At 65.5% G+C, this 54,327-nt stretch carries 61 protein-coding genes (2 of these 61 running past the window's edge); 37 read left to right on the top strand and 24 right to left on the bottom strand.

All coding sequences use genetic code 11. The annotated features are described in order from the left end of the window. Positions 1 to 759, bottom strand: partial view of a cysteine synthase A gene (locus L858_RS0110320; protein WP_022683074.1) — the 5' portion only. The gene continues 237 nt to the left of window position 1, outside the view; the window shows 759 of its 996 coding nt (coding positions 1–759); it begins with the start codon at positions 757 to 759; its stop codon lies beyond the left edge, outside the window. Positions 760 to 970: 211 nt separating this feature from the next. Here L858_RS0110320 and L858_RS0110315 point away from each other — a divergent pair, with 211 nt between their 5' ends. Together L858_RS0110315 and L858_RS0110310 are read left to right on the top strand one after the other, a co-directional pair. Next, positions 971 to 1,912, top strand: coding sequence for a cell wall hydrolase (locus tag L858_RS0110315; RefSeq protein ID WP_028056010.1), 942 nt, complete (start codon positions 971 to 973; stop codon positions 1,910 to 1,912). A gap of 368 nt (positions 1,913 to 2,280) precedes the next feature. Then, the gene (locus tag L858_RS0110310; RefSeq protein WP_028056009.1) at positions 2,281 to 2,409 is read left to right on the top strand and encodes an entericidin A/B family lipoprotein; all 129 of its coding nucleotides are present in this window, start codon (positions 2,281 to 2,283) and stop codon (positions 2,407 to 2,409) included. Between the two features lie 45 nt (positions 2,410 to 2,454). Here L858_RS0110310 and tatC read toward each other — a convergent pair whose 3' ends face one another. From tatC to L858_RS0110265, 9 genes are all read right to left on the bottom strand, one after another. Continuing rightward, entirely contained in the window at positions 2,455 to 3,231 is a 777-nt protein-coding gene (tatC, locus tag L858_RS0110305; RefSeq protein ID WP_022683071.1) for a twin-arginine translocase subunit TatC, read from the bottom strand. Next, positions 3,228 to 3,662, bottom strand: a complete 435-nt coding sequence (gene tatB, locus L858_RS0110300; protein ID WP_022683070.1) for a Sec-independent protein translocase protein TatB — start codon at positions 3,660 to 3,662, stop codon at positions 3,228 to 3,230. The genes tatC and tatB overlap by 4 nt, the downstream gene beginning before the upstream one ends. Before the next feature lie 30 nt (positions 3,663 to 3,692). After that, a complete protein-coding gene (locus L858_RS0110295; protein ID WP_022683069.1) occupies positions 3,693 to 3,926 on the bottom strand; it encodes a twin-arginine translocase TatA/TatE family subunit in 234 nt (77 codons plus the stop codon). 28 nt (positions 3,927 to 3,954) lie between these two features. Further along, a complete protein-coding gene (scpB, locus tag L858_RS0110290; protein WP_022683068.1) occupies positions 3,955 to 4,548 on the bottom strand; it encodes an SMC-Scp complex subunit ScpB in 594 nt (197 codons plus the stop codon). Then, complete coding sequence (locus tag L858_RS0110285; RefSeq protein ID WP_022683067.1) at positions 4,545 to 5,327, bottom strand: segregation and condensation protein A; 783 nt, start codon at positions 5,325 to 5,327, stop codon at positions 4,545 to 4,547. The genes scpB and L858_RS0110285 overlap by 4 nt, the downstream gene beginning before the upstream one ends. Before the next feature lie 3 nt (positions 5,328 to 5,330). Beyond that, complete coding sequence (gene nagZ, locus L858_RS0110280) at positions 5,331 to 6,344, bottom strand: beta-N-acetylhexosaminidase (protein WP_022683066.1); 1,014 nt, start codon at positions 6,342 to 6,344, stop codon at positions 5,331 to 5,333. Positions 6,345 to 6,386: 42 nt separating this feature from the next. Further along, positions 6,387 to 7,106, bottom strand: coding sequence for an SPOR domain-containing protein (locus L858_RS0110275; RefSeq protein ID WP_022683065.1), 720 nt, complete (start codon positions 7,104 to 7,106; stop codon positions 6,387 to 6,389). Positions 7,107 to 7,119: 13 nt separating this feature from the next. Further along, positions 7,120 to 8,847: an arginine--tRNA ligase gene (gene argS / locus L858_RS0110270; RefSeq protein WP_022683064.1), complete on the bottom strand. Its 1,728-nt coding sequence runs from the start codon at positions 8,845 to 8,847 to the stop codon at positions 7,120 to 7,122. 154 nt (positions 8,848 to 9,001) lie between these two features. After that, positions 9,002 to 9,610 (bottom strand): hypothetical protein, encoded by a 609-nt coding sequence (locus tag L858_RS0110265; RefSeq protein WP_022683063.1) that lies wholly within the window; start codon positions 9,608 to 9,610, stop codon positions 9,002 to 9,004. Positions 9,611 to 9,751: 141 nt separating this feature from the next. On the opposite strand from L858_RS0110265, the gene ispH reads away from it, so the two are divergent. Genes ispH through rnhA form a run of 3 tightly spaced genes read left to right on the top strand, consistent with a single transcriptional unit; the run spans position 9,752 to position 12,125 of the window. Then, positions 9,752 to 10,699: a 4-hydroxy-3-methylbut-2-enyl diphosphate reductase gene (ispH, locus tag L858_RS0110260; RefSeq protein ID WP_028056008.1), complete on the top strand. Its 948-nt coding sequence runs from the start codon at positions 9,752 to 9,754 to the stop codon at positions 10,697 to 10,699. Between the two features lie 5 nt (positions 10,700 to 10,704). Beyond that, complete coding sequence (gene thrB / locus L858_RS0110255) at positions 10,705 to 11,682, top strand: homoserine kinase (RefSeq protein ID WP_022683061.1); 978 nt, start codon at positions 10,705 to 10,707, stop codon at positions 11,680 to 11,682. Continuing rightward, entirely contained in the window at positions 11,679 to 12,125 is a 447-nt protein-coding gene (gene rnhA, locus L858_RS0110250) for a ribonuclease HI (protein ID WP_022683060.1), read from the top strand. The genes thrB and rnhA overlap by 4 nt, the downstream gene beginning before the upstream one ends. A gap of 48 nt (positions 12,126 to 12,173) precedes the next feature. Here rnhA and L858_RS0110245 read toward each other — a convergent pair whose 3' ends face one another. Both L858_RS0110245 and L858_RS0110240 read right to left on the bottom strand, forming a co-directional pair. Continuing rightward, positions 12,174 to 13,280, bottom strand: coding sequence for an NAD(P)/FAD-dependent oxidoreductase (locus L858_RS0110245; protein ID WP_022683059.1), 1,107 nt, complete (start codon positions 13,278 to 13,280; stop codon positions 12,174 to 12,176). Further along, positions 13,277 to 14,242: an alpha/beta fold hydrolase gene (locus L858_RS0110240; protein ID WP_193742861.1), complete on the bottom strand. Its 966-nt coding sequence runs from the start codon at positions 14,240 to 14,242 to the stop codon at positions 13,277 to 13,279. The genes L858_RS0110245 and L858_RS0110240 overlap by 4 nt, the downstream gene beginning before the upstream one ends. A gap of 41 nt (positions 14,243 to 14,283) precedes the next feature. On the opposite strand from L858_RS0110240, the gene L858_RS0110235 reads away from it, so the two are divergent. The 7 genes from L858_RS0110235 to L858_RS0110205 are packed head-to-tail and all read left to right on the top strand — an operon-like array spanning position 14,284 to position 21,320. After that, positions 14,284 to 14,757 (top strand): A24 family peptidase, encoded by a 474-nt coding sequence (locus L858_RS0110235; protein WP_022683057.1) that lies wholly within the window; start codon positions 14,284 to 14,286, stop codon positions 14,755 to 14,757. Between the two features lie 51 nt (positions 14,758 to 14,808). After that, positions 14,809 to 15,834: a Flp pilus assembly protein CpaB gene (cpaB, locus tag L858_RS0110230; RefSeq protein ID WP_028056006.1), complete on the top strand. Its 1,026-nt coding sequence runs from the start codon at positions 14,809 to 14,811 to the stop codon at positions 15,832 to 15,834. A gap of 1 nt (position 15,835) precedes the next feature. Next, positions 15,836 to 17,335 carry a type II and III secretion system protein family protein gene (locus tag L858_RS0110225; protein ID WP_022683055.1) on the top strand — a complete coding sequence of 500 codons (1,500 nt, stop codon included), beginning with the start codon at positions 15,836 to 15,838 and terminating at the stop codon, positions 17,333 to 17,335. 17 nt (positions 17,336 to 17,352) lie between these two features. After that, positions 17,353 to 18,003 (top strand): CpaD family pilus assembly protein, encoded by a 651-nt coding sequence (locus L858_RS0110220; protein ID WP_022683054.1) that lies wholly within the window; start codon positions 17,353 to 17,355, stop codon positions 18,001 to 18,003. Between the two features lies 1 nt (position 18,004). Continuing rightward, the gene (locus tag L858_RS0110215; RefSeq protein WP_022683053.1) at positions 18,005 to 19,288 is read left to right on the top strand and encodes a Flp pilus assembly protein ATPase CpaE; all 1,284 of its coding nucleotides are present in this window, start codon (positions 18,005 to 18,007) and stop codon (positions 19,286 to 19,288) included. A gap of 24 nt (positions 19,289 to 19,312) precedes the next feature. Continuing rightward, positions 19,313 to 20,311 (top strand): type II secretion system F family protein, encoded by a 999-nt coding sequence (locus tag L858_RS0110210; RefSeq protein ID WP_022683052.1) that lies wholly within the window; start codon positions 19,313 to 19,315, stop codon positions 20,309 to 20,311. A 16-nt stretch (positions 20,312 to 20,327) separates the two neighbouring features. Then, a complete protein-coding gene (locus L858_RS0110205) occupies positions 20,328 to 21,320 on the top strand; it encodes a type II secretion system F family protein (protein WP_022683051.1) in 993 nt (330 codons plus the stop codon). A 183-nt stretch (positions 21,321 to 21,503) separates the two neighbouring features. On the opposite strand, the gene L858_RS0110200 is transcribed toward L858_RS0110205, so the two are convergent. The 4 genes from L858_RS0110200 to L858_RS0110185 all read right to left on the bottom strand — a co-directional run bounded on the left by L858_RS0110200 (position 21,504) and on the right by L858_RS0110185 (position 23,363). Then, entirely contained in the window at positions 21,504 to 22,196 is a 693-nt protein-coding gene (locus L858_RS0110200) for an aspartate/glutamate racemase family protein (protein WP_022683050.1), read from the bottom strand. Positions 22,197 to 22,241: 45 nt separating this feature from the next. Continuing rightward, a complete protein-coding gene (locus L858_RS0110195; protein WP_022683049.1) occupies positions 22,242 to 22,901 on the bottom strand; it encodes an NAD(P)(+) transhydrogenase (Re/Si-specific) subunit beta in 660 nt (219 codons plus the stop codon). Further along, entirely contained in the window at positions 22,901 to 23,173 is a 273-nt protein-coding gene (locus tag L858_RS0110190) for a hypothetical protein (protein ID WP_022683048.1), read from the bottom strand. Before L858_RS0110190 ends, L858_RS0110195 begins: the two co-directional genes overlap by 1 nt. Positions 23,174 to 23,237: 64 nt before the next feature. Then, complete coding sequence (locus L858_RS0110185) at positions 23,238 to 23,363, bottom strand: aa3-type cytochrome c oxidase subunit IV (protein ID WP_022683047.1); 126 nt, start codon at positions 23,361 to 23,363, stop codon at positions 23,238 to 23,240. 161 nt (positions 23,364 to 23,524) lie between these two features. Here L858_RS0110185 and L858_RS0110180 point away from each other — a divergent pair, with 161 nt between their 5' ends. Further along, positions 23,525 to 24,973, top strand: coding sequence for a sigma-54-dependent transcriptional regulator (locus L858_RS0110180; protein ID WP_022683046.1), 1,449 nt, complete (start codon positions 23,525 to 23,527; stop codon positions 24,971 to 24,973). A gap of 92 nt (positions 24,974 to 25,065) precedes the next feature. Next, the gene (locus L858_RS0110175) at positions 25,066 to 25,710 is read left to right on the top strand and encodes a hypothetical protein (protein ID WP_022683045.1); all 645 of its coding nucleotides are present in this window, start codon (positions 25,066 to 25,068) and stop codon (positions 25,708 to 25,710) included. A gap of 93 nt (positions 25,711 to 25,803) precedes the next feature. On the opposite strand, the gene folP is transcribed toward L858_RS0110175, so the two are convergent. Together folP and L858_RS0110165 are read right to left on the bottom strand one after the other, a co-directional pair. Then, a complete protein-coding gene (folP, locus tag L858_RS0110170) occupies positions 25,804 to 26,925 on the bottom strand; it encodes a dihydropteroate synthase (protein WP_028056004.1) in 1,122 nt (373 codons plus the stop codon). A gap of 53 nt (positions 26,926 to 26,978) precedes the next feature. Beyond that, positions 26,979 to 28,103, bottom strand: a complete 1,125-nt coding sequence (locus L858_RS0110165) for a site-specific DNA-methyltransferase (RefSeq protein ID WP_028056003.1) — start codon at positions 28,101 to 28,103, stop codon at positions 26,979 to 26,981. Between the two features lie 290 nt (positions 28,104 to 28,393). Here L858_RS0110165 and L858_RS0110160 point away from each other — a divergent pair, with 290 nt between their 5' ends. Further along, on the top strand, positions 28,394 to 28,735 hold the full coding sequence (locus L858_RS0110160) for an ArsR/SmtB family transcription factor (protein ID WP_022683042.1): 342 nt from the start codon (positions 28,394 to 28,396) through the stop codon (positions 28,733 to 28,735). Here the strand turns inward: L858_RS0110160 and L858_RS0110155 are convergent. After that, on the bottom strand, positions 28,729 to 29,520 hold the full coding sequence (locus L858_RS0110155) for a nucleotidyltransferase family protein (protein ID WP_022683041.1): 792 nt from the start codon (positions 29,518 to 29,520) through the stop codon (positions 28,729 to 28,731). The genes L858_RS0110160 and L858_RS0110155 overlap by 7 nt on opposite strands. Before the next feature lie 39 nt (positions 29,521 to 29,559). Then, complete coding sequence (locus tag L858_RS0110150) at positions 29,560 to 31,089, bottom strand: M23 family metallopeptidase (RefSeq protein WP_028056001.1); 1,530 nt, start codon at positions 31,087 to 31,089, stop codon at positions 29,560 to 29,562. Positions 31,090 to 31,313: 224 nt separating this feature from the next. Between L858_RS0110150 and L858_RS0110145 the strand changes: the two genes are divergently transcribed. The 4 genes from L858_RS0110145 to L858_RS0110130 all read left to right on the top strand — a co-directional run bounded on the left by L858_RS0110145 (position 31,314) and on the right by L858_RS0110130 (position 35,485). Next, positions 31,314 to 33,962 carry a helicase-related protein gene (locus L858_RS0110145; protein ID WP_238564951.1) on the top strand — a complete coding sequence of 883 codons (2,649 nt, stop codon included), beginning with the start codon at positions 31,314 to 31,316 and terminating at the stop codon, positions 33,960 to 33,962. After that, positions 33,955 to 34,251 (top strand): RNA-binding S4 domain-containing protein, encoded by a 297-nt coding sequence (locus L858_RS0110140; RefSeq protein ID WP_022683038.1) that lies wholly within the window; start codon positions 33,955 to 33,957, stop codon positions 34,249 to 34,251. The genes L858_RS0110145 and L858_RS0110140 overlap by 8 nt, the downstream gene beginning before the upstream one ends. A 98-nt stretch (positions 34,252 to 34,349) precedes the next feature. Next, positions 34,350 to 34,688, top strand: coding sequence for a ferredoxin FdxA (gene fdxA / locus L858_RS0110135; RefSeq protein WP_022683037.1), 339 nt, complete (start codon positions 34,350 to 34,352; stop codon positions 34,686 to 34,688). A 269-nt stretch (positions 34,689 to 34,957) separates the two neighbouring features. Next, positions 34,958 to 35,485: a CarD family transcriptional regulator gene (locus L858_RS0110130; RefSeq protein WP_022683036.1), complete on the top strand. Its 528-nt coding sequence runs from the start codon at positions 34,958 to 34,960 to the stop codon at positions 35,483 to 35,485. Positions 35,486 to 35,605: 120 nt separating this feature from the next. On the opposite strand, the gene L858_RS0110125 is transcribed toward L858_RS0110130, so the two are convergent. Together L858_RS0110125 and L858_RS0110120 are read right to left on the bottom strand one after the other, a co-directional pair. Continuing rightward, a complete protein-coding gene (locus tag L858_RS0110125) occupies positions 35,606 to 35,848 on the bottom strand; it encodes a hypothetical protein (RefSeq protein WP_022683035.1) in 243 nt (80 codons plus the stop codon). A gap of 80 nt (positions 35,849 to 35,928) precedes the next feature. After that, entirely contained in the window at positions 35,929 to 36,387 is a 459-nt protein-coding gene (locus L858_RS0110120; protein ID WP_022683034.1) for a hypothetical protein, read from the bottom strand. Positions 36,388 to 36,512: 125 nt separating this feature from the next. On the opposite strand from L858_RS0110120, the gene L858_RS0110115 reads away from it, so the two are divergent. The 18 genes from L858_RS0110115 to L858_RS0110030 all read left to right on the top strand — a co-directional run bounded on the left by L858_RS0110115 (position 36,513) and on the right by L858_RS0110030 (position 53,108). Next, positions 36,513 to 37,187 carry a TetR family transcriptional regulator C-terminal domain-containing protein gene (locus L858_RS0110115; protein WP_022683033.1) on the top strand — a complete coding sequence of 225 codons (675 nt, stop codon included), beginning with the start codon at positions 36,513 to 36,515 and terminating at the stop codon, positions 37,185 to 37,187. A 106-nt stretch (positions 37,188 to 37,293) separates the two neighbouring features. Then, positions 37,294 to 37,857 carry an alkyl hydroperoxide reductase subunit C gene (gene ahpC / locus L858_RS0110110; protein WP_022683032.1) on the top strand — a complete coding sequence of 188 codons (564 nt, stop codon included), beginning with the start codon at positions 37,294 to 37,296 and terminating at the stop codon, positions 37,855 to 37,857. Positions 37,858 to 38,128: 271 nt separating this feature from the next. Beyond that, positions 38,129 to 39,712, top strand: a complete 1,584-nt coding sequence (ahpF, locus tag L858_RS0110105) for an alkyl hydroperoxide reductase subunit F (RefSeq protein ID WP_022683031.1) — start codon at positions 38,129 to 38,131, stop codon at positions 39,710 to 39,712. A 308-nt stretch (positions 39,713 to 40,020) separates the two neighbouring features. Beyond that, complete coding sequence (locus L858_RS0110100; RefSeq protein ID WP_022683030.1) at positions 40,021 to 41,067, top strand: COX15/CtaA family protein; 1,047 nt, start codon at positions 40,021 to 40,023, stop codon at positions 41,065 to 41,067. After that, positions 41,064 to 41,384 carry a divalent-cation tolerance protein CutA gene (cutA, locus tag L858_RS0110095; protein WP_022683029.1) on the top strand — a complete coding sequence of 107 codons (321 nt, stop codon included), beginning with the start codon at positions 41,064 to 41,066 and terminating at the stop codon, positions 41,382 to 41,384. Before L858_RS0110100 ends, cutA begins: the two co-directional genes overlap by 4 nt. A gap of 133 nt (positions 41,385 to 41,517) precedes the next feature. Next, positions 41,518 to 41,997, top strand: coding sequence for a 50S ribosomal protein L13 (rplM, locus tag L858_RS0110090; protein ID WP_022683028.1), 480 nt, complete (start codon positions 41,518 to 41,520; stop codon positions 41,995 to 41,997). After that, a complete protein-coding gene (gene rpsI, locus L858_RS0110085; RefSeq protein WP_022683027.1) occupies positions 41,997 to 42,533 on the top strand; it encodes a 30S ribosomal protein S9 in 537 nt (178 codons plus the stop codon). Before rplM ends, rpsI begins: the two co-directional genes overlap by 1 nt. 138 nt (positions 42,534 to 42,671) lie before the next feature. Further along, positions 42,672 to 42,854: a CsbD family protein gene (locus L858_RS0110080; protein WP_022683026.1), complete on the top strand. Its 183-nt coding sequence runs from the start codon at positions 42,672 to 42,674 to the stop codon at positions 42,852 to 42,854. A gap of 177 nt (positions 42,855 to 43,031) precedes the next feature. Further along, complete coding sequence (gene glmM / locus L858_RS0110075; RefSeq protein ID WP_022683025.1) at positions 43,032 to 44,372, top strand: phosphoglucosamine mutase; 1,341 nt, start codon at positions 43,032 to 43,034, stop codon at positions 44,370 to 44,372. Then, complete coding sequence (locus tag L858_RS0110070; protein WP_022683024.1) at positions 44,372 to 44,596, top strand: DUF1272 domain-containing protein; 225 nt, start codon at positions 44,372 to 44,374, stop codon at positions 44,594 to 44,596. Before glmM ends, L858_RS0110070 begins: the two co-directional genes overlap by 1 nt. After that, positions 44,593 to 45,354, top strand: a complete 762-nt coding sequence (thiD, locus tag L858_RS0110065; RefSeq protein WP_022683023.1) for a bifunctional hydroxymethylpyrimidine kinase/phosphomethylpyrimidine kinase — start codon at positions 44,593 to 44,595, stop codon at positions 45,352 to 45,354. The genes L858_RS0110070 and thiD overlap by 4 nt, the downstream gene beginning before the upstream one ends. Continuing rightward, positions 45,347 to 45,946 (top strand): ribonuclease HII, encoded by a 600-nt coding sequence (locus tag L858_RS0110060; protein WP_022683022.1) that lies wholly within the window; start codon positions 45,347 to 45,349, stop codon positions 45,944 to 45,946. The genes thiD and L858_RS0110060 overlap by 8 nt, the downstream gene beginning before the upstream one ends. Before the next feature lie 87 nt (positions 45,947 to 46,033). Further along, positions 46,034 to 46,687 carry a L,D-transpeptidase family protein gene (locus L858_RS0110055; RefSeq protein ID WP_022683021.1) on the top strand — a complete coding sequence of 218 codons (654 nt, stop codon included), beginning with the start codon at positions 46,034 to 46,036 and terminating at the stop codon, positions 46,685 to 46,687. A 276-nt stretch (positions 46,688 to 46,963) separates the two neighbouring features. Continuing rightward, positions 46,964 to 48,766: an IlvD/Edd family dehydratase gene (locus L858_RS0110050; RefSeq protein WP_022683020.1), complete on the top strand. Its 1,803-nt coding sequence runs from the start codon at positions 46,964 to 46,966 to the stop codon at positions 48,764 to 48,766. 102 nt (positions 48,767 to 48,868) lie between these two features. Further along, positions 48,869 to 50,443, top strand: a complete 1,575-nt coding sequence (locus tag L858_RS0110045; protein WP_022683019.1) for an aldehyde dehydrogenase (NADP(+)) — start codon at positions 48,869 to 48,871, stop codon at positions 50,441 to 50,443. After that, complete coding sequence (araD1, locus tag L858_RS0110040; protein WP_022683018.1) at positions 50,440 to 51,417, top strand: AraD1 family protein; 978 nt, start codon at positions 50,440 to 50,442, stop codon at positions 51,415 to 51,417. Before L858_RS0110045 ends, araD1 begins: the two co-directional genes overlap by 4 nt. Then, a complete protein-coding gene (locus L858_RS0110035; protein ID WP_022683017.1) occupies positions 51,414 to 52,337 on the top strand; it encodes a Gfo/Idh/MocA family protein in 924 nt (307 codons plus the stop codon). Before araD1 ends, L858_RS0110035 begins: the two co-directional genes overlap by 4 nt. A gap of 21 nt (positions 52,338 to 52,358) precedes the next feature. Beyond that, complete coding sequence (locus L858_RS0110030) at positions 52,359 to 53,108, top strand: FadR/GntR family transcriptional regulator (RefSeq protein WP_022683016.1); 750 nt, start codon at positions 52,359 to 52,361, stop codon at positions 53,106 to 53,108. 34 nt (positions 53,109 to 53,142) lie between these two features. Here the strand turns inward: L858_RS0110030 and L858_RS0110025 are convergent, their stop codons facing one another. Then, positions 53,143 to 53,763 (bottom strand): response regulator, encoded by a 621-nt coding sequence (locus tag L858_RS0110025; protein ID WP_022683015.1) that lies wholly within the window; start codon positions 53,761 to 53,763, stop codon positions 53,143 to 53,145. Further along, positions 53,741 to 54,327, bottom strand: the final stretch of a protein-coding gene (locus L858_RS0110020) for a sensor histidine kinase (protein WP_081643335.1). 1,156 nt of this gene lie beyond the right edge of the window; only the last 587 of its 1,743 coding nucleotides appear in the window; the start codon falls outside the window, past its right edge — the gene reads right to left on this strand; the stop codon is at positions 53,741 to 53,743. The genes L858_RS0110025 and L858_RS0110020 overlap by 23 nt, the downstream gene beginning before the upstream one ends.

Genomic DNA, 54,327 nt, shown 5'->3' with positions numbered 1-54,327 from the left:
GTCGGAAACCCGGAACTGCGTGTCGATCGGCGCGCCTTCCAGATTGGCGGTGATACGCCCCTGTCCAATGCCTTCGGCGACCGAATTTCCTTCCGCCTTCAGCTCGCCATGCGCGTAATAATTGTAGAGCGCCGCGCCATAGGGGTCGGTCAGCGCGATGGTGATATTCTCATCATGCGCCTTGAGGCCCAGGCCGACGCCGGCAATGGTGCCGCCGGTTCCGGCCGCGCAGGTAAAGCCGTCGATCTGCCCGTCCAGCTGCGCCCAGATTTCCTCGGCGGTGCCGACGATATGCGCCTTGCGGTTGGCGGTATTGTCGAACTGGTTGGCCCAGATCGCGCCCTCCGTCTCCTCCGCCAGCCGGCGGGACGTGTGCACGAAATGGCCGGGGTTGGAATAGGGCGCGGCGGGCACCGTCACCAGTTCCGCGCCCAGAGCGCGCAGCGTGTCCATTTTTTCCCGGCTCTGCGTCTCGGGCATGACGATGATCGTCTTGTAGCCCTTGGCATTGGCGACGAGCGCGAGGCCGATGCCCGTATTTCCCGCCGTCCCCTCGACGATCGTGCCGCCGGGCTGCAACAGCCCCTTTTCCTCGGCATCGTTGACGATGAACAGCGCCGCCCGGTCCTTCACCGAAGCGCCGGGATTGGCGAATTCGCACTTGGCGTAGATGTCGCAGCCCGTCTCCGCGGAGGGGCCGGCAAGGCGCACCATCGGCGTGTTGCCAATCAGCGCGAGGCTATCTTTCTGAACCAGCATGACCCACGCATAGCGGACGAGATGCGGCCTTGCCAAGCAACGGAATGATGGCGGCGCAAAAGAGCCGTTTCGCCGGCCGGGAGCCTCCCCCCTGGCGCGCACCGTCCCACAGGGGGACAGGGCAGAAACGGGTGGGGAGGAATCGGGAGAGGAAGTGGCAAGACTCTTGCGCTATAATCATCTGTCGAAACGATTTTTCCAGAAGGCTTCGATCTTGGCGGGCAGGGCGGCATGGAGATGGCAGGGCGCGATCGCGGCGCTGGCGCTCATCGCGCTGGTCGTGCCGCGCCTGATCACCGCCGCCCCGCTCGACCTGCTTGCAGCGGCCCATGCGGGCGCTGACCCGGCCGAGGATGCGGGCGAGAATTTCCCGGGATCCGCCTATTTCTTCGCGCAGGGCGCGCTTGTCCCTGCCGCTGGTGCAGCGACGCTGAAGAGCGAGCATGTGCTGGGACTGGAAGCAGTGCAGGCAGCGCCCGCCATGGCGTTCCGCGGCCTGACGGCGGTCGACAGCTATCGCGCGCTCAACTGCCTCACCTCTGCCATCTACTATGAGGCAGGAAACGAACCCGAGGAGGGCCAGCGCGCGGTGGCGCAGGTCGTGCTCAATCGTGTGCGCCACCCGAACTGGCCGAAAAGCGTATGCGGCGTCGTGTATGAAGGATCGGAGCGTACCGATCTGCGGTGCCAGTTCACCTTCAGCTGCGACGGGTCGATGGCGCGCCGAACCATCGTGGCGGCGTGGGCACGCTCCAGAAGGATCGCGGAGCAGGCGCTGGCGGGCAAAGTCTATGAACCCGTGGGGCTCGCGACCTTCTACCACACGCTGGCGGTTCGCCCCCTTTGGGCGGCGGCGATGCGGCCGGTCGCCGTGATCGGCGCCCATATCTTCTATCGTTCATCCGGCGCAGCGGGAATGCCGGGAGCCTTCCGCTCAGCCTATCTGGGACGGGAGTTCCAATCCGGTCCTGCTCTCCGGCCGCTGCCGATCGCGCCGGTCATCAGCGCTGCGGCGGCGTGGACAAGCCCCGCCTCCGGGCAGGCAACCCAATTACTGCCTCAACCCGAGCCCTCCGTTCCGCGACCGGTGCTCGCCATTCCGCAGCCCGAGTTGAAGCCGGAATATCGAAATAGCGGCCGGCCAGTGATCTGAAGCCGGAAAAAATCGCAGCCGCACCGATCTTTTCATGGTTAATGCTGCGGCAACCTCTTAAGCGGTTGTAATCAGGCTGGATTTAATAATCAGTTTTTTCACCGCCGCCGGAACCGAATGGTCACACCGCACGTTCTGCATTCCGGATAGCAAATCTTTTGCCCCCCGCTCTTGCTATCCAAAAAAACATGAGCCCGGAACGCATCTCCCCCCCCCGACGCGTTCCGGGCTCAGATTTTTTGGGGCAGGTTCAGAAATCCTCGATATTTTCGGTTGCGGAACGCTTTTCCCGCCAGCGAGTTTTCCCTTGGCCCCGCCGTGGCTGAGCCGCCCCGGCTGAAGCGTCTTTCCCGAAGGAGATGATGATGATGACCAAGAAGATTTTTGCCGCCCTTCTGCTGACCGGTTCGCTGCTGGTCGCGGCCTGCAACACCGTCGAAGGCGCGGGCAAGGACGTGCAGAGCGCTGGCCAGGCTGTCGAAGACGCCGCTGATTGATTTGGTTCGGGAGGCCGTCCGAAAGGGCGGGCCTCCCAACTCCCATCAGGCAGACGGGTCGATCGCCTCGATTTCCTTCGCCCGCCTGCGATCGGTGAACCAGATCGCGACGATCGTGATCTCATAGAGCAGCAGCAGCGGGATCGCGAGCATCAGCTGCGAGACGACATCGGGCGGCGTCAACACGGCGGCCGCGATGAAAGCCGCGACGATCATATAACGGCGGAGCCCGATCAGCTGGGCGCGGGTGACAAAGCCTGCCCGATTGAGCAGCATCAGCAGCACCGGCATGAGGAAGCTGATGCCGAACGCCAGGATGAACTGCATCACCAGCGTCAGATAGGCGTCCGTGCTGGGCAGCGCCTCCACCGCCAGGCCGCCGCTATTCCCTTGGAACTGCAGGAAGAAGTGGAAGGCCGTCGGCATCACGACGAAATAAGCGAGGCTGGCGCCCATCAGGAACAGCACCGGCGTCATGACCAGAAACGGCAGCAGCGCCTTCTTTTCCTTGGCGTACAAGCCCGGCGCGACGAAGGCCCAGAGTTGGTTCGCGATGATCGGAAAGGACAGGCAGAAGGCGCCGAAGATCGCCACCTTCACCTGCACGAAGAAGGCTTCGTACAGCTTGGTATAGACCAGCCGCCCGCCCCCATCGCCAAAGGCCTCCTTCAGCGGATGAACGAGGAAGGCGAAGATCTTGTCGGAAAAATAGAAGCAGACCGCGCCGGTCAGAAACAGCGCCCAAACGCATTTCAACAGCCTGCCGCGCAGTTCGATAAGGTGGTCGAGCAGCGGTGCCTTGCTCTCGTCAATATCCTTCATGCCGGGCTGTCGCCCTTGCTGACGGCGGCGGGCTTTTCGGCGAGATAAGGCGGGCCGTCAGCCGCAGCGGGCGGCGGCGCGACGGTCGGCTGGAGCGTGATCGGCGCCGGTTCCGCCACGAAGGGGGCATCATGTGCCGGGGTGTTGTTCACCATCGGAGCCGCGAGGGAGTCCGCCGCAGGCTGGACCGTTTCGGGCGGATGCTCATCCATGATCCGGCGGTTCTGCTCGGCCCATTTCTTTTCCAGTTCCTCCATTTCGACCTCCCGCACCATCGCATCGATGCCGGTGCGGAAGTGACGCGCCATTCCGCGCGCCTTGCCGACGATCTGCCCCACCTTGTAAAGCGCGCGTGGCAAGTCCTTGGGCCCGATCACGACCACCGCGACGATCACGATCAGCAAAAGTTCGGACGAACCGATATCGAACATGCCAGCCTACCGCAGAAGTTGAAGAAGGCTTTAGGCCTTTGTCTTTTCGTCCGTGGCGGTCGGCGCGTCCTGCTCGGGCACGCGATGGCCCTCGATACGCGTCGCGGGCTTGGTCGGCACGTCGTCGTCCTCGGCCATGCCTTTCTTGAAGCTCTTGATGCCCTTGGCGACATCACCCATTAGTCCGGAAATCCGGCCGCCACCAAAGAGCAGCATGACCACCAGGAGCACGATGACCCAGTGCATCAGCGAAAAGGAACCCATCTCAACATTCTCCTGAAACTCAGCCTTTCTAGGCTTCTTCGTCGTCATTTTCCAGAACGGATTGCGCGCCCAGACCCTCCAGCGCGAGATCGACCGGGTCGAGCAGCCCGGCGGCGCGAAGATCCTCTATTCCCGGCAGGTCGCGGCGGCTGCTAAGGCCGAAATGTGACAGGAATTCTACGGTCGTCGCATAAATCAGCGGCCGCCCCGGCACTTCACGCCGCCCCGCCGGCCGTACCCATCCAGCCTCCATCAGCACGTCCAGCGTGCCCTTGGCGACCTGCACGCCGCGCACGGCTTCGATTTCGGCGCGGCTGACCGGCTCATGATAGGCGATGATCGCCAGCGTTTCCATGGCCGCGCGGGAAAGCTTGCGCGTCTCGTCCTTTTCCCGCCGCAATATGTGGGCGAGGTCAGGCGGGGTCTGGAAGTGCCAGCGCCCGCCGCGCTCGACCAGATTGATCCCGCGTCCCGCATAATCCTGGCTGAGCTGCGCCAACGTCGCGGGCAGGTCCCCGCCGTCGCCGACATGCAGCTTGAGTTCCGCCAGCGTCAGCGGCTGCTCGCTGACGAACAGCGCCGCTTCGACGGCGCGCGCGAAATCATCGGGTTCCTGGATCACAGCAGCCCTCCTGCGGCGGGTTGCGGAAGGGCGGCGCGCAGGAAGATCGGCTCGAAAATCCCCTCCTGCTGGATCTCGAGCCTGCCCTGCCGCGCAAGTTCCAGCGCCGCGACGAAGCTGCTGGCGAGCGCCGACTTCGTCATCGGGCCATCCTGATCGGAGGGGAGGAAGCTTTCCAGCGCGGTCCAGTCGATCGAAGTGCCCACCAGCGTGCCGACGCGCTGGATGGCTTCGTCCAGCGTCATCACCGGGCGCACCGCCACCATGTGCACGACCGGCTGGGTGCGCGCGCGGATCTGCCCATAGGCCTGGATCATATCGAACAGGCTCGCCGCCCATTTCGCCTTGCGGACGAGGCGAAGACCCTCCGGCTTGTCGCGCACGAACACGTCGCGGCCGATCCGGTCGCGCGCCATCAGCCGCGCGCTCGCCTCCCGCATCGCGTGCAGCCGCTGCAGCCGCAATTGCAGGCGCAGCGCCAATTCTTCAGGGTTAGGCTCAGGCTGCGCTTCCTTCGGCAGCAGCAGCGAGGATTTGAGATAGGCGAGCCAGGCCGCCATCACCAGGTAATCCGCCGCCAATTCCAGCTTCAGTTTCCGCGCGCCCTCGACATAGGCGAGATATTGCTCGACCAGGGCGAGGATCGAAATCTCCCGCAGGTCGACCTTCTGGGTCCGCGCCAGCGCCAGCAGCAGGTCGAGCGGCCCCTCCCAGCTTTCGAAGCTGACCGTCAGCGTCTCCGATCGCGGCGCAGGCGAAGGCGTGAAAAGATCGTCCACCCGTCAGGCCGAAACCAGTGCAAGCAACGCGTCTCGGGTGGCGAGCAACTCCTCCAGCGGCTTCGGCTCGGACGAGCGGCGAGGCGACGACATGGCGCGGTCCAGCCGCTCGCGCGCGCTCGGCTCGATCTCCGGCAGGAGGTCCGCGATACCGACCATATCATCCATCCGCCCCCAGCAGTTGAGCGCCAGATCGCACCCCGCCGCGACCGTCGCCGCCGCAAGCTCGGGGATGCTCCCTTTCAGCGCCTTCATGTCGAGGTCGTCCGACATCAGCAGCCCGTCGAAACCGATGCGCTGCCGGATGATCGTTTCGATCACCGAGGCGGACAGACTGGCGGGAAAATCGGGGTCCCAGGCGGTGTAGACGACATGCGCAGTCATGCCGATCGGCGCATCCTTGAGCGCCCGGAACGGCGCGAGGTCGACCGCCAGCGCATCCTCATCGGCGGTGACGATGGGCAGCTCGTGATGGCTGTCCACCAGCGCGCGGCCGTGCCCCGGCATATGCTTGACGATGCCGACCACCCCGCCGTCGCTCAGCCCTTCGATGACGGCGCGACCGAGCGCAGCGACGCGCATCGGCTCGGCCCCCAGCGTGCGGTCGCCCATGATGTCGCTTGCGCCCTCCTGCCGCACGTCCAGCAACGGCAGCGCATCGACGGTTATGCCGACTTCCGCCAGCGTGGCAGCGAGGGCGCGCGCATTGGCGCGGGCAGCGGCGATGGCACTGGATGGCGCGATCTCATAAAGCCGGTCGAACACTGCTCCCGGAGGAAAACTGGGCCATTCCGGCGCCTGCATCCGCGCTACGCGCCCGCCCTCCTGATCGATCATGATGAGCAGGTCGTCACGGCCATGCAGCGAGCGCAGCTCGTCCGTCAGGGCGCGCAGCTGCCGCCGATCAACGATATTGCGGCGGAACAGGATATAGCCCGCCGGCTGCGCCTCCGCGAAGAAGGCGCGCTCATCGGGGGTCAGCGTCTCACCGAAAAGGCCAAAGATAACGGGTTTCATAAAGCGGATGGTAGCGGCAGAGACGCGCCCTGTCGAAGGGGTTTAGCTCACCACCAGACAGCTTTCCCCTGCCACCTTCAGCTTGCCGCACAGGGTGCTCGCCTGCTTGCCCGCGACGGCGCGCAGGCGATAGACGGTACTGCCGCCCACCTCCGCGGCCTCGATCGACATGGTGAGCGGCGCCAGATAGGTGAAGCGCTGCGACAGGCGCTTCCATGCGTCCCTCGCGCCCGACTGGCTGCCATAGGCGCCCAGCTGGATCGTGCCGCCCGCGGCCGGGCGGGCCGCTGCGCCTCGGGGCTTGGCGGCGGTGGCGTCGGCCACGCGGGTCGTGACCTGTTGCGCCGGCTTTTCGGGCGTCACCGGCTTAACATTCTTGGCAACGCCCGTCGGCGTGATCGGCGCCTCGGGCACGCGGCTGGGATCGATCCGGCCGTCGCGCGCCACGCCTTCGCTCGCCGCGTAGCTCGCGTCGCCCTCTCCCTCGAACTTCTTGGCGTCCGCTTCCTTGGCCGGCAGCTTATAGTCGCCCTGCGGCGCAGGGATCAGCTTGCCCTCGCCCGCGGCCCCGCCGCCGACGCGGTTCTGGACGAACCAGAGGCCCGCCACGACAGCGCCGATCAGGATCAGGCCGAACAGAATGAACCCCAGCAGCTTCAGCGGAGAGAGGCCGCGATCCTCATCATCCTCGATGCCAGGTTCGAGCCAGGGCAGGCGATCCTCATCATCCAGATCGAGCCGCCCCCGCACATAGTCACCCATTCACCGAACTCCGCTATTGCATCTCCGTGAGCGCGGCGACGCCCATGAGTGCCAGACCATTGCGGATGATTTGCCCGATTCCCCGGCTCAAGAAAAGCCGTGCAGAAGTGGTGGCAGGATCGTCGGCCAGGATGACCCGCGCCTGCGGATTGTCGTTGCCCATGTTCCACCAGCTGTGGAACGCTGACGCCAAATCATTGAGATAAAACGCGATCCTGTGCGGTTCACGGGCCGACGCAGCGCCATCCACCACGCGCGGGAACTGTGCGGCGAGCTTCACGAGGCCCAGTTCCTCCGTCCCAAGCCGGGACAGGTCGGGCGCGGGCAGGTCCATCTCCGCTTCCTCCGCCCGGCGACCGAGCGAGGAAATGCGCGCATGGGCATATTGCACGTAGAAGACCGGATTGTCCTTCGACGCTTCCACCACCTTGGCGAAGTCGAAGTCCATCTGCGCGTCGGCCTTGCGCGTCAGCATGGTGAAGCGGACCACATCCTTGCCCACTTCGCGCACCACGTCGGCCAGCGTCACGAAATTGCCGGCGCGCTTGGACATCTTCACCGGTTCGCCGTCGCGCAGCAGGCGCACCATCTGAATCAGTTTCACGTCGAACCGCGCCTTGCCCTCGGTCAGCGCGGCGACGGCGGCCTGGATGCGCTTGACCGTGCCGGCATGGTCCGCACCCCAGATGTCGATCAGCTGATCGGCGTTCTGCGCCTTCTGGAAATGATAGGCCATGTCGGCGCCGAAATAGGTCCAGGCGCCGTTCGACTTCTTGATCGGCCGGTCCTGATCGTCGCCGAACCTGGTCGATCGGAACAGCGGCAGTTCGACCGGCTCCCAATCGTCGGGCAGCTCACCCTTGGGCGCCTCGAGCACTCCATCATAGACCAGATCATGCGCGCGCAGCCAGGCCTCCGCCGCTTCCGGCTTGCCGGCGGCCTGCAACTCGGCTTCGGAAGAGAAGATGTCGTGATGGATGCCAAGCAGCGCCAGGTCGGCGCGAATCATCTCCATCATCGCGGCGACCGCCTTGGTGCGGAACGGGACGAGCCACTCATGCTCCGGCGCGCCGACATATTTGTCGCCATATTCAGCCGCCAGGGCTTGTCCCACCGGCACCAGATAGTCGCCGGGGTAGAGCCCCTCCGGAATATCGCCGACCGCCTCGCCCAACGCTTCGCGGTAGCGGACGTGCGCCGAGCGGGCGAGCACATCCACCTGCCCGCCAGCATCGTTGATATAATATTCGCGGATCACCTTGTGCCCGACATATTCCAGTAGGGTCGCGAGCGCGTCACCCACCACGGCGCCACGACAATGGCCCATATGCATCGGGCCGGTCGGGTTGGCGGACACATATTCGACGTTGACGGTGACGCCCTGCCCTGCGTCGGACCTGCCATAATCGCCGGCCTCTGCATGGATGGCGGCAAGTTCCGCGCGCCACGTCGCGTCGGTGAGCTTGAGGTTGATGAAGCCCGGCCCCGCTACCGATGCGCCCTCCACCTCGTCCAGCTTCTCAAGACCCGCAACGATTTTCTCAGCCAACGCCCGCGGATTGGTGCCGGCGGGCTTCGCCAGCACCATGGCGGCGTTGGTCGCAAGATCGCCATGCGTCACGTCGCGCGGCGGCTCGACCGTTACCGGCTTGCGGTTGAGCCCAGCGGGCAGCGTGCCGTCCGTCTCCAATGCGTCGAGCACGGCGTCGAGATGAGCGATGAAGCGGATATAGAGAGACAAGGTCGGTTTCCTTCAACTCCGTTCGCCCTGAGCGAAGTCGACCCGCCAGAGGACCGTAGGTCAACGGCCCTGCTGAGCATAGCGAAGCACCTCGCTTCGCTCAGTGGCAGGCTTCGACTTCGCGCAGCCCGAACGGAAAACAAATCAAACGGGCTTAGCGCGTCGCGTTATACCGGAGCTGATCCTGGGTCAGGTTGAAGCCCACGAGCAGCTCGAAGCTGGTTCGCTGCAGCGCCGCCTTGACGTCCGGCTGCGCGAACGGATCGATCGCCGCATCGGCGTCACCCGCCTTGCGCTTGCTGTTGATCTTCGCCTGGATGTCGGCGGGCAAGGTGGCTGCCGTGCGGTTCACATAGGAACCGGCCTTGGCCGTCGCGCTGGCGCGGTATTGGCCGGCCGGGAAGTCGAGCATGACCTGCCCCACCCGCTTGGCGACGACGGCGTTGCCGCCACGCACCACGGCCGAGAAATAGGGCAACACCACCTGACGCGCGGCGGTCGCATCCGTGCGGCGCGCATTCACGGTGAAGCTCGCCTCGGTGTAGAATTGGTCGCCTTCCGAGCAGGTCGAGCGCAGATTGGTGATGTCCGCCACCACGTCGATCGCGCGCGCATCGGTGCTGCCGGCCGGATTGAAGAGGGTGATATCGCCGGTCTGCGCAGGGATCGCCGCCACCGGGCAGGGCGAACGGACCGCGACGATACCGCCGGTCGGGTCGATCTCACCCCGCCGCGAACAGCCCGCAAGGGCAAGGGCCAGCATTCCGGTCAGCGCAATTCGAGAAAAGGTCACGAGATAATCCCTTGGGAGCAGGCGTGGGGCTTCTTATCCATAGCCCGCGCCGCACGCAACCGAAAGGAAGCGGCTTTCATCAGTGGCCACATTCGCCTAAGCGCGGTTGCCATGACCTCTCGCCCGCCCATGAAGCTGCTCATCGCCGCCCCGCGCGGCTTTTGCGCCGGTGTCGATCGCGCCATCATCATCGTCGAACGGGCTATCGAGAAATATGGCCCACCGGTCTATGTCCGGCATGAGATCGTCCATAACAAATATGTTGTCGACACGCTGAAGGCCAAGGGCGCGATCTTCGTGGAGGAACTGGACCAGGTGCCCGACGGCGTACCTGTGGTCTTTTCCGCGCATGGCGTGCCCAAGGCGGTGCCCGCCAAGGCGGAGGAGCGCGGCCTCGACTATCTCGACGCCACCTGCCCGCTGGTAAGCAAGGTTCACCGCCAGGCAGAGCGGCAGGTGCAGGCCGGCCGCCACATCCTCTTCATCGGCCACAAGGGGCATCCAGAAGTCGTCGGCACCTTCGGCCAGGTGCCTGAAGGCACGATGACGCTGATCGAAACGGTCGAGGATGCAGAAAGCTTCGCGCCCGCCGACCCGGACAACCTCTCCTTTCTGACGCAGACGACGCTGTCGGTGGACGACACCGCCGCCATCGTGGCCGCGCTGCACCGGCGCTTCCCGACCATCCATGCGCCCAAGGGCGAGGATATCTGCTATGCGACTTCCAATCGGCAGGCGGCAGTCAAGGCGATCGCCTCCCGCTGTGACGCTCTCTATGTGATCGGCGCGCCCAACAGTTCCAACTCGCTGCGGCTGGTCGAAGTGGCCGAGCGGGAGGGCACGCCCGCCCGCCTGATCCAGCGCGCAGATGAGCTCGATTTCGACTGGCTCGCCAACGTCCGCACCCTTGGGCTGACCGCGGGCGCGTCGGCTCCCGAGATTCTGGTCCGCGAAGTTGTAGATCGGATCGGCTCGCGGTACGAGCTGATCGAGGAGCAGGTCGAAACGGCGCAGGAAAGCATGTCCTTCAAGCTCCCCCGCGGTCTGGAGGCCGCTTAAATCCGATGGCCGTCTATACCCATGTTCCCGCCGAAGAGATTGACGCCTTCCTCACCCGCTACGACGCAGGCCGCCTCGTCTCCGCCAAGGGTATCGCCGAGGGGGTCGAGAACAGCAATTATCTGCTCGAAACCACCGGCGCAGATGGCAATGGCCATCGTTATATCCTGACGCTCTACGAGAAGCGCGTGGACGAGGCGGACCTGCCCTTCTTCATGAACCTGCTCGATCATCTGGGCGCGCGCGGCTGCCTCGTCCCGCGTTTCATCCCCGATCGGGAGGGCACGCGCCTTCAGCAGCTGAGCGGCCGTCCCGCCTGCCTGATCGAATTTCTGACGGGCATTTCGGTGACGGAGCCGACCATTGGGCAGGCCCATGCGGCCGGCGCGGCGCTGGGCGAGATGCACCGCGCGGCGGAAGGCTTTGCGGGCGAGCGGCGCAATGCGCTGGACTTGCCGGGCTGGCATGATCTGGCGGCGAAATGCGGCGATGATTTCGACCAGATCGCGCCGGGCCTCAAGGATCGGGTGGCGCAGGAACTCGCTTTCCTTGACGCGCACTGGCCCGCCGACCTGCCACGCGCGGTCATCCACGCCGACCTTTTTCCCGACAATGTGCTGATGCTGGGGGATGAAGTCACGGGTCTCATCGACTTCTATTTCAGCTGCACCGACATACGTGCCTATGACCTGGCGGTGACGCACAGTGCCTGGGTGTTCAGCAATGATGGCGCGACCTGGTTCGGCGACCGCGCCAGCGCCTTGTGTGCCGGATATGAAGCTGCGCATGGCCTCTCGGATGCCGAGCGCGCTGCCTTCCCGATCCTCTGCCGGGGCGCGGCGCTGCGTTTCATGCTGACCCGCGCCTATGACTGGATCAACACGCCGGCCGACGCGCTGGTGACGCGCAAGGACCCGCTCGCCTTCCTGCGCCGGCTGGACTTCTACGCGGCCGCGACGCCCGCCCAGCTGCTTGGCACATGAACGACCTGCCGCAAGTCGAGATCTTCACCGACGGCGCATGCAAGGGCAATCCGGGGCCCGGCGGCTGGGGCGCGGTGCTGCGCTTCGGGACCACGGAAAAGGAAATCTCCGGCGGGGAGGCGCAGACGACCAACAACCGCATGGAGATGATGGCGGCGGTCGAGGCGCTCAACACGCTCAAGCGCCCCTGCCGCGTGACCCTTTATACCGACAGCAAATATGTCATGGACGGCATCACCAAATGGGTGTTCGGCTGGCAGAAAAATGGCTGGAAGACGGCGGATCGCAAGCCAGTGAAAAATGCGGAAATCTGGCAGTTGCTCGTCGCCGCCGCCGCCCGCCACAAGGTCACGTGGCAATGGGTTAAGGGCCATGCCGGCCATCCGGAGAATGAACGCGCCGACCAGCTCGCCTGCGCGGCAGCGGAGAGTTTTCGGGGGTAAGCGCATGGGGTCCCAAGTGCCCGGGTCACGAACAGCCGATATCAGCCTTCACACGCGAAACCGCTCCGGCGCATAGGTGGCCGGATCGATGGCAGCCACCGCCCTCGGCCGCCCCTCCCCGGTGAGCAGACTCGCCGCCAGCAGGGCCGCCGCCGGCGCCGTCTGGATGCCAAAGCCCCCCTGCCCCACAAACCAGAAAAAACCCGGCGCCTGCGGGTCGAAGCCATAGACCGGCGCCCGGTCGCGGGAGAAGCTGCGCAGCCCCGCCCATTTGCGCTCCACCGCAGCCACCGGCCAGTCCACCACCTGCTCGAACCGCGCGATCGCCTCTGCGACCGCCATTTCCTCCGGCGCGGCATCGCAGGGGAGTGAAGGCTCCTCGTCATGCGGGGTCAGCCAGACGCGCCCCTCCCCCTCGGGCTTGAAATAGAATTGCGAGGCCAGATCCATGACCAGCGGCAGCGATGCCGACGGCATGGCCGGCACCCGCAATTGCACGACGGTGCGGCGCAGCGGCGTGATGCCGATCGGCGCGACGCCGCATGCGCGCCCGACATCGTCCGCCCATGCGCCGGCCGCGTTCACGACTATTCCGCAATCGATCGAACCCGCGCCTGTCTGGAGCGTCCAGCACCCGCTGCCCGCCTGCGCAGCCCTGAGCGGCGACGCCAGCCGAACTTCGCCGCCCAACGTCCGGAAGCGCCGCAGATAGGCCTGATGCAGCGCAGCGACATCGATGTCGCACACCCCTGGCTCCAGCAGTCCCAACGTCCAATCCGCCCTGATCCCCGGCACCAGAGCGGCGGGATCGACTGCCCGCAATGCCACCCGATCCCCGAAATCCGCCAGCAGCTTGTCCTGCGCCGACTCATCGCCGGGACGCCCGACATGCAGCGTTTGCCGGGGCGAGAGGAAGGAGACGAGAGAAAAGTCCGGATCGGGCGAGGCCAGCATCGGCCCCGACGCGGTCGTCAACGGCTGCACCGCCAGCCCGCCATAGGTTTCCTCCCAGAAGGCGACCGACCGGCCCGTCGCATGATAGCCCGGCTGCGGCTCCATCTCCAGCAGGAGGACGCGCGCCTGCTCCGCCAGAACCGCGCCCAGGCTGGCCCCGGCGATGCCGCCGCCAACGATGACGATATCCGGCCGCGTCATCGCGGCGCGACCTCATCGAGGAAGCCATCGATCCGCCGCAGTGCATCCAGCCGCACCGGGTCCAGCTCGCGCAAAATCTCGTGCGCCGCCTCCTTGCCATAGACGTGCAGACGCGCGCCCGGAATGCGCCGGGCAATGCGGCGAATGGCAGGCGTGGACACCAGCCGATCGGCCTGCGCCGCCAGGATCAGCAGCGGCACGTCGATCCCCGCCAGCCCCTCGCCCTGCGCCAGCGCCCGTGTCGACTGAAGCGCTTGGCTCACCCAGTTCCAGCTCGGCGGACCCAGCGCGATGTCCCGGCCATGGTCCCGCCACCAGAGCTCGTCGGCATAGCGATCCGGATCGTGCGTCAGCCGCTTCTGCCGCATCCTCCTCTGCCGCTCCGACTCCTCCTGCTGCGTCCACGCCTGCCGCTCGGCAAAGCCAACGGCGCACATCGCCCGCGCGATGCCGCCCGCCAGCCATAGCGGCAGCGGCGCGGTATGCAGCCCCATCATCGGCGCCACCGTCACGGCGGCATCCGGCCGCGCCATGCCCTCCGCCAGCGCGCGCAGCAGCAGATGCCCGCCCATGCTGTGCCCGACGATCGCCGCCGGGCCATCGCCCTCGGCCCGCCAATCCGTCGCAAAAGCGTTGAGATCATCGATCCACTGCGCGAAATCGTCGATGTGGCCGCAGAGCGGGTCGCCCGTCGTGCGCCCCGATCCGCCCTGCCCGCGCCAGTCGAAGCTGGTGACGGCCCAGCCGCGCTCGGCCCAATGATGCACGACCTCGAGATATTTCTCGATCATGTCGCCGCGCCCGCCGAGCAGGAGCAACCGCCCGCGCCGCCCGCTCCCCAGCCGGTAGCGCCGCAAGCGCCAGCCGTCCGCCGCCGTCCAATAGTCCAACCGCCCGTCCATCGGCCAGGCGCGGCGATCGAAAACAGCGGGGACGGGATAGGGCGAATCCATGCGGCGCATGGTTACGGTTTGGTAAGCCATGCGGTCTATAGTTTTACTCCATGTTGGGGGAATATTTCAGACTGGCGCTCGTCTGCGCCCTTGCCTTGCTGCTGATCGTCGCATCCGTCACGGACCTGCGCGCGCGGATCATCTCCAATCGGCTGAACCTGACCGTCGCCGCGCTGGCGCCGCTCTGGTGGTATGCCAGCGGCCTGCCGCTGTGGCCGGGCGTCGGCGTGCAGTTGCTCGCCGCGTTCATCGTCTTCTCCGCCTTTGCGCTGCTGTTCGCTTTGGGGTGCATGGGCGGCGGCGACGTGAAGCTGCTCGGCGCGCTGGCGCTCTGGTTTCCCTGGCAGGCGACCCTGTCGATGCTGATGCTGATGGCGCTGCTGGGGGGCGGCGTCACCATCGTGACCGTCGTGCACCACCGCATGACCCGGCGGCTAGGCCAGCCGCAGATTCCCTACGGCATCGCCATATCGCTCGCGGCCATGTGGCTGCTTGGCGAACGATATCTTAACCATTTTGCGTAATCATCCGGGGCTCAGGCGCAACTCGTCTGATTGAGGGAGGCGAATTTCATCATGGATGCCAAGAAAATCGTGCTGTTGGTGGGGGCGCTAATCATAGCGATCACTACAGCCTTGCTCGCGCGCAACATGCTGAGTTCTTCCGGCAGCCCGCAGGCCGGCGCCTCTTCCATGCCGGTCGAAGCAGACCAGCCCCATGTGCTGGTCGCGACCAAGGCGCTCCCGGTCGGCACCATCCTCGATGCCGAAAGCTTCCGCTTCCAGCCCTGGCCCAAGGATCTGGTCGAGCAGGCCTATTATATCAAGGGCCAGGCCGATCCGCAGAAGCTGGTGGGCAGCGTCGTGCGCACCGCCATTTCCGCCGGCCAGCCGATGACGCTGGGCTCGGTCATTAATCCGGGCGACCGCGGCTTCCTCGCCGCCGCGCTTGGCCCCGGCATGCGCGCCGTCACGGTGCCCGTCTCCGCCCAGAATTCCGTCGCCGGCTTCGTCTTCCCCGGCGACCGCGTCGACCTCGTCCTGACGCAGAGCGTCTCGGGCGGCGGCGACGGCGAGCCGCTCAAAGTATCCGAAACCGTGCTGCGCAACCTGCGCGTGCTCGCCACCGACCAGCGCATGGACGCGCTCGGCGCGGACGGCAAGCCGGTCGTCCAGACCTATTCCAACGTCACGCTCGAAGTCACGCCCAAGATCGCCGAGAAGATCGCGGTCGCGCAGACCATCGGTTCGCTGTCCCTGTCGCTCCGCTCGCTCGCCGACAACAGTTCGGAACTCGACGCCGCCATCGCCGGCAGCGACGTGGACCTGCCCGACGGCACCAATCCGAACGCGGAAAAGAAGCTGCTCGCCAGCCTCACCGCGCGCCCGATCGATCGCGGCACCACCTATTCCACCGGCGCCGACGTCTCGCGTTACCAGCGTAGCAGCGTCCCAGCCAAGCCGATGCAGGCCATGCCCGCGGGCGGAGTTCCAGCCGCCGCGCCTGGTGGCGCGCCTGCCGTCATCGTCGCGCCGCAAGGCCCCGTGATCCGGGTCGCTCGCGGCACCAGTGTGACCGTCGTTCCGGTCGGGGGGAAGTAAGATGAAGGGGTTCACCGATTTCGCTGGCAGCGTGGCGGCCAAGCCGCTGCTTGCCCCGGCTCTGGCGCTCGGCCTCGCCCTCGCCGCCGCTGCCGCGCCGACGACCGCGCTCAATGCCGCGCCCGTCTCCGCGCAGGACAATGCGATCCTGATGTCGGTCGGCGGCAGCCGCGTCATCAACCTGCCGGGCAAGATGTCCGACGTGGTCATCGGCAATCCGGAAGTGGTCGATGTCCATGTCCGCTCGCAAAACCAGCTTTACCTGATCGCCAAGGCGGCGGGCGAAACCACCGTCTTTGCGACCGCAACCAACGGCAAGGTGCTGTTCTCCGGCACGGTCCGCGTCGGCAACAACCTGACCAGCATCGATGACATGCTGAAGCTCGCGATGCCGAACGCCCAGATCGCCGTCAACACGATGAACGGCATGGTTCTCCTCACCGGCACCATCGCCGCACCCGAGGACGCCGCCGAGGCGGAGCGCCTGACCCAGGCCTTTGTCGGCAAGGATGTGACAGTCGTCAGCCGCCTGCGCACCGCGACGCCGCTTCAGGTCAATCTTCAGGTCAAGATCGCCGAAGTGTCGCGTGATCTCGGCCACAAGATCGGCATGAACTGGAAGTCGCTGGACAGAACAGGCGGCAAGTGGGCCGGCGGCATCGGTGGCGGCAATCGCGATGCGATCACCTTCAACGCCGGCGGAGGCGGGACCTTCAACTATGTGACGGATGGCGGCTATAGCATCGCCGGCGTCGCACGGGTGCTGGGTCTGGATGTCGGCGCGGTGCTGGACCTCGCCGAATCCACCGGCCTGTCCACCACCCTCGCCCAGCCCAACCTGACCTCGCTCTCCGGCGAGACCGCCAGCTTCCTCGCGGGCGGCGAATATCCCTACACCGTCAGCAACGGCACGCAGGGCAACAGCATCGAGTTCAAACAATATGGCGTGCAGCTGGCCTTCACGCCCACGGTCCTCGCCGACGGCCGCATCTCGCTGCGCGTCCGCCCGACGGTGTCCAGCCTCGACTTCTCGATCAACTCCAGCGTGCCTGCGCTCAAGAGCCGCACGGCGGAAACCACGGTGGAACTGGGTTCGGGTCAGGCCTTCATGATCGCGGGCTTGCTCAACAACGAAACCAGCAACGCTATCGACAAGGTGCCGGGCCTCGGCAACCTGCCGATCCTGGGCAGCCTGTTCAAGTCGCGCCAGTTCCAGCGCAACGAGACGGAACTGGTCATCGTCGTCACCCCCTATCTGGTGAGGCCGATGAACGCCGCCGACGTGCGCCTGCCGACCGACGGCTTCCGCAACGCCAATCAGGGCCAAGGCCTCTTCCTTCAGCAGGGCCATGACGGCATCAGCGGCGCGCGCGCACCGATGCCCAGCCGCGCACCGACTGGTCCGGCGCCAGCGCCCGGCCCGCAGGCTTCGGTGGCACCCGCCACGCAAACCGCACAGCGCAACGGCAAGTCCGCCGCCGCGCCGGGCTTCAGCTTCTGATCCGAAGGGCGAACGCCATGACCATCCCGTCACGCAAACACCTCATCCGCATCAGCGCCCTGGCCCTGCTCGCGCTGCCGCTCGCCGCCTGTCAGACCAGTGTCAATCGCGGCGTCGAATCGATCCATCAGCCGGTCGTCAGCCAAACCGCCTTCACCTATGACGTGCAGGCCGGCCCGGACGGCGGCCTCAGCGGCTCGGAGGCCCGGCGGCTGGACGACTGGTTCGCCTCCATCGGCCTTGGCTATGGCGATCAGGTCGCGGTCGCGACCGAGTCCGCCTATATCAGCCCCGCCCTTCGTGACGGCATCGCCGATGTCGTCGCCCGCCACGGCATGCTGGTGGGCGAGGACAGCAGCGCCGCGCCCGGCACTGCGCCGCAGGGCAGCGTCCGCCTGATCGTCCGCCGCGCGACGGCGAGCGTCCCGGGCTGTCCCGACTGGCGCGACAAGAGCGAAGACGACATGCAGATGGGCGCTTCCTCCAATTTCGGTTGCGGGGTGAACGGCAATCTCGCCGCCATGGTCGCCAATCCCAACGATCTGGTTCGCGGCCAGAGCAGCGAAAGCGACCTGCGCACCGCGACATCGAACCGCGCCATTTCCACCTATCGCGAAAAGGCCCCCACAGGGTCGGGCGACCTCAAAACACTTGCGGGAGGCAAATGATATGAACGCTCCCTGGAAACCCGGCATGTCTGGCCAGCGGGACCCCTTCCACGCCTTCGTCTGCGACGATCACAGCTTCGACCTGCTGCGCGCGGTCGCGGCCGAAATGGGCTGGGCGCCGGAAAAGGTGAACAAGGGCGGCATGCGCAATGCGGTGCAAAGCCTGTCGATCACCGCCAGCCCGCAGATCCTGTTCGTCGACATGTCGGAGAGCGGCGATCCGCTGGGCGACATCAACAGCCTCGCCGAGGTGTGCGAGCCCGGCACGGTCGTCATCGCTGCGGGCCAGGTGAACGACGTCCGCCTCTACCGCGACCTGCTCGCCAGCGGCATTCAGGATTATCTGCTCAAGCCCTTCGGCGCCGACCAACTGCGCGACGCGCTGGCGCAGGCGCAGGCGGTGTTCTTCGCGCCGCGTGACGCCGGCCCGGAACGGCCCCACATGACCACCGCCGTCATCGGCACGCGCGGCGGCGTAGGTGCGTCCAGCATCGCGACCTCGCTCGCATGGCTGCTCAGCGACAAGAAGAAGCGCTCGACCGCGCTGCTCGACCTCGACGTTCATTTCGGCACCAATGCACTGGCGATGGATCTGGAGCCCGGCCGTGGCCTCACCGATGCGATCGAAAATCCCAGCCGCATCGACGGCCTCTTCATCGAGCGCGCCATGGTGCGCGCCAGCGACAATCTGGCGATCCTGTCGGCCGAAGCGCCGATCAGCCAGCCTATGCTGACCGATGGCGGCGCCTTCTACCAGCTGCTGGAGGAGTTTCGCGCCGCCTTCGAATCGACGATCATCGACCTCCCGCGCAACATGCTGATCCACCATCCCGCGCTGATGAGCGACGTGAACATGGCGGTCGTCGTGACGGAAATGACGCTGGCCGCCGCCCGCGATTCGATCCGCATCCTGTCCTGGCTCAAGACCAATGCGCCGCAGTCGCGCGTGCTGGTGGTCGCCAACCGCGTCCATCCCGGCGCGCCGGAGATCAGCCGCAAGGACTTCGAACAGTCGATCGAGCGCAAGGTGGATATCTGCATCCCCTTCGACCTCAAGACCGCCTCGCAAGCGGCGAAGCTCGGCAAGACGCTCGCCGAAACGGCCAAGGGCAACAAGGTCGGCGCCGCTTGCGTGACGCTCGCCGAAGCCGTGCTCGGCGCGATCGAGGATGGTGAAGCGGAGGGGCCCGCCGCGCCCGCGAAGAAGGGGGACAGCCTGCTCGGCAAGATCAGCGATCTCAAGAGCATGATCCCCTCCCGCCGCAAGGACAAGACGGCGGCCTGACCTCCTCTACGGAATGGGCGACTTATGGACGGCAATTTCCTTCTGATAGCGGTGCTGCTGGCGACCTTGCTCGGTCTGGTCGCCATGGCCTTCGCCGGTCCGTCCCCCGACAAGGCGCAGAAGCGCCGCATGGAACTGATCCGCGGGCGTCACGGCGATTCGACCGAGGCGATGATGGAAGCGCGCATGCGCAAGGTGATCTCCAATCGCCCGATCAAGCCCGAAGCTTCCATCCTGGTGTCGCTGGTCCCCAACCCGGAGAATCTGGCCAAGCGCATCCGCATGACCGGCAAGAAGTGGACGGTCAGCCAATATATGACGGCGGCCGCCACCATCTTCCTGCTGATCTGCGCGCTGCTGATGCTGCGCGGCTTCCCGCCGCTGTTCGCGATCCTGCTCGGCATGGCGGCGGGCCTTGGCCTGCCGCACATGTGGGTCGGTCGCCTGATCGCCAAGCGGATCAACCAGTTCAACGCCAAATTCCCGGACGCCCTCGAACTGCTCACGCGCGGCCTGCGCTCGGGCCTCCCCATCGGCGAGACGCTGGGCGTCGTGTCGAACGAAATTCCGGGGCCCGTCGGCGAGGAGTTCAAGCTCATCACCGAACGGATCAAGATCGGCAAGACCATGGATCAGGCGCTTCAGGAAACCGCCGACCGCCTGGGCACGCCGGAATTCCAGTTCTTCGTCATCAGCCTCGCGATCCAGCGGGAGACGGGCGGCAATCTGGCCGAAACCCTCTCCAACCTCGCGACGGTGCTGCGCCAGCGGGCGCAGATGAAGCTCAAGATCCGGGCGATGTCGTCGGAATCAAAGGCGTCCGCCTATATTATCGGCTGCCTGCCTTTCCTCGTCTTCGGCCTCATCTGCTACATCAACTATCAATATATGTCGCCCTTCTTCACGCCCGACCCGGCGGGTATCTTTGGCCTCTCGACGATGCAGATCATCGGTATCGGCGGCATGTGCTGGATGGGCATCGGCGCCTTCATCATGGCGCAGATGATCAACTTCGAAATCTGACGGGAGCAGACACGCGATGGAAACCGTTCCCGTCCCTGCCGGCACCCTGTTTGGGCTGACCGCGACCGACTTCGGCACGCTGCTCGCCGGGCTCGCCACGCTGGCGATGCTTTTCGCCCTTTATGCGGTGATGACCGTGCGCGATCCCATGGCGAAGCGGGTCAAGGCGCTCAACGAACGGCGCGAGCAGCTGAAGGCCGGCATCACCGCCTCGACCGCCCGCCGCCGCGCCAAGCTGGTCAAGAAGAACCAGGCGACCGACCAAATGCGGTCCTTCCTCTCCAGCCTGAAGGTGCTTCAGGACGATCAGCTGAAGGAAGCGCAGACCAAGCTGGCGCAGGCCGGCATCCGGTCGAAGGACTGGGCCGTCGCCGTCATCTTCGGCCGCCTGATCCTGCCCATCGTGATCGGCAGCATCGCCGCGCTGCTGCTCTATGCCGTGGGCATCTTTCCCGAATGGGGCGGGGTGAAGCGTTTCGGCGCGTTTGCCGGCGCGCTGCTGCTCGCCTACAAGGCGCCCGATATCTTCATCGACAATAAGGTGCAGAAGCGCTCCGCCGCGATCCGCAAGGGCCTGCCCGATGCGCTCGACCTGCTGGTGATCTGCGCCGAGGCGGGGCTTACCGTCGATGCCGCCTTCAGCCGCGTCGCGCGCGAGCTGGGCAAGGCCTATCCGGAGCTCGGCGACGAATTCCACTTGACCGCGATCGAGCTCAGCTTCCTCACTGAGCGGCGCATGGCGTTCGAGAATCTCGCCAACCGTGTCAAGCTGGATGCGGTCAAGGGCGTGGTCACCACCATGATCCAGACCGAGAAATACGGCACCCCGCTCGCCTCGGCGCTGCGCGTGCTGTCCGCCGAATTCCGCCACGAACGCATGATGCGCGCGGAAGAAAAAGCCGCGCGCCTGCCCGCGATCATGACCGTGCCGCTGATCCTCTTCATCCTGCCGACGCTGTTCGTCGTCATCCTGGGACCAGCCGCCTGCTCGATCGCTACCGCGTTCTGATCGGCATGAAGATATTTCCTCTCCCCCTGTGGGAGAGGGATGCGAAGACTTGGCAGCTTGCTGCCTAGTCGTAGCTGGGTGAGGGGTGTGCTCGCACGCCAGCACCCTCATCCAACTCCGCCTAATTCACTGCGCGAGTAAGGCTGCATATCCTTCTCCCATCAAGGGAGAAGGAAAATCGACCTAATCCCCCAAGATCACGTCCACGCCCGCCCGCGCGTGGATCATCGTGCCGTCGTAGATCGGCAGCACATTCGCCTTCACATCGACGATCATCTCTAGTTCCGTGCAGGCCAGGATCGCCGCCTGCACATTCTCCTTGGCGATGTCGGTGAGTTCGGACTTCATGTACCGCTCCGAATCGCGGCTGATCTTGCCCAGCGTCAGCTCGTCATAAACGATGCGGTCGATCCGCTCGGCCATCTCCATGTCGGGCGGCAGCAGCGAGATGCCGTGCGCCACCAGCCGCTGGCGGTAGAATTTCTCGGTCATCACGTTGCGCGTGCCGATCAGGGCCGCCTTCTCGATCCCGTCTGCCTGCATCTTGCGCCCCACCGCCTCGGCGATGTTGATGATGGGGATATCGACGCCCGCCTGCACCTGGTCGTAGACGCGGTGCATGCTGTTGGCACAGATCAGCAGCGATACGGCCCCGGCCTGCTCCAGCCTGCGCGCCGACCCGGTCAGCACCTGCGCCGCATGCGCCCATTCCTCGTCCGTCGTGGAGCGGCCGATCTCCGCGAAATCCAGGCTCTCGATCAGCAGCGGCGCGCTGTGCTGGCCGCCCTTGGCGCGATAGACCGCCTGATTGATGATCTGGTAATAGCGCGCCGTGGACGTCCAGCTAAGACCGCCAATCAGACCAAGTTTACGCATCTGCCGCCTAACCCCACTTACCTTTGGACGCCCTTTCTCCAAGCGTTAAGGACCGCGCCGAGCATCGGCAAGCCTCTTCCTGTTAACCGCGCGACAAAGCCGCAGCGCCATCACAAGACCGGTCGATCCCGCCAGCCCGCCTGCGACCACCAGCGGCAGATTGCCCAGCAGGAATCCGCTGGCGGCGGCGGACCATCCGACCAGGCTTGCCAGCATCAGGCTGACCGCGCCGCTCCCCCGGCGCGCCCAGCCGGCGCTCACCGCCCCAACCACCGCCATGCTCCCGAACCCGCTCTGCAGCGTCAGCAGCAGCGCCGCGCCGCCCGTCAGCGCAGCGCCGCTCGCATCGAGCAATCCGAAAGCATGGGGATTGCGCCACATCGCCAGCGCAGCACAGACGGAACCCGATCCCGCCAGACCCATCAGCCCGATCAGCACCAGAGGGAGTAACGCAGGCGGCACGACCCGGCCGATCAGCCACCCGGCGGCAGCGCCCAGGATCAACAGCCCGCAAATGGCAGGGAGATTTATTACATCATGGCTGTAGAGCGCTGCGCCAGCCGCCGCGATGACGCCGGCCAGCGCAAGGCCCGCACGCCGCCGAATGTCCGCTTTGCCGCCCCCGCACAGGGAGAGCAGAAAGAGCAATATGGCGAACGCCCAACCGATGCCGACAGCCGGGCCGATGCCGCTCACCGCGTCCATCACTGACGAGCTTCTCCGCCCGCCATCCGCCGCGCCACCGCAAACGAGCCACACAGCGCCGCGCTGCCCGCCAACACCGCCGCCAGCGCCAGAGTGCGCGCCCGCGCGCTCCCCGCCTCAGCCGCCACGATCAACGCGCCGATCAACAGGGCCGAAGCCAATATCGGAAGGACAGCGTGGACCGCTCCGCCCCGCGTCAGGGGCGTCCAGAGTCCGACTGAAAGACCAACCACGCAGGCGGCCAGAAAGGTGGCGAGCAGCAGCAGGCTCACAGCGCCCGGTCCGCCCCGATCATCACGGCGCCGCGCCGGTCAGAGCAAGCGCTCGCCGCCGCCTTCAGCTGGCGATCAGCAGCACGACCAGAGCAGCAAGGGCGACGCTGGCGATCGTACCCCATTTCACGAGCGAGACGAACCCCGCATAGGTCTGGTTCGCGCTGTCCATATTCCCTTCCGACGCCATGTCCGCTCCCTCTGTTTCAGCCGTTCATCATCACTGGTGGCAACCTAGTATCGCCAAGGTCCCCTAGCCTCAACCCGCAACCATGCAAGAAAATCTTTCCGGTTAAGCCGGTTTTTACCGGTTCCGCTTACCCTGTCCGCCTGACTGAAAGAGGGGTAGGAATGGCGCGCGACGGCGTACCCATGCTGATGTTGATCGATGACGAACCGGCCCAGCGCAGGCTGGTATCCGCGCTCGCCGCGCGCGCCGGATGGCGTACGATCTTCGCCAATGACGGCGACACCGCCATCGCCACGCTGGGCACGCAGGACGGCATGCGGCTCGACGCCGTGCTGCTCGACCAGTGGAGCCCCAGCTATGAACCCACCGGCCTCATCCGGGAATTGCGCTCCCGCAGGCCCGCGCTCCCCATCCTGGTGGTGACCGCCCATAATAATGTCGCGGTCGCCGTCGATGCGATGCGCGCGGGCGCGACCGACTATCTCGCCAAGCCGATCGCACCCGAACGGCTGCTGGCAGCGCTGAACGCCACCCTCGCCCACGCCAGTGCGCGCGGCGAACTGCGCCCGCTCACGGAGAAGATTTCCGCCGCCCTCTCGTTCGAGGATGTTGTCGGCGCCGCGCCGCAGTTTCGCGCAGCCCTCGCCATTGCCGCCAAGGCCGCGCGCGCCCGCGTGCCGGTATTGATCGAGGGCGAAAGCGGCGTCGGCAAGGATGTGGTGGCGCGCGCCATCCACGCGGCCTCCCCCCGCCACAAGCAGCCGATGGTCACGGTCAATTGCGGCGCGATCCCCGCCAATCTGGTGGAATCGGACCTGTTCGGCCATGAGCGAGGCGCCTTCACCGGCGCCTTCGATCGGCAGGTCGGCAAGTTCGTGTCCGCCGACACCGGCACCATCTTCCTCGATGAAGTCAGCGAGATGCCGCTGGACGCACAGGTCAAGCTGCTGCGCGTGCTCCAGGACGGCGAGGTTCAGCCCTTGGGCGCGCGCCGCCCGATCCATGTCGATGTCCGCGTCATCGCCGCCACCAACAAGCGGTTGCATGACGAGATCGAGGCCGGCCGCTTCCGCGAGGACCTTTATTACCGCCTCAACGTCGTTCAGCTAACGATCCCGCCGCTGCGCGAAAGGCTGGGCGACGTGCCGGCGCTCTGCCGCCACCTGCTCGCCCGCATTGCGGGGCAGCCGGGCCTGCGTAGCCTCGGGCTCACCGATGACGCGCTCGCCCTGCTGATGCAGCATGACTGGCCCGGCAATGTGCGCCAGCTTCAGAACGCCCTCTTCCGCGCCGCCGTTCTGTGCGAAAGCGATGCGCTGACGCCGCAGGATTTCCCGCAGATCGCCGCGCAGATTCACACGCGCACGCATGGCGATCACGGCCAGGCCCGGCTGCGCGCTCTGCCGCAGCCGCCGCGCGAAGCGGCCGGCATCACCCTGTTCGAAGGTGACGGCCATGTCCGCCCGCTTGCCGAAATAGAGGCGGACGTCATCCGCCTTGCCATCGGCCATTATCGCGGCCGCATGACGGAGGTCGCCCGCAGGCTGGGGATCGGCCGGTCCACCCTCTACCGCAAGCTCGCCGAACTCGGCATCGACAGCGCCGCCTGACACGGCAGCGCCTGCCCCGCGCCATCGACGATCATCGCTGCCCCGATGGTTACGGCGTTGTATTGTCGCAGCGCCTATGCTTTGGAAAGCGGATGAAGATCACCCGCCTTGCTGCTCATCGTCCGCTGCTCCTCTCGACTGTCCTGCTGCTCGCCGCCTGCGGGCGCGCCGAGCCGGTGGAGGACCTTCCCAGCCAGGATCAACTCGCCGCCGCCGCCAATGCCGAAGCGGCGAGAGCCATGGCGGCGGCCAAGGCGGAAACGCCCGCCTCGCGCAACTATGTGAATGTAGAGCGCGGCTTTTCCATCACTTTCCCGGAAGGCTGGCGGAAGGATGCGGCCGCCAGCACCGCCGACGGGGTCGTCTATCAGGACCCCGGCGCGGGCGCGGACGTCCGCATCTTCTGGCAGCCCAGTGATGGCGACAAGGCTCTTCGGGAAATCGTCGAAGCCGCCAACGCGGGCGCCGAAGGGGTCAGCGGCGACTTCATCGGCGACAATGAATATCGCGGCACCGCCAACGACGGCGAAGGCAATAATGTCGCGATTCGCCTGCTCAAGCGGGCCGACGGATCGATCGTCACTGCGTCGTTCGTCTATCCCGAGATGCTCAGCGAACAATATCAGACGATGGCGGAACGGACGCTCGACAGCCTCAAGATCTTCGCCCCCAAGGCGCAAACGCCCGACAGCGACGCGGCACCGGCCGCCAGCAACGCGGCCGAAGCGGCGCGTTAAGGCGATTAAACGGTCGTCACCCCGGACTTGATCCGGGGTGACGCTTCACCTTCCGGTCGCGCCCAGCCCTGGAATTGCGAAGCTTACCCCCCCTCAAACCGCACTCAAGCCCGCATCGGCCAGCCCGCGCCACAGATGCAGCGCCTGCACGCTCTCCCGCACATCATGCACGCGCACCATCTGCGCGCCTAGCTGCGCCGCCCGAAAGGCCAGCGCCACCGACCCGCCGAGCCGGTCCGCCGCCGGTGCTTCGTTTGACAGCGCCCCGATCAGACGCTTGCGGCTCCCCGCGAACAGCAGCGGCACACCCAACCCCTGGAAGGTGGCAAGGCCGTTCACTAGGGCCAGATTGTCGGCCAGGCTCTTGCCGAAGCCCAGCCCCGGATCGACCATGATCCTGCCCCTTTCGATGCCCGCTGAAACACAGGCGTCGATCCGCGCCTCCAGCATGTCGAACACATCCGCCACGACATCGCCATAGCCGCCCGGATTCTCATGCGGATCATCCCCCGCCGAAGGCGCATGCATCAGGATCACCGGGCAACCGGCCGTAACTGCGACCTCCATCGATCGCGGATCGTGCAGCAGCGCGCTCACATCATTGATGACCCGCGCACCCGCCGCCACCGCCGCCTCCATCACCGCAGCCTTGCGCGTGTCGATCGACACCGGGACGCCGGCTGCCGCGAGCCGCTCGATCACCGGCACGACCCGCGCGATCTCATCGCCTTCCCAGACCTTGGGCGCGCGCGGCCGCGTCGATTCGCCCCCTACATCGATAAGCGCCGCGCCCGCCGCCGCCATGGCGAAACCGGCGTCGGCCGCTGCCTGCGGATCGTCCATATGCCTGCCGCCGTCGGAAAAGCTGTCGGGGGTCACGTTCAGGATCGCCATGACCTGCGGCGCATCGAACCGGATCGTCCGCTCCCCCAGCACCAGCGGCTGCCGCTGGGCGGAGATGTTCGCCGCCAGCCGCCGCGCCCGCTCCGCCAGCGGATCGGGCAGTCCCGCGACAGCCTCGGCAAACTCCGCCACCGGCACCGTCACCCGCGCGACCCGCTCGTCCCCGGAAAGCGCCGTCAGCTCATAGGCCTGGAACCAGATCAGCCCATTCCCCATCCGCGACGCCGACCCGTCCGGCAAACCGATCGGCGAAGGCACGAACCATGTCGGGCGCAGGTAAAGCCGGGCCCTGGCGGGAATATGGGAAAGCATTGTTAGTCCCTCAAACCAGAGCAGCAGGCCTTCCAAGCGCGTTGCCGTGCCCTTTAAGGCTCGTTCGCCAGCAAATAGGTCTGGCGCAGCGTATCGATCGGCTTCAGCGCGCCCTCGACCTCATGATGCCAGAAGGTCCAGCCATTGCAGCTCGGCGCGTTCTGCAAAGTCGCGCCCATCTTGTGGATCGACCCGCTGTCCGCCCCGACGCTTAGTGACCCGTCCGCGCGCACCACCGCCTTCCAGCGCCGCTTGGCGTCGGTCAGCACCGCGCCGGGCTGGAGATAGCCCGTCTCGACCAGCGTGCCGAACGCCACCTTGGGCTGCGACTTCGCGCTCTGCATGATGGTGAGCGCGCTCTCGTCGAGCGGCAGCGCCGCCTCGATCCGCTCCAGCGCGACCTCGATATAATCTTCTTCCCGCTCGATCCCGATCCACCGGCGCCCCAGCCGCTTGGCGACCGCCCCCGTCGTTCCGGTGCCAAAGAAGGGATCGAGCACCACGTCGCCCGGCTTGGTGCAAGCCAGCAGCACGCGATAAAGCAGCGCCTCGGGCTTCTGGGTCGGGTGCGCCTTGGTCCCGTTGCGCTTTAGGCGCTCCTGACCGCCGCAGATCGGCAGCACCCAGTCGGAGCGCATTTGCAGCTCGTCGTTCAGCGTCTTCATCGCCTTGTAGTTGAACGTATATTTCGCGTCTTCGCCCTGGCTCGCCCAGATCAGCGTCTCATGCGCGTTGGTGAAGCGCGTGCCCTTGAAATTGGGCATCGGGTTCGACTTGCGCCAGATGATGTCGTTGAGGATCCAGAAGCCCTCATCCTGCAAGGCCGTGCCGACGCGGAAGATATTATGGTAGCTGCCGATCACCCAGATCGAGCCGCTGGGCTTCAGGACGCGCCGCGCCTCGCGCAGCCACGCCTTGGTAAAGCGGTCATAGCTGCCCAGCGTATCGAACTTGTCCCAATCATTATCGACCGCATCGACGCGCCCGCCCTCGGGCCGGAACAGGTCGCCGCCCAGCTGGAGATTATAGGGCGGGTCGGCGAAGATCATGTCGATGCAGGCGTCGGGCAGCTTCGCCATCTCGGCGATACAATCGCCCCGCAGCAGGCGATCGGCCTCGATCTCGACCGGTGCGACGGCCTTTTTTCGCCGCGGCGCGACCCGTTCCATGACACCCATCTGCGTGACCCCCATTTCCTTCTGAGGCCCAGCGATGAGTCCTCGGGAGTCCGCCGTCAAGATCAGCAACTTACGCTCCGGGCCTCAGAATATGGTTAACGCTGACCGGAACGAACCGGGTAGCCACGACATGTTGAGTCCGTTGCGACTCTCCGGACTCAAGATGAAGTAGTGTGATGCAAAAGACTCAGCCAAAAAGCGCGCTAAAGTTTTTTTGGTTAACGCCGTCTGGCGCGCAAAAAACTCGCTTCACCTTGACTATCCCATAACCCATTGGTTATGGTTCATACATGACTGAGCCGATTTTGAGGGGCGACCGCTCCGCCGCCTGTGACGAGCTGTTCAAGGCGCTATCCGATGGCACCCGCCGCACGATCCTGGAATATCTGGTCCGCGAAGGCGAGCAGAGCGTCCACGCCCTGACAGCGGTTTCGGGTGTATCGCAGCCGATGGTGTCGCGCCACCTTGGCAAGCTCAAGCGCGCTAGCCTCGTGACCGCCCGCCGCTCCGGCCGCGAAACCTACTACACCGCCCGCGCCAAGGGGCTGGCTCCCATCGTCCGGTGGATGGCCGTCTATGGCGCGCTCTGGTCCCAGCGCTTCACCGCGCTGGAGGGCCTCGATGCCTATTGAGCCAATATCTCCTCGATCAAAGCCACATCCTCCACCTTGTCCGCGTCGATGCACGCCTCCGCCTGCGCCATCGCCACCAGCCGCGCGGCCAGCCCGAATCGCCGCCCCACCCGCGCGATCCCGCCGCGCAGGGTCGAGATCCGCAGCACCGCCCCCAGCAGCGCCAGCGGCCCGAAGGCGGAGAGGATCTTCCACCCCTTCTTGCGGTCCTGCTCCACCTCCTGCCACAGCGCGATCACCGGCCGCGCCCGCGCGCTGCCGAACCAGAAGATATTGGCGCCCGACCACCAGCCGTCCCGGAATTTGAGCCAGGTCCGCCGCGACTGGGGGTAGCGCGCCAGCAGCGTCGCCCGCTCGACCATCGCCATCGCAATGTCCGTGCCGGCTGCCTCAGCCACCATCTGATCCAGCATCGCACCGTCCAGCAGCACATGGTCCGCCGTCGTCATCAGCAGCGGAAAGGAAAATTCCTCCCGCTCCAGCACCCCCAGCAGCGAGGCGGCTATGCCGCCCCCGCTCCGCTCGAACCGCACGTCGGGGTGCTCGGCCAGCCAAGCCGTCGCCGGATCGGCCGCGAACAGCTCCGGCGCCTGCGTCAGGATCACGACCTGTCCGATCGCCGGATGCGCCAGCAGCGCGCGCACGGGATGGTTGATCATGGGCTCGCCCGCGACCGGCGCCAGCGGCTTGATCGAAACGCCCGCTGCCTGCGCCAGCGGGTCGGCACCGGGCCGCGACCCGGCAAGCAACAGAGCGGTAATGCCGGAGGCAGGCGAAGCGATCATCCCCGCCCGTTAGCCGAGGCGCTTTACGACGGAAAGGCGCTAATTGCTCTGCACCGCCGGCGCCGCATCCTTCTGCGCCACCTGCACCGGCAATCCCACTCGCAGGCTCTTGAGCTGCATCAATCGCGCCCGGAACGCCGCCAGTTCGCGCCCTTCCAGCTGCGCCGTCGTGGTAAAGCGCACGGACATCGGATTGACCGTCCGCCCACCGCGATACAGTTCATAATGAAGGTGCGGACCGGTCGACAGGCCGCTCGACCCGACATAGCCGATCACCTGCCCCTGACGCACGCGCTGCCCCGGCCGCGCCGCGATCCGGCTCATATGGGCATAGCCGGTGGCCAGGCCGCCGCCATGCTGCAGGCGGACATAATTGCCATGCCCGCCATGCCGTCCGGCATAGGTCACGACGCCATCGGTCACCGCATAGATGGGCGATCCATAGCGCGCCGCGAAGTCGATCCCCGCATGCATGCGCGTATAGCCCAGGATCGGATGCCGCCGCATGCCGAAGCTCGACGACATGCGCCCGGCGACCGGCGCCGACAGCACCCCGCGCCGCTGGCCGACGCCCGACGCCTCGAACCATTGCGTGCGCCCGTCGCTGCTCCACTTCAGCATGTCGATGCCGCGCCCGCTCGCGCGATGCAGCCCCGCGAACAGCAAGTCGCCCACCTCGACGTCGCCGGTGTCGGCGCGGCGATATTCGGTGATGATGTCGTAGCGGTCGCCCGGCGAAACCGAACCAAGGTCGATCTGCTGCGCCACCACGCGCAGGAAGGACTGGATCGCCTTGGGTGGCGCGCCCGCCGCACGAGCAGAGCGATAAAGGCTCTCCCCGACCACGCCCTGAATGCGCAGCGGCGTGTCATCGACATGGATCGCCGTGCGTTTCACCTGCAACACGCCGTCCTCGCGAGCGATCTCCAGCCCCAGGTCAAGCCGCGCGCGGAATGCCAGCCTGTCCAGCGGACGCGGCATGTCCCGGCTCGCACGCCGGCCCAACAGGATGTCCAGCGGCGTGCCGGGCTTCAGCCCCTTGGCGATGTCGCCGCTCGCCAGGCTCATGACCGTGGCGACGTCGCCGCCGCTCACCCCGGCGCGTGTCAGCGCCCGTGCCAGCGAATCGCTGCCGCCGATCTGCGCGCGCAATTCGATCTGCGGTCGTTCCGGCGTCTCGCGCAGCGGCTGGACCGCATCGGTCGGCCCCATGCGCCGCCCGCTGTCCGCGCCCAGTGCCAGCGGGGTGATCATCTGGCTGCGGACCTCGTCATAATGCGCGGGCGCCATCAGCGGCTGCGGCTCGCCGGGAATCGGCTGGAAACCGGGCGACAGGTACAGCGCCGCCGCGCACAGGCCGAAACAGGTCGCAAGGCCCCGGAACCATGTCGGGCTGCCGACACGCTGGCCAAGGTCGGGAACCAGCTCGACGTCCTCGGCCCAGTCGCGCACCCGTTCCCGCCAATGGCGGCCGTCAGCGGGCTTCGCGGGGTTACGCAGCGCGTCAGTCAGCCACAGGGACGCGGAAGCGCCGCCCTGTTGGGCATGAGTCTGACTGGCATGAAACACGTTTGAAGGCCCCCCGCGGGCGATTGTCGCGCCGACCCCCGCCGTCGCGTTCATCCGCAATTCTGTGAAGGCACAAGGTTAAAGTCAAATAAAGATGGCGCTTTCCCCTTGATATCCACGATGAAGCGAGGCTGCTTCCAGACCGAAGCCCCAATTTGGGGCAAAGGAGCGATTTCCGCCGCTTTCCCCTTGTCCTTGCCCGCCCCATGCCCGACATGGGGTTCATGGCCCAGTTCGCCCGTTCGCCCATCACAGCCGTGTTGGGCCCAACCAACACCGGCAAGACTCACCTCGCCGTCGAACGCATGTGCGGCCATTCCTCCGGGATGATGGGCTTTCCCCTGCGCCTGCTTGCGCGGGAGGTCTATGACCGGGTCGTCGGCATGAAGGGGGCGGAACAGGTCGCGCTCATTACCGGCGAGGAAAAGATCATCCCGCCGGGCGCCCGCTATTATCTCTGCACGGCCGAATCCATGCCGATCGGTGGGGGCCGGGAAGCCGGAACGAAGGAAGATTTCGCCTTCGTAGCGCTTGATGAAGCGCAGCTCGGCGCCGATCCGGAACGCGGCCATATCTTCACCGACCGCCTGCTCCGCGCGCGCGGACGGGAGGAAACCATGATCCTCGGTTCGGCGAGCATCAGTCGCATCGTCAAATCGCTGGTTCCCGACGCAGAGATTATCGGCCGGCCGCGCTTCTCGACGCTGAGCTATGCCGGCGCCAAGAAACTCTCCCGCCTGCCCAAGCGCTCCGCCATCGTCGCCTTCTCCGCCGAGGAAGTCTACGCCGTCGCCGAGATGCTGCGCCGCTTTCGTGGCGGCGCGGCGGTGGTGATGGGCGCGCTCTCCCCCCGCACCCGCAACGCGCAGGTGCAGATGTTCCTGAATGGCGAAGTCGATTATCTGGTCGCCACCGACGCGATCGGCATGGGCCTCAACCTCGACGTCGCCCATGTCGCCTTCGCCTCGCTGCGCAAGTTCGACGGCCGCCGCACCCGCCGCCTTACGGTCGCGGAAATGGCGCAGATCGCCGGGCGCGCCGGGCGCCACCACAAGGACGGCACGTTCGGCAGCCTCGGCCATGAGGATGGCGACGCCGCCTTCACGCCCGAAGAGATCGAGGCGATCGAGGCGCACCGCTTCCCGCCCGTCGGCCAGCTTTTCTGGCGCGACGGCACGCCGCGCACCGACACGCTCGACCATCTGATCCTCGATCTGGAGGAAAAGCCGGAACGGGAGGAATTGCGCGCCGCTCCCGAAGCGGTGGACCTTGCCGTCCTCAAGCGCTTGGCCGACGATCCGCTGGTGATCGAACGGGCGCGAGGCAAGAAACAGGTCGAGCGCCTCTGGGCCGCCTGCGGCCTGCCCGATTTCCAGAAGCTGGGCGCCGAACATCATGCCCGCACCGTCAGCCGCATCTGGCGCTTCCTCTCGGAAGCACAGGGCCACATCCCCCGCGACTGGTTCGCCCAGCAGATCGCGCGACTCGATTCGGTGCAGGGCGACATTGATATCCTGTCGGGCCGCATCGCCGCCGCGCGCACATGGTCCTACATCGCGCACCGCGCCGACTGGCTCGCCCATCCCGCCGAAATGGCGGAACGCACCCGCGCCCTTGAAGAAAGGCTTTCCGACGCGCTTCACGCCGCGCTCACCCAGCGTTTCGTTGACCGTAGAACCACGGTGCTGCTGCGTGATATAGGGCAGAGCGCCAGCAATCTGCCGGTGGATATTGAGCAGGACGGGACGGTCTGCGTCGATGGTGAGACGATCGGGCGACTTGACGGATTTCGTTTCTCGGTCGATCCGGCTACGCGGCATCAGGATAGAAAGATGCTGCTGGCGGCCGCTGAACGGCGCCTTGGAAGGATATTGCGAGTGAAGGCTGACGAATTGCTGGGCGCGCCCGATACTGATTTCGCGCTCATGGACGATGCAGGACAGGCGCCCGGCATCAGCTGGCAGGGCAATGTCGTGGCGACGCTGCACGGCGGCCCGGCGCTGCTGACGCCCGAAATTCGGCTGGATCGCGCCCTTCTGGCCTTGGGACAGGATGTGCAGAAGCAGGTCGCGACCCGCCTCGGCACCTGGTTCGACGGGCAGAAGGAAAAGCATCTCCTCCCCCTCACCAAGATGGTGGCGAGCAGCAGCGATCCCGAAGTGCCCGCCGTGGTCCGCGCCGTCTTCGCGCAGCTGGCCGATGCGGGCGGCGTCATCGCGCGCACGGACCTTGATTCGGCGCTCGGCCATCTCGACAAGGACCAGCGCCACCTGCTCCGCCGCGCCGGCATCGATATCGGCGTGCTCGACATCTATCATCCCGGCCTGTTGAAGCCGGGCGCCGCCCGCTGGCGCGCAGCGCTGCTTGCGGCCCGTCTCGCCAAGCCCTGCCTGCCGCTGCCCGGCCCCGGCCTCACCCTCATCCCGGCGGGCGACAAGCCGGACCAGATGGGCGCGCGGATCGCCGGCTTCCGCGGCTTTGGCGAACAGATGCTGCGCATTGACATGGCCGAGCGGATGGCCCGCACCGCGCATGAGGCGATCGCCAAGAACGAGGCCTTCACCGCGCTAAGCCCGCAGATCGTGTCGCTCGGCCTCTCCGAGCCCGCCTTCCTCCAGCTGATGCGTCTCGCCGGCTTCCGTCCCGTCGAGGCACCCGCTGAGGGCGGGTCCAATTGGGCCTTCCGTGGCCGGCAGAAGCCCCGCCCGCACCAGCAGGCGCATGCCCAGCATGGCCGTGACAAGCGGGGCGCTCCGCCCCATGCCAAGCCGCGCGGCGGCGCACCTCGTCCCGCCTCCGCCGCTTCGGCCGCCGCGCCCGCTGGCAACCACGCCTTTGCGGGGCTGGCCGAACTGCTAGGCCGCAATGGCTGACGCGGGCACGGCAGCGGCCCACGGGCCCAGCCTGCGCATCGACAAATTCCTCTGGTTCGCGCGCCTCGCGAAGAGCCGCTCGGTCGCTCAGAAAATGGCGGAGGACGGCCATATCCGCCTCAACGGCCGGCGGATCGATCGCTCTCATTCCCCGGTGCGGGCGGGCGACCTCATCACCTTCCCCCACCCCAGCGGCGTGCGCGTCGTGCGGGTGGTCCAGCTTCCCGGCCGCCGCGGCCCCGCTCCCGAGGCGCAGTCCTGCTATGAGGAACTCACCGTCGGCGCCTGAAAGCCGGCTATCGGTCGTACCAACAATATCCTCATTGACCTTCGCGGCAGCCGGGCATAGCAGGGCGCCCATTCGTGTAATCTCAAGAGTGGCTGCCCATGACCTATGTCGTGACCGACAACTGCATTCGCTGCAAATATATGGATTGCGTCGAGGTCTGCCCCGTCGACTGTTTCTATGAGGGCGAGAATATGCTCGTCATCAACCCCAATGAATGCATCGACTGCGGCGTGTGCGAGCCGGAATGCCCGGCCGAGGCGATCCTGCCCGACACGGAATCGGGCCTTGAGCAGTGGCTGGAGCTCAACACCAAATTCTCCGCCGAATGGCCCAACATCACCGTGAAGGGTGACGCGCCCGCCGACGCGGACGAAATGAAGGGCGTCGAGAACAAGCTGGAGAAATTCTTCTCGCCCGAACCGGGCGCAGGGAACTGATTGTTTCGCCGCCGCGAAGGGCGACGACGGTACCTCCAAAAAACCACTGACTCCGTCCGATTTCCTGTTCCACTCCCGGATTTTGTGTCTGGGGGTGGCAATTTTGTTACGAATCTGCTAAATAGCGGGTCAAGAGGCGGAGGTGGTCGCATCCGTCCTGGAGAAATGCCTGATGTAATGACGTGGCGCTGCGGACTGCCCCCCGCTTATGTGCTTTCGCACCTGCGAATGTCCCGGCCCCGTCCTCCGATAGATTAGAAAGGTTACAAATGGCTGCCAAGGCGCTGTCCTTCGACGTAGGTGATTATGTTGTGTATCCCAAGCACGGCGTGGGCCGCGTCATAGAGCTTCAGAAAGAACAGATCGCGGGCATGGAGCTGGAACTCTATGTCCTTCGTTTCGAAAAGGAACGCATGACCCTGCGCGTTCCCACCAACAAGGCCGAAGGCGTCGGCATGCGCAAGCTGTCCTCCAACAAGACGCTGGAGGAAGCGATGGAGACGCTCAAGGGCAAGCCCAAGGTCAAGCGCACCATGTGGTCGCGCCGCGCCCAGGAATATGAGGCGAAGATCAACTCGGGAGACCTCGTCTCGATCGCCGAGGTGACGCGCGACCTGTTCCGCGCCGACGACCAGCCCGAGCAGAGCTATTCGGAACGCCAGATTTTCGAGGCCGCGTCCAGCCGCCTCGCCCGCGAACTCGCGGCGATGGAGCAGACCGACGAGCCGGGCGCGCTGCAGAAGATCCTGCGCATCCTGAACGAAGCCGCACCCAAGCACGTCAAGGTGGACGCCTGACGCGCCGACGGCTTAGCAAGGATCACGCGCCTCGTTCAAACGGGGCGAACAGATCGCGCTACTACAAGAAAGGGCGTCCCCGCCGGGGCGCCCTTTCTTCATGCACGCAAGCTGCCCGCCTCACTCGCCCTTGGCGCTGCCCGCCGCGTCCTTCGCCGCGTCGCCGACATCGCTCGCCGCCTGCCCGACCTGGCTGGCCGCGCTCGAAACCGCATTATCCTTGCGCGTCTGGCTGCTGATCAGGAAGAAGGCGGCGATCGCCACCACGACCACCAGCAGCAGGACCGCGATCGCCGTGCCGCCGCCGCCGCGCTTTTCGATGACCGTCGTCGTTGTCGTCGGGCGTTCCTGATAATCGGCCATATTCGTTCCTCCTCCGTTTCAACCCGCCCGGGCCAACAATGCGCAGCGGCGCCGGGCGGTTCCCGAGATCGTTACGTGCCTCACCTGCAATATCCCTCCTGCCCCGCCACCACGATCAGGCAGTCGGTCTTGCCCGCCAGATATTTGAAGCCCGTCTCCTCGCCCGTCCCCGGCCGGATCGTCAGTTGCTGGCCCTCGCGCACGAAGCGGATCGTCGCGCCCTCCGCCACGCCGGCATAATCGCCTTGCCGGTCGAGCGTGTCCCTGTTGGTGATCGCATAATGGCCCGGCTTGCCGTTGGGGGAAGGCTGAATGTCCAGGAACAGCCCTTCCGGCCCGTTCCACCGCCCCGCCCACTCGTCCGTCGGCAGCCCCGCCTGCTGCCCGCTCTCCGTTCCCGCGCTGTCCGGCTCCTCCAGCGTCTCCACCACCGGCGCCTGCGCGCTATTGTTCGCGGCTGCCCCGTTATCGACGCTCTTGGCACAGCCGCCGACAAGCAGGACCGGGACTATCAGCCAGCACAGATCGCGGCCCATCATCCATATTCTCCTTGCAATTCCGACGCCAAACGGCTGAACGCAGCGCTTCGATCCCTCTTTTGCGCAGGGGCGGGCGGCTTGTCAGGCCGTTTGGCGGGGAGCAGGATTGCCGACGGGGAAAACGAATGGACGGCAAGGCAGAAGGACTCGCTGGCAGGGCCCAGCCGCGCGCGCGTTTCGTGCGGGAATCGGCCGATGTGCGGCGGCAGGCACTGATCGACGCGACCGCCCGCTGCCTGGCGGAAAAGGGCGTGGGCGGCACCTCGGTGCGCGGTATCTGCGCGCGAGCGGGTGTCTCGGCAGGGCTGCTCACCCATTATTTCGACGGCATCGACGCGCTGGTCCTCGCCACCTATCGTGACGTGGGCGAAAAAGTCGCCGCCGCGCTGGAGCGCGCCGTCGCGGAGGCCGGTCCCGACCCGCGCGACCGGCTCTGGGCCTATCTGCGCGCGAATCTGCAGCCGCCCGTGCTGGATCCCAACCTGCTCGCCACCTGGATTTCCTTCTGGAGCCTGGTGAAGACCAATCCGGAGATCGCCGCCACCCACAAGGAAACCTATGGCGGGGGCCGTGAACGCATGGAGGTGCTGCTGCGGGAGGCCGCGCCGCAAATCCCCCGCCCCAATGCGCGCATCGCCGCCATTGCGCTTACCGCGATGATCGACGGACTGTGGCTTGAACTATGCCTCGACTCCTCGACCTTCTCGATCGAGGAGGCGCTGGCCATGGTCCAGGAGACCATGACCTATGTTATCCAGAAGCCGAGAGAAGGCTCCTTCGATCAATCGCTCCGGGATTGATCGTTTTTCTCAATCTTCAATCATGATAAAAGCAATTTCCCCCTCCGCGACCCCCACCCTACATAGGCCGGGCAACACAAACCGCCGGAAAAGGAATTGCTAGCCCATGGCGCTTATCAACACCCCCATCAAGCCGTTCAAGGCCACCGCGTTCAAGGAAGGCAAGTTTGTCGACGTCACCGATGCTGACGTGAAGGGCAAGTGGGCGATCTTCTTCTTCTATCCCGCCGACTTCACCTTCGTCTGTCCGACGGAACTGGAGGACCTGGCCGGCATCTATCCGACGCTGCAGAGCCTGAACATAGAGGTTTACTCGGTTTCGACCGACACCCATTTCAGCCACAAGGCCTGGCACGACACCTCGCCGGCCATCGGCAAGATCAACTATTATATGCTGGGCGACCAGTCGGGCACCATCACCAACAATTTCGACGTGATGCGTCCGGGCGTCGGCCTTGCTGACCGCGCGACCTTCCTGGTCGATCCCGAGGGCGTGATCCAGTTCATGGAAATCACCTCCGAAGGCGTCGGCCGCAATGCGACCGAACTGCTGCGCAAGGTCAAGGCTGCACAATATGTCGCCGCTCACCCCGGCGAAGTCTGCCCGGCCAAGTGGGAAGAGGGTGAAGAGACGCTCGCTCCCTCGCTCGACCTCGTCGGCAAGATCTAAGACCTGACAAGGCGCCTGCCGGACCGGGTCGACTTCGCTCCCTCTCCGGCAGGCGTTTTACGACCGACGCACTTGCCACAAGTGCGTCATCCCCGGACTTGATCCGGCATCCCGCTTTTCTTCAGGCGTACCACCCAGGAAGCGGGGCCCCGGATTAGGGTCCGGGTGAAGATAATGAACGAGATTGAACAGAAACGCCGGAACCTTCGGGTCGCACCGGCGATCGGATAACCGCGTGTCCGGCAAACGGCACGCTCATGGAGCTTCGAAGATGTTGGACGCAAATCTCAAGGGCCAGCTTAAGGCCTATATGGCGAACATCACGCAGCCGATCGAGCTGGTGGCGTCGCTGGACGAAGGCGCGAAATCGCGTGAACTGGAAGGCTTGCTGAACGAGATCGCCGAGCTGTCGGACAAGGTGTCGCTGGTCCTCGCGGGCCATGACAAGCGCAAGCCCAGCTTCATGATCCGCCGCGCCGGCACCGATATCGGCGTCACTTTCGCCGGCATCCCGATGGGCCATGAGTTCACCTCGCTGGTGCTCGCCCTGCTGCAGGTCGGCGGCCATCCGTCGAAGGCGGCGCAGGACCTCATCGATCAGGTCAAGGACATTGACGGCGATTTCGCCTTCGAAACCTATTTCTCGCTGTCCTGCCAGAACTGCCCCGACGTGGTGCAGGCGCTCAATCTGATGAGCGTGCTCAATCCCCGCATCAAGCACACCGCCATTGATGGTGGGCTGTTCAAGGAAGAGGTGGACGCACGCAAGGTCATGGCCGTGCCCACCGTCTTCCTGAACGGCGAACCCTTCGCCTCGGGGCGTATGGAGCTGGAGCAGATTGTCGCCAAGATCGACAGCGGCGCGGCAGACCGCGCGGCGGCGAAGATCAAGGCGCAGGACCCGTTCGAAGTGCTGGTCGTGGGCGGCGGTCCCGCTGGCGCCGCCTCGGCCATCTATGCCGCGCGCAAGGGCATTCGCACCGGCGTTGCGGCGGAACGTTTCGGCGGGCAGGTGCTCGACACTATGGACATCGAGAATTTCATCTCGGTCAGCCGCACCGAAGGGCCGAAACTCGCCTCCGCCCTGGAAGCCCATGTCAAGGATTATGATGTGGAGATCATGAACCTGCAAAAGGCGGCGAAGCTGATCCCCGCCAAGAACGAGGGCGGCTATCACGAGGTCGTGCTGGAAAATGGCGCCTCGCTGAAGGGCCGCACCGTCATCCTCTCCACCGGCGCCCGCTGGCGGCAGATGGGCGTGCCGGGTGAGGAGGAATATCGCAACAAGGGCGTGGCCTACTGCCCGCACTGCGACGGTCCGCTTTTCAAGGGCAAGCGTGTGGCGGTGATCGGCGGCGGCAACAGCGGCGTCGAAGCGGCGATCGACCTCGCCGGCATCGTCGCCCATGTGACGCTGATCGAGTTCGACAGCCAGCTGCGCGCCGACGCGGTGCTGCAGCGCAAGCTCGCGAGCCTGCCCAATGTCCGTATCATCACCTCGGCGCTTACGACCAAGGTGGAGGGCAATGGCGAGCGGGTCACCGGCCTCAGCTACAAGGACCGCAACCATGGTACGGAACATGATGTCGAGCTGGAGGGCATTTTCGTCCAGATCGGCCTTGTCCCCAACACCGAATGGCTGAAGGATGCGATCGCCCTCTCGCCCCGTGGCGAGGTCGAGATCGACGCCCGCGGCGAAACCAGCCAGCCCGGCATCTTCGCGGCCGGCGACTGCACGACCGTGCCCTACAAGCAGATCGTCATCGCCATGGGCGCGGGATCGACGGCGGCCCTCTCCGCTTTCGATTATCTCATCCGCCTTCCGGCCTCGGCCGAGACGGCGGAAGCGGCCTGATTACTTCCTATCCTTCTCTCTGAGAGAGAAGGATAGGAAGCCTCGCCGACCCCGTCCTTGAGCCGGGTGAAGCCAGCGAAGCCGGATGAGGGGGGAGTAGCAACCCTCCCCTTCCTTGTCACCCCGGGCTCGCCCGGGGTCCCGCTGCCTTCCTGCCTCCTCCCGACGACCGCGACTAGATCGAGAAATCAGGACCCGGATCGACCCTGTCGTGAACTTGTCGAAGGACCGGGCGCCCCCCCGGACCTTTCGTCCTACCCCCCTACCCCTCTTGCAACCGCCTGAGCATCGGAGCATGGATCGGCGCCATGACCGCGCTTGCCCTCAACCGCCCCGCTGCGGCCGCGCCGCGCCCGGCCGCCCTTGCCGCCTGGCTGCTGGCCGTCGCCACCCTCGTCTTCTGCATGGTCGTGGTCGGCGGCATCACCCGCCTCACCGAATCAGGCCTGTCGATCACGCAATGGAAGCCGATCAGCGGCGCCATTCCGCCGCTCACCCATGAACAATGGATGGACGCTTTCCGTCTCTATCAGCAGATCCCCGAATATCAGCAGCTGCGCCAGGGCATGACGCTCGGCGACTTCCAGTTCATCTTTTTCTGGGAATGGGTGCATCGCCTGCTTGGCCGCCTGATCGGCATAGCCTTCGCGCTGCCGCTGCTCTGGTTCGCGTGGAAGCGGGCCATCCCTTCCGGCTATGGGCCGCGCCTGATCGCGCTGCTGGCGCTCGGCGGCCTTCAGGGCGCCATCGGCTGGTGGATGGTGAAGTCGGGCCTGTCGCAGCGCACCGACGTCAGCCACTATCGGCTCGCCGTGCATCTGCTGACCGCGCTCTTCATCATGGCCGGCCTGATCTGGACGGCGCTCGACCTGCGTGCGCTCGCCCGCGCCCGCTCGGCCCGGCCGGCGGCGATGCGTCCGCTCGGCTTGGTCGCGCTGCTCGCCCTGTTCGTGCAGTTGATGTTCGGCGCCTTCACCGCTGGCCTGGATGCTGGCTATGTCTCCAACACATGGCCGCTCATGAACGACCATTTCGTTCCGGAGGGGATCGACCGTCTGGGTTCGCTCTGGGCCACCCTTTCCAGCGACCCCTATCTCGTCCACTTCATCCACCGCTGGTGGGCTTGGGTAGCAGCGGCCCTACTGATCATCCTCGCCCGCGCCGCGAAACGCGCAGGCGCACGCGGCCCCTCGATCGCCATCAACGCCGCCGTCGGCACCCAGATCGCGCTCGGCATCGCCACCGTCCTCAGCGGCATCGCCCTGCCGCTTGCCGTGCTGCACCAGGCCGTGGGTGCGCTGGTCGTCGCTGCCGCTGCATGGGGCGGCCACGCCATCGGACGGAGGGGCGCATGAGCGGAGTCGCGCTTGTCTATACACTGTTCGGCTCGGCTGAGGTAGCCGAGCGTATCGCGCGCCAGCTGGTCGAGGAACGGCTGGCCGCCTGCGCCAACATTCTTGGCGCTGCGACATCGATCTACGAATGGAACGGCGCGCTGGAACAGAGCGCGGAGGTTCCGGTGCTGCTCAAGACCACACCGTCCCGCCGCGATGCGCTGATGGAGCGGCTGGGCGAGCTGCACGATTATGACGTGCCCGCGATCGTCGCGCTCCCGGTCGATGCCGCGCATCCACCCTTCGCGCGCTGGGTCGGAGACCAGCTCGCAAAATGACGGGTATTATTTTACCCGCCAGCAATCCCGCCGAATCTCTTGACTTCCCGCCCCTCCCCGGTCATTAGCGCCCATCTTCTGGAATCCGGAAACGGGCTCCAGTTCACCAATTCATTCTTGGAGTATTGGCACCATGAAGGCGCTGATGAAGACCACAAAGCCGGCAACCCCGGCAACGGTCGAAAAGAAGTGGGTCCTGATCGACGCCGAAGGCCTCGTCGTCGGTCGCCTCGCTTCGACCGTCGCAAACATCCTGCGCGGCAAGCACAAGCCGTCCTTCACCCCCCACGTCGATTGCGGTGACAATGTCATCATCATCAACGCGGAGAAGGTGAAGTTCACTGGCCGCAAGCTGACCGACAAGGTTTACTACAAGCACACCGGCTACGCCGGCGGCATCAAGGAAACCACGCCCGCCAAGATCCTGGAAGGCCGTTTTCCCGAGCGCGTCCTGGAAAAGGCCGTTGAGCGCATGATCCCGCGCGGTCCGCTCGGCCGTCAGCAGATGCGCAACCTGCGCATCTTCGCCGGCGCGCAGCATCCGCACGAAGCGCAGAACCCCGAAGTGCTCGACTTCGCGTCGCGCAACCGCAAGAACAAGGTGGGTGCATAATGTCCGATAACCGCCAGTCCCTGTCCGACCTCGCGTCGCTGACCGCCAACGCTCCGGCTCCGGCTGCTGCTGTCGACGCTTCGGCTGCCGATGCGCCGATCGCTCCCGTTCAGCCCTCCGCTCCGCTCCGCCAGCAGGAAATCGACAGCCTCGGCCGCGCCTATGCGACCGGCCGTCGCAAGGACGCCGTCGCCCGCGTCTGGGTGAAGCCCGGCACCGGCAAGATCACGGTCAACGGCCGCGATCAGGAAGTCTATTTCGCTCGTCCTACGCTGCGTCTCGTCATCAACCAGCCGTTCGGCGTCACCGAGCGCGAAGGTCAGTATGACGTGATCGCCACCGTCAAGGGCGGCGGCCTCTCCGGTCAGGCCGGCGCGGTCAAGCACGGCATCGCCCAGGCGCTCAGCAAGTATGAGCCGGCGCTGCGGAGCGCGGTCAAGGCCGAAGGGTTCCTGACCCGCGACAGCCGCACCGTCGAGCGTAAGAAGTACGGCCGCGCCAAGGCTCGCCGCAGCTTCCAGTTCTCGAAGCGCTGATCCGCTCGACAACGAAATCTGGGAAGGGCCGGTTTTCCGGCCCTTTCTTTTTGCCCGGCCGTTGCGGTCGCGTACCGGTAGCAACCTTCTTCTTCACCGCCCGTTGATCTCGCAACTGCAAACGACAGGAGACGATTTATGGGCGAACTGACCGACAAAGCGAAGGCCGCCGCCAACAAGGCGGCCGGTTCGGTGAAGGAATCGGTAGGCCGCAATCAGGCTGATCCTGATCTCGAGGCTGAAGGCAAGGCGCAGAAGGCCAAGGGCACCGCGCAGAATATCAAGGGTTCGATCAAGGGCGCTTTGGGCGACGACATCTGAACCTCGACTCTAGGAAAGAGAAAGGGCCTCGCGGTGACAGCGGGGCCCTTCTCATGTCTTGCGCACTGTCTCCCCACATCAAATCGGTTGATTTGCGACGCCATGTCGCTGCCCGGTGGAAAGTCGAACAAAGCTTGCTATGGGAAGGACAAACAGGTCGCATAGTGGTGGCAAGCGATGAGCAGGAAATATTTCGGAACTGACGGCATCCGTGGCCGGACGAACCAATGGCCGATGACCGCCGAGCTGGCGATGAAGGTCGGCATGGCCGCAGGCAAGCACTTCCAGCGCGGCGATCACCGCCACCGAGTCGTCATCGGCAAGGACACGCGGCTCTCAGGCTATATGGTCGAAAATGCCTTGGTGGCAGGCTTCACCGCCGTCGGCATGGACGTCGTACAGTTCGGCCCGATCCCCACGCCGGCCGTCGCCCTGCTCGCGCATTCGATGCGCGCGGATCTGGGCGTCATGATCTCGGCCAGCCACAATCCCTATTTCGACAATGGCATCAAGCTGTTCGGACCGGACGGCTATAAGCTGTCCGACGAGGATGAGCTGAAGATCGAAGCCATGCTGGAACAGGATATTCCCCTCGCCGCCTCACAAGACATCGGCCGCGCCCGCCGGGTCGAGGACGCGCGCGGCCGCTACATCCATGCCGTGAAATCGAGCTTCCCTGCCGACCTGCGGCTTGATGGACTGAAGATCGTCGTCGACTGTGCCAATGGCGCGGCTTATCAGGTTGCGCCCTCCGCCCTTTGGGAACTGGGCGCGGAAGTCGTCGCGATCGGCGTCACGCCCAATGGTATCAATATTAACGAGCAATGCGGCTCGACCGCGCCGCAATTGCTGCAGGAAACGGTCGTCTCGGCGGGCGCCGATATCGGCATCGCGCTTGATGGCGACGCGGACCGCCTGATCGTGGTGGATGAGCAGGGCGAGATCATCGACGGCGACCAGATCATGGCTCTGATCGCCAGGAACTTCGCACGCGACGGTCTGCTGCGGGGCGGCGGGCTAGTCACGACGGTCATGTCGAATCTGGGGCTAGAACGCCTGCTTTCAGCGCAGGGGATCGGCCTTGAACGCACCAAGGTCGGCGACCGCTACGTGCTGGAACGGATGCGGGAGGGCGGCTTCAATGTCGGCGGCGAGCAGTCGGGGCATATGATCTTGTCCGACTATGCGACCACTGGCGACGGCACCGTGGCGGCGCTGCAGGTCCTTGCCGCGCTGGTGCGATCCGGCAAGCCAGCCAGCGAAGTGCTCCGCCAGTTCGATCCCGTACCGCAACTGCTGAAGAATGTCCGTTTCTCCGGGGGCAAGCCGCTGGAGCATGAAGAGGTGCAGCGCGTCATCGCGCAAGCCGAGGCGGAACTGAACGGCTGCGGCCGGCTGGTCATTCGCCCGTCGGGAACGGAGCCGGTCATTCGCGTCATGGCCGAAGGCGATCGGGAAGAACAGGTCAGGGACGTGGTCGAACGCATCTGCGACGCCGTGGCGAGAGCAGCCGCCTGATGCTGGAGATGCGCCCGGATTGCGAGCGCTGCGGAGCCGATCTACCGGCCGATGAACCAGGGGCGTTCATCTGCTCTTTCGAATGCACCTGGTGCGCGCCCTGCGCCGAAGCGCTGGACGATCGCTGCCCCAATTGCGGCGGCGAGTTGATGGACCGGCCGACGCGCACCGGCGAGGCGCTGAAGCGGCATCCCGCCTCGGCGGAGCGGCACTTCAAGGCATGAAACCGGCACGCATCCTCGTGATAGCGGGGTCCGACAGCGGCGGCGGCGCGGGTATTCAGGCGGATATCCGAACGGTGACGCTGCTCGGCGGCCATGCCATGACCGCTGTCACCGCGATCACCGCGCAGAACACGCTGGGCGTGCAGGGCGTGCACGCCGTTCCGGCCGAGATGGTGCTCCAGCAGATGGAAAGCGTCATCAGCGACATCGGGGTCGATGCGGTGAAGATCGGCATGATCGGATCGGCGGAAACGGCCGCTGCCGTGGCGGAGCGGCTGGGGGCACTGGATAATGTGCCGATCCTGTTCGATCCGGTCATGGTCGCCACCAGCGGTTCCGTTCTGGCGGACGCCGCCACGATCGCAGCCTTTGAGCAACTAATGGCGCTGGCAACGTTGGTGACGCCCAACATTCCCGAACTGGAAGCCTTGGGCGGCGAGGAAATCGCTATGCGCTTCGGCACCCATGTGCTGGCGAAGGGCGGGCACGGTGACGGCCCAATGCTCACCGACCGGCTGATCGGCCCGCGGGGCGTTCGCAAGGCGTGGAGCAATGCGCGGCTCGACACGCAGCACACCCATGGCACCGGCTGCACCCTGGCGAGTGCGATCGCGACTGGCCTCGGCCAGGGCTGGGACCTGATTGACGCCATCGAACGGGGTCGCAAATATGTCCGCGAGGCGCTGGCCTCCGCGCCGGGCCTCGGCCAAGGACATGGCCCCATGGGGTCGCCGTTCGGATTTCACCTTCATGCCTGATTTCGTCTATGAGCTGCGCCATCACCCTGCACTTGTCGCAGGCGTCGATGAAGCCGGGCGCGGGCCGCTCGCCGGACCTGTGGTCGCCGCCGCGGTGATCCTGCGTCAGGACGATTGCCCCGATGGCCTCAACGACAGCAAGCAGCTGACCGCCGCCCGCCGCGCCATGCTGGAGGGCGAGATAAAGGCGCGTGCACTGTGCTGGGGGCTGGGCGTCGCTTCCGTCGAGGAGATAGACAGCATCAACATCCTCTGGGCGACGATGCTGGCGATGACACGCGCGGTCGAAGCGCTGGCCCATGATTGCGGCCATGTGCTGGTCGATGGTAACCGCTGCCCGCAATGGCGATGGGCGTCGACCGCCGTGGTCGAGGGCGACGCCAAATGCCTTTCCATCGCCGCAGCCTCGATCCTGGCGAAAGAGGCGCGCGACCGGATGATGGTGGAAGCGGCACAGACGCATCCCCATTATGGCTGGGAAAGCAACAAGGGCTATGGCAGCCCGCAGCATCTGGCGGCGCTGCGCGAACATGGCGCCACGCCGCTCCACCGCCGAAGCTTTGCGCCCGTTGCGCAGCTCAGCCTGCTGTAAAGACCAGGTCGACAGACTGTCTCGTCGCGGGAACGGTGGGATATAGCGGGGCTGGCGCTGGCGCTACTTATGGTTAAGAAAGGATGTATGTCCTTTGCCCGGGCCTTTGCCACGCTCCTCTTCGTCCTCCTGCTGGGGCTGGCACCGCCCGCTCTGGCGGACACTGGCAGTCAGCTCGCGTCAGGCAGTTATCGCTGGCTGGACGAAGGCCAGGTCGAGGGGCCGATATACCTCATCATCAGCATCGAAAAGCAGATGGTGCACGTCTATAGCGGCGATCGGCTGATCGGCCTGGCCAGCATATCGACCGGCATGACGGGACATCGCACACCAACGGGCGAGTTCGCCGTCCTGCAAAAGCGCGAGTGGCATCGGTCCAACCTCTACAGCAACGCGCCCATGCCCTTCATGCAGAGGCTGACATGGGACGGCATCGCCCTGCATGCGGGACATAATCCCGGCTATCCCGCCAGCCATGGCTGCATCCGCCTGCCCCACGCCTTCGCGCGCAAGCTGTTCGGCCTTACCCAAATCGGTACGCTGGTTAGCGTGACCTCGGATCAACTCAGTCCGACGCTGCTGGTCGATGCGCTGGTGGTGGGCGACCCCGGAAGCGCCATCGTCACCTTTACGCCGGATGCAAAGCCGCCCGTTGCCCTCGCAGAGGCGACCGCAACACCGGCTGTGCCGATGCTGGAGGTCGACCCCGCTATCTTTCGCATGCGGTTGATGCGGCGGTGAAGCCGTAGAGCCGTAAGGCCGCTGACTCGGTTCAGGCCTCCGATCGTTCGGTCCACCTCCTGCCCCATTCCCAGCGTTCACTCTCCCTAGTCGCGAGCGAAGGATCATCCCCGTCGTTTAGCGCGTTGGTGCCTCACAGCGGGTGGTCACGCATGATTTTTGCACGCACGCGTTCGCCGCAGCTTGAATTTACATTTGTATGAGTATATCGCGCTTCCGAACGGACCTATGCGCCCCGTCTTCAATATGCACTTTCACCGTCAGGATGCCTTTTAGATGAGCGATTCGCCCAAGCCCACGCCGAAGCTGCGCAGCCGCGCCTGGTTCGACAACCCCGACAATATCGACATGACGGCGCTTTATCTGGAACGATATCTGAACTTCGGCCTGAGCCTGGAGGAGCTGCGCAGCGGCAAGCCGATCATCGGCATCGCCCAGACGGGCAGCGACCTTTCTCCCTGCAACCGCCACCATCTCGTCCTGGCTGAGCGCATCCGCGAGGGCATAAGGGAAATGGGCGGCATTGCGCTGGAATTTCCGGTCCACCCGATCCAGGAAACGGGCAAGCGCCCGACCGCCGGCCTCGATCGGAACCTCACCTATCTGGGCTTGGTCGAGGCGCTGTACGGCTATCCGCTGGACGGCGTGGTGCTGACCACGGGCTGTGACAAGACCACGCCCGCATTGCTGATGGCGGCGGCGACCGTCAACATTCCAGCCATTGCCCTGTCGGTGGGGCCGATGCTGAATGGCTGGTTCAAGGGCCAGCGCACGGGGTCCGGCACCATCGTCTGGCATGCGCGCCAACTGCTGGCGGCAGGCAAGATCGATGACGAGGGCTTTATCAAGCTGGTGGCGTCCTCGGCCCCCTCGACCGGCTATTGCAACACGATGGGCACCGCCTCCACCATGAACAGCCTTGCCGAAGCGCTCGGCATGATGCTGCCCGGTTCGGCGGCGATCCCAGCCCCCTATCGCGACCGGCAGGAAGCCGCCTATCGCACGGGCAAGCGCATCGTCGAGATGGTGGCGGAGGACCTTAAGCCCTCCGATATTCTGACGCTCGACGCGTTCCACAATGCCATCGTCGTCAACAGCGCCATTGGCGGATCGACCAATGCGCCGATTCACCTTGCCGCAATCGCGCGCCATATCGGCGTCGATCTGCCGCTCACCGATTGGGAGACGGTCGGGCACAAGGTGCCGCTGCTCGTCAATCTTCAGCCGGCGGGCGAATATCTGGGCGAGGATTATTACCGCGCGGGCGGCGTGCCGGCTGTGATGTCGCAGCTGATCGAGCAGGGCCTGATCCGCGAAGGCGCGATCACCGTCAACGGCAAGACCATAGGCGAAAACTGCAAGGGCGTAGAGATCGAGGATGAGCAGGTGATCCGCCCCTACGGTCAGCCGCTCAAGGAAGAGGCGGGCTTCCTCGTCCTGTCCGGCAATCTGTTCGACGCCGCGATCATGAAGACCAGCGTGATCAGCGACGAGTTCCGCCAGCGTTACCTGTCCAACCCCAACGACCCCAATGCCTTTGAGGGGCCGGCGATCGTGTTCGACGGACCGGAAGATTATCATCACCGCATCGATGACCCGGCGCTCGGCATCACGCCCGACACGCTGATGTTCATGCGCGGCGCCGGGCCGATCGGCTATCCCGGCGCGGCGGAGGTCGTGAACATGCGGCCACCCGTCTACCTCATCACGGAAGGCGTGTCCGCCCTCCCCTGCATCGGCGATGGCCGCCAGTCGGGGACGTCGGGGAGTCCATCGATCCTCAACGCTTCGCCCGAAGCAGCGGCGATGGGCGGCCTCGCGCTGCTCCAGTCCGGCGACCGGGTGCGCATGGATCTCAACAAAGGGCAGGTAAACGTGCTCATTTCCGATGAGGAACTGGCCGCCCGCCGTACCCGCTTGGAGGCCGACGGCGGCTATCAATATCCCGCCTCGCAGACCCCGTGGCAGGAAATCCAGCGGTCGCTCGTCGGGCAGATGAACAGCGGCGCCATTTTGGAGGGCGCGGAGAAATATCAGCGGATCGCCCAGACCAAGGGCCTGCCGCGCGACAATCACTAAGGGATCATTGCGCGCTTTGCATCGAGGGATGCCGGAAAGCCAACGCCGTTTTCCTGCTTCATCCTTTAGCCAGACTATTTTCCGATTTTCGAGGAGTCAGCCATGTTTAACGGAGCCATCCTGATCGGCGCAGGCGAGCGTCGCGGCGGCGAACCATTCCACGCCGTCGATCCGTCGACCGGCGCAAAGGGCGAAGTCGCCTTTTCGAGCGCGACGCCCGCCGATGTGGCGGAGGCCTGCGCCCTCGCCGAAGCCGCGTTCGAGAGCTTCTCGACGCTCAGCCCCGACGCACGCGCCGGGTTCATGGAAGCCGTTGCAGACCAGATCATGGGTATCGGCGACCTGCTGATCGAAACCGCCATGGCGGAAAGCGGCCTGCCGCGCGCCCGTTTGGAGGGCGAGCGCGGCCGCACCGTCGGACAGCTCCGCCTGTTCGCCAGCTATGTGCGGCTCGGCGACTGGCTGGATGCGACCGTCGATCGCGCCCTGCCGGAGCGGCAGCCGCTGCCGCGCGCGGACCTTCGCCGCGTCAATCATTCGGTAGGTCCCGTGGCGGTGTTCGGCGCGTCCAACTTCCCCCTCGCCTTCTCGGTCGCGGGTGGCGATACGGCTTCGGCTTTCGCGGCGGGTTCGCCCGTCGTGGTAAAGGGTCACGCCGCGCATCCCGGCACCGGCGAGCTCGTGGCGCGGGCAATCCAGGCTGCGGTCAAGGCCTGCGGCCTGCACGAGGGCGCCTTCTCCTACCTGCCCGGCAATGATTATGCGCTGGGCGGCGCCCTCGTCTCCGATCCCCGCATCAAGGCCGTTGGCTTCACCGGCTCGCGCGGTGGCGGCACGGCGCTGATGAAGATCGCGGCGGAGCGGGCAGAGCCCATTCCCGTCTATGCCGAAATGTCGAGCATCAACCCGGTGGTACTCCTGCCGGGCGCGCTCGCGGCGCGCGCGGAAGCGCTGGGCACCGCCTTCGTCGGATCGCTCACCATGGGTTCGGGGCAGTTCTGCACCAATCCGGGTCTGGTGATCGCGCTCGACGGGCCCGACCTCGACAAGTTCGTCGCCGCAGCGGCAGAGGCGCTTTCGGGCGCGCAGGCGCAGGTCATGCTGACCCCCGGCATTCACGCCGCTTATGAGAAGGGCGTCGCCGCACTTCTGGGTGCGGAGGGCGTCACCACCATCGGGCGCGGCGTGGCAGGCGAAGGACATCGCGGCCAGGCCGCCTTCTTCTCGGTCGACTCAGCGGCGTTCAGGTCGAACCCGGTCTTTGCCGAGGAAGTGTTCGGCTCCTCCTCAGTACTCATCAAATGCTCGAGCATTGATGAAGTGATCGCGACCATTGCAGGTCTTGAAGGCCAGCTGACTGCAACCCTCCAGATCGGTGAGGGCGACGAAGGTGACGCTGCGAAGCTGCTGCCGACGCTGTCGCGCAAGGTGGGACGCATCCTCACCAACGGCTGGCCGACCGGCGTGGAAGTGACTCATGCCATGATCCATGGCGGGCCTTATCCATCGACCTCCGATGGCCGCTCGACTTCGGTCGGCACGCTGGCGATGATGCGGTTCCTGCGTCCTGTCTGCTATCAGGACGTGCCCGACACGCTGCTGCCGCCCGCGCTGCAGGAGAGCAACCCCTGGGGCCTGACGCGGCGAATTGAAGGAAAGCTGGAGGTCGCGGCATGATCCGCTCACTGGTGCAATTTGAGGAAGGCGGCGCCCGTGCCGTGGCCGCAATCGACGAAAACGGCGCTGCCAGGCGAGTGACCGGAGCAAGCTCCACCCGTCAGCTTGCGCTGGACGCCATAGCCGAGCGGCAGGGCTTGGCGGCCTTTGCCGGGGACAGGCTTGGCGAACCGGTGGACCTGTCCGCCGTGACGCTGCTCAACCCGATCGATCACGAGGACCCGGCGCATCTGCTGGTGGCCGGCACCGGGCTCACCCATCTCGGCTCGGCGGAAGGCCGGGACAAAATGCACAAGGCGGCGTCTTCGGGCGACCTGACCGACAGCATGCGCATGTTCCTGATGGGCGTCGAGGGCGGCAAGCCCGCTGACGGCGGCATCGGTGCGCAGCCCGAATGGTTCTACAAGGGCGACGGGCAGATCCTGGTAAATCCGGGCGAGGACTTCACCATGCCGGCCTTCGCCGAAGACGGCAGCGAGGAACCGGAGGTCGCGGGCATCTACCTCATCGATGCGGACGGCACGCCGGTGCGCCTCGGCTTCGCGATCGGCAATGAATTTTCCGATCATGTGACGGAGCGCGGCAATTATCTGTGGCTCGCCCACTCGAAGCTGCGTCAAGCATCGCTCGGCCCGGAACTGCTGCTGGGCGACCTGCCGGAGGATCTGCGCGGCACCAGCCGGATCGTCCGCCATGGCGAGACAGTGTGGGAAAAACCCTTTCTGTCGGGTGAGACGAACATGTCGCACACGATTGAGAATCTGGAGCATCACCATTTCAAATATGGCCTGTTCCGCCGGCCGGGCGACATTCACGTCCATTTCTTCGGCACGGCCACCCTCTCCTTCTCCGACGGATTCGCCACGCAGGAGGGCGATGTGTTCGAGGTGGAGGCGCCTCCCTTCACGCTGCCGGTACGCAATGGCCTGAAGCGCGCGATGGACGAGGGTAAGACGAAGGTGAAGGCGCTGTGACGATCAAGGCGGGCCTTGTCGGTCTGGGAAAGATCGCGCGCGATCAGCATCTGCCCGCGATCGAAAAGACCGGCGGCATCGATCTGATCGCAGTCGCTAGCCGCAACGCGCAGGGCGAAGGGGTGAATAATTATCCCGACCTCAGCGCGATGCTGGCCAGCGAGCCGGATATGGACGCGGTGATCCTCTGCCAGCCGCCGCAGGTCCGCTATCAGGCAGCGCGGCAGGCGATAATGGCGGGCAAGCATGTCTTCCTGGAGAAGCCGCCCGGGGCGACGGTGTCGGAGGTGGAAGCGCTGATCGCGCTCGCCAAGGACAAGGGCGTGACGCTCTACGCCAGCTGGCACAGCCGCTACGCCGCCGCCGTCGCCCAGGCCAAGGCTTGGATCGCGCCGCGCGCGATCGAGCGTATAGCCATCCAATGGCGCGAAGATGTGCGCCACTGGCACCCCGGCCAGCCATGGATTTGGGAAGCGGGCGGCTTTGGCGTCTTCGATCCGGGCATCAACGCCCTCTCGATCCTGACCGAGATCGTGCCCGAGCCGGTGACGCTGCTGTCCGCCAGCCTCGAGGTGCCGGCCAACAAGGATGCGCCGATCGGCGCCGCGCTCCAGATGGCGACGGCTTCGGGCGCGCCTGTGGAAGCCGTGTTCGACTGGCGGCAGACCGGTCCCCAGACATGGGACATCGCGGTCGAGGCAGGCGGCGGCAGTCTGCTGCTGTCCGAAGGCGGCAACACCCTGCGGCTGGACGGTGAGGTGCAGTTGAAGGCGCCGGACGAGGAATATCCCGCCATGTACCGCCGCTTCGTAGGTCTAGTGGCGGACAAGGCCATCGACGCAGATATTGCGCCTTTGCGGCTGGTCGCCGACGCCTTCCTTTGTGGTCGACATTGCCCTACGACGGCCTTCGAAGACTAGGGTCACCAAGGAGCCGAAATTTTGGGAAGCGAGCGTAAAGACGGGACGGAACGCAAGTTCGGAAACGAGGAAGGCTCGCTTCGCATCCACCAGGCGATCGCCCGGCAACTGGGCACGGCTATCCTGATGGGCGTCCACAAGCCCGGCGAACTGTTCGAAGGAGAAATCGAGGCTTCCGAGCGGCTTCAGGTGTCCCGCACCGCCTATCGCGAAGCGGTGCGTATCCTGATCGCGAAGGGCATGCTGGAGAGCCGTCCCAAGGCAGGAACCCGCGTGCTGCCGCGCGCGCGCTGGAATGTGCTGGACCCCGAAATGCTGGCCTGGATGTTCGCGGGGGAGCCGGACCCGGAGTTCATCCGCGACCTGTTCGAACTGCGCGGCGTGATCGAGCCTGCAGCAGCTGAATTCGCTGCGCGCAGGCGAACGGAAGAGCAGCTTGTGACGATGGACGAGGCGCTGGAGGAAATGGGCCGCCATGGTCTCTCGACGGCGCAGGGCCGGGCTGCCGACCAACGCTTCCACAATGCCATTCTGGCCGCCACCCACAATGACGCGCTCGCCGCGCTGGCTAGCTCTGTCGGTGCCGCGGTCAGCTGGACCACCACGTTCAAGCACCGCAAGCAGGCGCTGCCGCGCGATCCCGTGTCCGATCACCGCGCCGTGCACGAGGCCATCGCCGCCCGCGACACCGCAGCCGCCCGCAGCACGATGGCGGAACTGCTTCGCCGCGCTCTTGCTGACATGGACATCGCCATGTCGGATCGGATGTGAGTCAGGGAACGCCAAGGGTCTGCATCATCCTGCCCTAGTTCAGGATCAGGGAAGCGAGAGCCGTCCGATTGGCGATCTGAAGTTTCTGATAGATGTTCTGCAGATGGATCTTCACCGTGCCGGCCGATGACTCCAGTTCCCGCGCGATCATCTTGTTGGAATAGCCACGGCAGACAAGCTTTGCGATTTCCAACTCACGTCGGGTCAGCATGGCGCAGGCATCGGCCTGGTCCTTCAGAACCGGCGCCGGTACCTCCGCCTTTGCCAGCAGATCGGCCGGCAGCCAGCGGCGTCCGGCCGCAACTTCGCGAAGACAGGTGATCAGCGCCTCCGGCGCGCTTTCCTTGAGCAGCAGGCCGGAGACACCCAGGTCCAGCGCTTCGGCAATCTGCCCCCCCGTGATGGTCGCCGTCAGGAAAATGATGGGAACGCCCAAGCGCTGATCGATGACAGCCTTCAATATGTCCATGCCACCCAGGTCCGGCATGCTGACGTCGATCACGCCGATCGAGGCACCTTCTCCCCTCAACAGTTCCAGCGCCTCGCGGCCCGATGTGCTGGCACCCACGATGGTGAAATCGGGCTCCAGTTCCAGGAGATCGCACAATCCGCGCAAAAGCAGCGGATGGTCGTCACACAGGACAAGGCCGCACATCGGCATTTCCTTCCAACGGCAGGCTGATGAGCATCGATAGGCCTGGGGCGGTGTGGGTGATGGTGAAGGCGCCGCGCAGATCGGCCACCCGTGCGGCCATGGAACCGGGCAGCTTGCAGCCGGTCGGCGCCGCACCGCTGATGCCGCACCCATTATCGGCAATTCGCAAATGAAGCGCCTGCTTTTCCAGAGCGGCGGAAAGTCTCAGTTGCGTCGCTCCTCCATGCTTGACGGCATTGGCTGTGGCTTCCGCAAGCAGTTTCGAAATCTCCGAAGCCATCAGACCGGATATGACAAGTTGTTGTGGCTCGACATCCACATCGATTTCACAATTCCATTGCTCACGCAAGGATGCGGCACATGTCTTCAGACTGGCCCGCAGCGAATTGTCGATGTCCGGGAGCTGAACATTTTCGACATAATATCGCACCCGGCGCTGCTGATCGAGGATGACGTCATTGACCAGCGCCAGACCTGCCCGCGCATCTTCGGGTACGCGGATCATGGTCGCCTTCAGCCTTAAGCTGGCGGCCGTCAGGTCTTGCAGGATGCTGTCGTGCAGGT

Source organism: Sphingobium bisphenolivorans, from assembly GCF_000412635.1.
Classification (GTDB): Bacteria; Pseudomonadota; Alphaproteobacteria; order Sphingomonadales; family Sphingomonadaceae; genus Sphingobium; species Sphingobium bisphenolivorans.
Note: the sequence above shows the minus strand (reverse complement) of the source record. Positions and strands in the feature narration are given on the sequence as shown.

What these genes read in the sequence shown, in the direction of transcription:
- L858_RS0110185 (WP_022683047.1), bottom strand. Translation starts at nt 23,363, where the DNA reads ATGGCGTCGGAAGGGAATATGGACAGCGCGAACCAGACCTATGCGGGG.
- tatC (WP_022683071.1), bottom strand. Translation starts at nt 3,231, where the DNA reads ATGAAGGATATTGACGAGAGCAAGGCACCGCTGCTCGACCACCTTATC.
- L858_RS0110220 (WP_022683054.1), top strand. Translation starts at nt 17,353, where the DNA reads ATGACCATCCCGTCACGCAAACACCTCATCCGCATCAGCGCCCTGGCC.
- L858_RS0110235 (WP_022683057.1), top strand. Translation starts at nt 14,284, where the DNA reads ATGTTGGGGGAATATTTCAGACTGGCGCTCGTCTGCGCCCTTGCCTTG.
- araD1 (WP_022683018.1), top strand. Translation starts at nt 50,440, where the DNA reads ATGATCCGCTCACTGGTGCAATTTGAGGAAGGCGGCGCCCGTGCCGTG.
- L858_RS0110120 (WP_022683034.1), bottom strand. Translation starts at nt 36,387, where the DNA reads ATGATGGGCCGCGATCTGTGCTGGCTGATAGTCCCGGTCCTGCTTGTC.
- L858_RS0110295 (WP_022683069.1), bottom strand. Translation starts at nt 3,926, where the DNA reads ATGGGTTCCTTTTCGCTGATGCACTGGGTCATCGTGCTCCTGGTGGTC.
- cutA (WP_022683029.1), top strand. Translation starts at nt 41,064, where the DNA reads ATGAGCGGAGTCGCGCTTGTCTATACACTGTTCGGCTCGGCTGAGGTA.
- L858_RS0110245 (WP_022683059.1), bottom strand. Translation starts at nt 13,280, where the DNA reads ATGACGCGGCCGGATATCGTCATCGTTGGCGGCGGCATCGCCGGGGCC.
- fdxA (WP_022683037.1), top strand. Translation starts at nt 34,350, where the DNA reads ATGACCTATGTCGTGACCGACAACTGCATTCGCTGCAAATATATGGAT.
- folP (WP_028056004.1), bottom strand. Translation starts at nt 26,925, where the DNA reads ATGCTTTCCCATATTCCCGCCAGGGCCCGGCTTTACCTGCGCCCGACA.
- L858_RS0110145 (WP_238564951.1), top strand. Translation starts at nt 31,314, where the DNA reads ATGGCCCAGTTCGCCCGTTCGCCCATCACAGCCGTGTTGGGCCCAACC.
- L858_RS0110060 (WP_022683022.1), top strand. Translation starts at nt 45,347, where the DNA reads ATGCCTGATTTCGTCTATGAGCTGCGCCATCACCCTGCACTTGTCGCA.
- L858_RS0110100 (WP_022683030.1), top strand. Translation starts at nt 40,021, where the DNA reads ATGACCGCGCTTGCCCTCAACCGCCCCGCTGCGGCCGCGCCGCGCCCG.
- L858_RS0110175 (WP_022683045.1), top strand. Translation starts at nt 25,066, where the DNA reads ATGAAGATCACCCGCCTTGCTGCTCATCGTCCGCTGCTCCTCTCGACT.
- ahpC (WP_022683032.1), top strand. Translation starts at nt 37,294, where the DNA reads ATGGCGCTTATCAACACCCCCATCAAGCCGTTCAAGGCCACCGCGTTC.
- L858_RS0110025 (WP_022683015.1), bottom strand. Translation starts at nt 53,763, where the DNA reads ATGTGCGGCCTTGTCCTGTGTGACGACCATCCGCTGCTTTTGCGCGGA.
- ahpF (WP_022683031.1), top strand. Translation starts at nt 38,129, where the DNA reads ATGTTGGACGCAAATCTCAAGGGCCAGCTTAAGGCCTATATGGCGAAC.
- L858_RS0110155 (WP_022683041.1), bottom strand. Translation starts at nt 29,520, where the DNA reads ATGATCGCTTCGCCTGCCTCCGGCATTACCGCTCTGTTGCTTGCCGGG.
- L858_RS0110215 (WP_022683053.1), top strand. Translation starts at nt 18,005, where the DNA reads ATGAACGCTCCCTGGAAACCCGGCATGTCTGGCCAGCGGGACCCCTTC.
- tatB (WP_022683070.1), bottom strand. Translation starts at nt 3,662, where the DNA reads ATGTTCGATATCGGTTCGTCCGAACTTTTGCTGATCGTGATCGTCGCG.
- L858_RS0110160 (WP_022683042.1), top strand. Translation starts at nt 28,394, where the DNA reads ATGACTGAGCCGATTTTGAGGGGCGACCGCTCCGCCGCCTGTGACGAG.
- cpaB (WP_028056006.1), top strand. Translation starts at nt 14,809, where the DNA reads ATGGATGCCAAGAAAATCGTGCTGTTGGTGGGGGCGCTAATCATAGCG.
- thiD (WP_022683023.1), top strand. Translation starts at nt 44,593, where the DNA reads ATGAAACCGGCACGCATCCTCGTGATAGCGGGGTCCGACAGCGGCGGC.
- rnhA (WP_022683060.1), top strand. Translation starts at nt 11,679, where the DNA reads ATGAACGACCTGCCGCAAGTCGAGATCTTCACCGACGGCGCATGCAAG.
- L858_RS0110210 (WP_022683052.1), top strand. Translation starts at nt 19,313, where the DNA reads ATGGACGGCAATTTCCTTCTGATAGCGGTGCTGCTGGCGACCTTGCTC.
- L858_RS0110195 (WP_022683049.1), bottom strand. Translation starts at nt 22,901, where the DNA reads ATGGACGCGGTGAGCGGCATCGGCCCGGCTGTCGGCATCGGTTGGGCG.
- L858_RS0110265 (WP_022683063.1), bottom strand. Translation starts at nt 9,610, where the DNA reads ATGCTGGCCCTTGCCCTTGCGGGCTGTTCGCGGCGGGGTGAGATCGAC.
- L858_RS0110080 (WP_022683026.1), top strand. Translation starts at nt 42,672, where the DNA reads ATGGGCGAACTGACCGACAAAGCGAAGGCCGCCGCCAACAAGGCGGCC.
- L858_RS0110045 (WP_022683019.1), top strand. Translation starts at nt 48,869, where the DNA reads ATGTTTAACGGAGCCATCCTGATCGGCGCAGGCGAGCGTCGCGGCGGC.
- rplM (WP_022683028.1), top strand. Translation starts at nt 41,518, where the DNA reads ATGAAGGCGCTGATGAAGACCACAAAGCCGGCAACCCCGGCAACGGTC.
- L858_RS0110180 (WP_022683046.1), top strand. Translation starts at nt 23,525, where the DNA reads ATGGCGCGCGACGGCGTACCCATGCTGATGTTGATCGATGACGAACCG.
- L858_RS0110200 (WP_022683050.1), bottom strand. Translation starts at nt 22,196, where the DNA reads ATGCGTAAACTTGGTCTGATTGGCGGTCTTAGCTGGACGTCCACGGCG.
- L858_RS0110070 (WP_022683024.1), top strand. Translation starts at nt 44,372, where the DNA reads ATGCTGGAGATGCGCCCGGATTGCGAGCGCTGCGGAGCCGATCTACCG.
- rpsI (WP_022683027.1), top strand. Translation starts at nt 41,997, where the DNA reads ATGTCCGATAACCGCCAGTCCCTGTCCGACCTCGCGTCGCTGACCGCC.
- nagZ (WP_022683066.1), bottom strand. Translation starts at nt 6,344, where the DNA reads ATGAAACCCGTTATCTTTGGCCTTTTCGGTGAGACGCTGACCCCCGAT.
- L858_RS0110225 (WP_022683055.1), top strand. Translation starts at nt 15,836, where the DNA reads ATGAAGGGGTTCACCGATTTCGCTGGCAGCGTGGCGGCCAAGCCGCTG.
- L858_RS0110205 (WP_022683051.1), top strand. Translation starts at nt 20,328, where the DNA reads ATGGAAACCGTTCCCGTCCCTGCCGGCACCCTGTTTGGGCTGACCGCG.
- thrB (WP_022683061.1), top strand. Translation starts at nt 10,705, where the DNA reads ATGGCCGTCTATACCCATGTTCCCGCCGAAGAGATTGACGCCTTCCTC.
- L858_RS0110115 (WP_022683033.1), top strand. Translation starts at nt 36,513, where the DNA reads ATGGACGGCAAGGCAGAAGGACTCGCTGGCAGGGCCCAGCCGCGCGCG.
- L858_RS0110055 (WP_022683021.1), top strand. Translation starts at nt 46,034, where the DNA reads ATGTCCTTTGCCCGGGCCTTTGCCACGCTCCTCTTCGTCCTCCTGCTG.
- glmM (WP_022683025.1), top strand. Translation starts at nt 43,032, where the DNA reads ATGAGCAGGAAATATTTCGGAACTGACGGCATCCGTGGCCGGACGAAC.
- L858_RS0110050 (WP_022683020.1), top strand. Translation starts at nt 46,964, where the DNA reads ATGAGCGATTCGCCCAAGCCCACGCCGAAGCTGCGCAGCCGCGCCTGG.
- L858_RS0110125 (WP_022683035.1), bottom strand. Translation starts at nt 35,848, where the DNA reads ATGGCCGATTATCAGGAACGCCCGACGACAACGACGACGGTCATCGAA.
- L858_RS0110165 (WP_028056003.1), bottom strand. Translation starts at nt 28,103, where the DNA reads ATGGGTGTCATGGAACGGGTCGCGCCGCGGCGAAAAAAGGCCGTCGCA.
- L858_RS0110140 (WP_022683038.1), top strand. Translation starts at nt 33,955, where the DNA reads ATGGCTGACGCGGGCACGGCAGCGGCCCACGGGCCCAGCCTGCGCATC.
- L858_RS0110310 (WP_028056009.1), top strand. Translation starts at nt 2,281, where the DNA reads ATGACCAAGAAGATTTTTGCCGCCCTTCTGCTGACCGGTTCGCTGCTG.
- L858_RS0110275 (WP_022683065.1), bottom strand. Translation starts at nt 7,106, where the DNA reads ATGGGTGACTATGTGCGGGGGCGGCTCGATCTGGATGATGAGGATCGC.
- L858_RS0110240 (WP_193742861.1), bottom strand. Translation starts at nt 14,242, where the DNA reads ATGCGCCGCATGGATTCGCCCTATCCCGTCCCCGCTGTTTTCGATCGC.
- ispH (WP_028056008.1), top strand. Translation starts at nt 9,752, where the DNA reads ATGACCTCTCGCCCGCCCATGAAGCTGCTCATCGCCGCCCCGCGCGGC.
- L858_RS0110130 (WP_022683036.1), top strand. Translation starts at nt 34,958, where the DNA reads ATGGCTGCCAAGGCGCTGTCCTTCGACGTAGGTGATTATGTTGTGTAT.